Below are 56,070 nucleotides of genomic sequence, written 5' to 3' on the forward strand. Positions count from 1 at the left end.
TTTCGACGGCGCGGAGGGCTACAAGCGCGACCTGCTGGCGCACTTCGAGCGACTCTCGATCGAACAGCTGGACCGCGCGATCGCCGAGGTCGGCCCGACCGGCGACGCGCGTTCGATCCTCGGCCGGCTGACCGAGCTCATCGAGCCACGGGAGGCCGGCCTGTACCGGCCGGAGCTCGAGGTCGCGGTGCGCGCCTGGTCGGCGTCCGATCCGGAGGTGCGGGCCGCCCAGGCGCGGATCGACGAGGCCAGGCTCGCCGCCCTGCAGCGCGTCTGGCGACCGTACCTGGCGACGGACGCCGAGGCCCGCACCGCCGCACTGCTGCCCTACCTGCTCGCTGTGGGCGCCTCGGTGGTGTCCCCTCCGGTCGCGGCGGACGAGCTCAGGGGCCTCTACGAGACGCTCCTGCCGCTCGTGCCGGAGCGTCCCGTCGATTCGACCCGAACCGGGCACTGAGCCGGTAACCGAGGGGAACCGGCGGTGGCCGGCGTCTCACCTTGAACCCGACCATACCGTGCCGTATGGTACGGGCATGGACTTCGTCACCACAGCGGACAGCTCCATCGTGGCCGCGCTGCCCGATCCCGTCTGGCCGGTGATGCTGCTCGCCCTCATCCAGGTCGTCGACGGGGTGCTGTGCATCAGGCCGGTCACGTTCATCGCCGAGTGCTTCGACGCGGTGAACCTCCCGCGCAGGTACTGGTGGGTGACCCCGCCGATCAAGTTCGCGGCCGCAGCGGGCCTGATCGCGGGGATCTGGGTTCCCTACCTGGGTGCGCTCACGAGCGGCGCCCTGATCCTGTACTTCGTGCTCGCCATCTCGGCGCACATCAGGGCCCGGGACTTCGGCAGGAACCTCTTCGTGAACGCCACCGGCATGTTCGTCATCTGCGTCGCGACCGGCCTGTTCTCGTTCGTGATCTGAGCGAGGGACTCTCAGACGACGGCGAAAGCACGGACGGGGAAGGTCCCGAACGCCCGGATCTTGGGGGGCACGGCGGTGAACCGCGCTCCGCTCGACGGGAGCGAGCCGAGCCCGGTGAGGTGCTCGACGACGTGGATGCCCGCGGCGAGCAACAGGGAGTGCGCCGGCCTGGTTCCGTGGGCCTCGGGCTCGGTGTCGTCGATGTTGAGCGAGTCGATCCCGACGAGCACGACGCCCTGGTCGATCAGGTACCGGGTTCCTGCCTCCGTGAGGAACGGCGCCCGATCCGTATATTCGGGCGTGCCGAAGTGGCGATCCCACCCGGTGTGGATCAGCACGGCCCTTCCTGCGAGGTCACGGTCGTGGAACACCTGCGCGGGCACGCCGCGGGTCGTTGCGTCGGCCACGTGGAACACCTCGGTCGGTAGGTCGACGAGCGTGTCCAGGCTCAGCCCGGCGAGGTCGGTGCCGTCGGCGTAGCGATGGTAGGGACTGTCCAGATAGGTCCCGGTGTTGCCGACGAGGGTAAGGGAATCGATCGCGAACCGGGTGCCCGGCGCGTACGTCGCGGCGGACGCCTCGCGGGTCAGGTGCGGCGTGATGACGGGGGCCGGAAGGCCCGGGTAGGTCACGAGTCCCTCGGTGATCGTGTGGCTCAGGTCGATCAGGCGCCGTCGTGCGGCGGAGGGCTGCGCCTCGGCTTGCATTCGGTCGTCGGTCATGGTGTCTCCGGTTCATAGCAGTCGCTGCAGCAATGCCATCGGTGAGTTCGGGACCGGGGCCCTCGAAGGTCCAGCCGTCGCGGGCACTGGCCGCCTGCGTGGTGGTCCAGAAGAGCATGGCACTGCCATCCCGAGTCCGCGCGAGTTCGCCGTGGGCGGCTCGCGGACGTGGCGCGACCAGCGGGCGCTCCATCGCCAGTGCGTCGCCGCCTTGCGCGGGCAGCCGACCACCAGCCGGATCGAGGACGCCGGTCTCCCCCACCCCGACCCGGAGGTCGAGGAATGGGCCGGCGTGCTGCACACCTTCGTCGACGGGCTCGCATCCCAGCTCGTCAACACCCCCGGCGCGGTCGGTCCCGAGACCGCCAAGGATCTCCTCCGCTCCCTGCTGCACGCCGTGCCACCCGCGCGCCCGTCGAACTAGGGTCAGGTCCGAGCCCGGCCCGGCGCTGCGCTCACTCGTGCGCGACTGCGAGCGCACCTTCCACCGACCGTCAGCCGGCGTCCCGAGGTGACGCCGCGGCGAGCTCGACCGAGACGCGGAGCCCGCCATCGACCAGAGGCGTCAAGGTGAGGGTCCCGTCATGCGCCTGCGTGATGCTCCGGACGATCGCGAGGCCGAGACCGACGCCCGCGTGGTCGGTTCGAACACGCTGGGCGCCACGCTGGAACGGTTCGGTGAGCGTGGAGGCCTGCTGCGTGGTCAGCCTCGCACCGGTGTTCTCGACCGTGAGCACCACGGCGTCGGGCTCACGGCTCGTCGTGACCCACACGGCGCCGCCGTCGGGCAGGTTGTGGACGATCGCGTTGTGCACGAGGTTCGTCGTCAGCTGCAATAGGAGCGCGTGTGAGCCGACGGTGGGAGTCAGGTCGCCGGACGTCTCGATGGTGAGCCCGTGGGCCTCCGCGAGTGGGAGCAGCGTCTCCGTGGCCTCCTCCGCGATGAGGGACAGGTCGACGTACCCTCGGCCGAACGCGCGTTGGTCGGCGCGGCTGAGCAGGAGGAGCGCCTCGGTGAGGTCGATGGCCCGGGAGTTGACGAAGTGGAGGCGCTCGACGAGTGCGCCGGTGTCGGAGCTCGGGTCGTTGCGGGCGACCTCCAGGAGGGTCTGCGTGATCGCCAGCGGGGTCCGCAGCTCGTGGGAGGCATTGGCCGCGAACCGCTGCTGTTCGGCGACCTGCGCTTCGAGCCGTCCGAGCATGGTGTCGAAGGCGTCGGCCAGCTCGCGGAACTCGTCCTTGCGGCCGTCCAGCCAGATCCGGTGCGAGAGCGACCCGGTCGCCGCCTTCCGGGTGGCGTTCGTGATGCGGGTCAACGGCGCAAGCATCCGGCCGGCGAGGAGCCACCCGCCGAGGAGGCCGAACAGCAGCAGGAACACCAGCACCAGGGCCGCCCGCGGGGCGAAGGCACGCAGCAGGTCCGACCGGTTGGGGACGAAGGGGCCGAGGGTGTCGATCGGCCCGTCGGGCACGTAGCGCAGCAGGAAGGCCCACACCACCGCGAGCAGGAGCGTGCTCGCCAGCATGAGGAACCCGGCGTAGCTGAGGGTGAGCTTGAGGCGAACGCTCAGCCCGGGCTCCCTAACCACGCACGTCTCCCGTGGCGACCGCTTCCGGTCCGGCGTCGATGCGGTAGCCGACGCCGGGCACCGTCGCGATCAGCCATGGCTCACCGAGTCGCTTGCGCAGGGCGGAGACCGTGATCCGCACGGCATTGGTGAACGGGTCGGCGTTAGAGTCCCAGGCGCGCTCCAGCAACGCCTCCGCGCTGATGACCCCACCCTCGGCGGCGACAAGCACCTCCAGCACGGCGAACTGCTTCCTGGTCAGCGCGACGTAGCGGCCGTCCCGGTAGACCTCCCGGCGGAACGGATCCAGCCGTAGGCCGGCGATCTCCCGCACCGGAGGCCTGCTGTGCACGCGCCTGCGGTCGAGCGCCCTGAGCCTGAGCACGAGTTCGCGGAGCTCGAACGGCTTGGTCAGGTAATCGTCGGCACCGAGCTCGAACCCGGTGGCCTTGTCGTCGAGCCGGTCGGCGGCCGTGAGCATCAGGATCGGCATGCCGCTGCCGGAGGCGATGATGCTGGTGGCGACCTCGTCACCGGACGGCCCAGGAATGTCGCGGTCGAGAACCGCGATGTCGTAGCTGTTCACGGCCAGAAGTTCCAGGGCGGTGTGGCCGTCTCCGGCGATGTCCGCGGCGATCGCCTCGAGCCGGAGCCCGTCGCGAATCGCCTCCGCCATGAGGGGTTCGTCCTCGACGACCAGCACGCGCATGGACTCGATGCTACGAGGAGAGGCATATCGTCGGCGTATCGAGATCCTCTTACAGGCTGACAACACCGCACCGCCTTGACTTGACCGCATGAGTCAAGTGAGAGCAGAACCGAGGGCACGCAGACCGCACCGGACCGCCGTCGGGCTGGTGTTCGGGCTTGTCGTCGTCGTGTTCGCCCTCATCGGTGCCCTCGTCGATCAGCGGGGACCTACACCGGCGCCCTCTCTCAGCGACATCCTCGCCGGCGACGACGGCCGCCCCGACGCCGAGGCCGACGGCGTCGTCACCGGCGCGGACGGCGTCCTGCCCGACGGTGTGACGGTCTTCGACGACCAGCATCCCGGCGTCGTCAACCTCGACCCCGAACTGCTCGAGGCGCTGCGCACGGCGGCCACGGACGCCGGCCGCCGCGACATCACCTTCAACGTCAACAGCGGCTGGCGCTCACCCGACTACCAGGATCAGCTCCTGCGCGACGCGGTCACCGAGTACGGATCCGAGGCCGAGGCCGCCCGATGGGTCGCCACCGCGGACACGTCACCGCACGTGTCCGGGGACGCCGTCGACCTCGGTCCCTACGACACCATGGACTGGCTGTCCCGACACGGCGCCCGGTACGGCCTGTGCCAGATCTACGGCAACGAGCCCTGGCACTTCGAGCTACGCCCCGAAGCCACCGACCACGGCTGCCCGGCGATGTACGCCGACCCGACCGAGGACCCGAGGATGTAGCCCTACTCGCGCGGCAGCAGCCGGGCAGTGGGCAGCGGCGGGGCCGGCAACGGTGCGGGCTGGCCGGGCGGGAACTCGCCGAACAGGGCCGGTTTGCCGGCATCGCTCGGGTCGGCGGCCTCGAAGCCGAGCTCGGCCTGGTACCGCCGCCGGTACTCCACGATCTCGTCGTGATCACGCCCGACGAAGTTCCACCACATCACGATCTGTTCCCCGAGCGGCACGCCCCCGAGCAGGATGACCCGGGCCTGCGTATCACCCGCGGCGATGACAAGGGTCTCGGATCCGGGCGGGACGTAGGCGAGCGATCGATGGTCCACGGCAGCCGAGTTCACCGTGACCTCCCCGCTCTCGGCGAGGACGGCGTGCTCGAAGTCGCCCCGCACGGTGAGCCGCACCGAGACGCCCGGCTCGAGCGTCAGTTCAGCACCGAGCAGGTCAGGCGTGCGGGTGTCGACCGGGGAGACCGAACCGAGGAGTGCTCCGATGAACACGCGTGCCATGACACCGGCACGCACGACCGGCTCGGGCGTGTGGTTCACGAACGCGTTCTCGGCGAAGCGGGTCCGCTCCGGCAGCGCGTACCAGAGCTGCACGCCATGCAGTGTGCTGGTCCCAGAGTCGCTGAGCTCCTGGTGGGTGATGCCCCGGCCCGCAATCATCAGGTTGAGCTCGCCCGGTACGACCGAGGCCGCGTTGCCGCCGGAGTCGAGGTGCTCGATCCGCCCGGTGAACAGCCAGGACACCGTCGCGAGCCCGGTGTGGGGATGCCGCGGTACCTGCATCCCACCGGTCGCCGAGACGTCATCGGGACCGTAGTGGTCCAGGAAGCACCAGGCCCCCACCAGTGACCGGCGCCGCTGCGGGAGGGTTCGATAGACGGTCATCGCCCGGGGGCCACCGAGTGGCACCAGACGTGGCTCGAGGATCTCTGTCGCCGTACACGGCTGCCCAGGTTCCAGGACCTCGAGCTCGGGGCGCGCGTCGAGATTGCTCATCGGACGATCGTTCCGTCGGCGCCCCGGGGACGCACCGGGTGCTCGCTCAGGATGGAGATCCGGTTGAAGGTGTTGATCGTGACCGCCACCCACTCCGCGGCGACGAACGCCTCCTCGCCGAGCACCGCTCGGGCACCCCAGAGGTCGGCCTCCGAGTCCTCGGTGACGGGCAGGGCTGCGGTGGCTTCCGCCACCGCGAGCACGGCCCGCTGCCGATCGTCGAACACGTCGGTCTCCCGCCACACCGGCAGCAGGTCCAGCTGCTGCTGCACGATGCCTGCCTGCCGGGCCTCGCGCGCATGCAGGTCCACGCAGAACGCGCACCCGTTCACCTGAGACGTACGCAGCTTGATGAGCTCGGACTCCTGAATCGACAGACCCCGTTCCAGCACGGCCGCACGGATCGCCGACGAGAACGCTTCCGCAGCCTGCCACGCCTCGGGCATCACCTTGTCCAGGAACGGACGCATCCTTCTCCTCCCCCGGTGGAGCGACGCCCACCGATGGCGGGCGAGAGCTCGCCGTGCTTGTCGAACACTCTACGAGAGCCTCGATGGTCACTGGTCACGACTGCCTACCAGCTCGGACCGCTCGTTCGACCAGTGCGAGATCGGCGGGCCTCGGTCGACGGAACACGCCGCCGTCCGCGACGAACTCGTCGCCGTGCTTGCTGAGATGACGGGCGAACAACGGGCAGACGGGCACCACGGTGAGGTTCTCGCGGATGCTGTCCGCGAGCGCCGCACGCACCAGCAGCCCAGCCAGTCCGCGCCCGCCGAACTCCGCGGCCACCTCGGTATGGAAGTAGATCCGCTCGGTGGCGCCGTCGGGAAGGTCCACGAAGTCGGCCCTGCCGGCGCGTGACCCGTCGGCCAAACTCACCACATAGGAGCCGACCGGATCGCCGGGCTCCAGCCTGACCGTCACCGGCGCTCCGTTGTTGTCTGTCAGTCCTTCAGTCACCTGAGTGTCCCTTCGGTCGGGTGCCGGGCGGTCATCGAGTCGACCCCGCCGTGACGGCGGGCCGTTCGGCCAGGAGCTCGCGGACCCGGGGGATGACCTGGGTCCCGTACAGCTCGACCGAACGGAGCCGGGCGGCAGCGGAAACGGTGCCGGCGGCGGAGTAGATCATGTCGAACCGACCGGCATCGAGGGCCCGGACCGCATGGGCGATCTTGTGCGCGACGGTATCGACCGAACCGACATACAGCGACCCGCCGTCCACCTCCGCCTCGAACTCTTCCCGGCGGAGCGGCGGCCAGCCGCGCAGCGCCCCGATGCGGTCCCGGATCTCCCGGTAGCCGGGGTAGAACAGCTCCTTGGCCTCCTCGTCGGTGGTGGCGACGAATCCGGGAGAGTGCATCCCGACCGGCTGCGCGATGCTACCCAGCTGCTCGCTGGCACGCCGGTACAGATCGACGTAGGGAACGAACCGGTCCGGCGGACCGCCGATGATGGCGAGCATGAGCCGGAACCCGTAGTGGGCGGCGCGGACCACGGACTGTGGCGATCCGCCGATTCCCACCCACGTGCTCAGTCGCCCCGAATCGGTCTTCGGGTACACCTCCGCATCGTGCAGCGCGGCACGGGTGGTGCCCTCCCAGGTGACCGGCTTCTCGTCCAGGAGCCGGTGGAACAGGTCGATCTTCTCCTCGAACAGCACCTCGTAGTCCGTCAGGTCGTACCCGAAGAGCGGGAACGACTCGGTGAACGAACCACGGCCGAGGATCACCTCGGCGCGACCGTTCGAGAGCGCGTCCAGGGTTGCGAACCGCTGGAACACCCGCACCGGGTCGTCCGAGGACAGCACCGTCACGCCGGAGGCGAGCCGGATCCGCTTCGTGGTGGTCGCGATGCCGGCCAGCACCGTCTCCGGGCTGGAGATCGCGTACTCCGGCCGGTGGTGCTCACCCAGTGCGACCACGTCGATGCCGACCTGATCGGCCAGGACGGCCTCCGTCACCGCGGCGCGGATCGCCTGCGCGTGCGAGACGACCTCCCCCCGGTCATCGCGGGGGCGGTCTCCGAAGCTGTCGATCCCGAACTCGATCTGTGGAGCATCCATCGCGTGCCCGCTTCCGTCCAATGTGATTGACATGTGAATCATGCGCTCAATATGATTCACATGTCAACCACCTGGAGGGGCGATGGGCACCACCAAGCGTCGGAGCGTCCCGACGAGCGAGGAACTCGCGATCTGGCGGGCACACGTCGAGACGTTCGAGATCGTGCGCGCCCGCCTCGAGGCCCGGCTGCACCAGGACTCACAGTTGTCGAGTGGGGACTACCGGGTACTCCTCGCACTGAGCGAGGCGGACGGGACGGCGTTGCGGTCGTCGGAACTAGCCGCGCAGATCGAGTGGGAGCGCAGCCGCCTGTCCGGCCAGCTCGGCCGGATGGAGCGTCGCGGGCTGCTTCGCCGCGAACCCTGCTCGGAGGACGCCCGCGGCGCGCGCGTCGTCCTCACCGAGGAGGGCGCCCGCGCCTTCCGCGCCAGCACGCTCCCCCATCTTCGGGCGATCAAGGAGGTCTTCGTCGATGCGTTCACACCTCAGCAGCTCGCACAACTGGGCGAGGCCGCCGCGGCGATGCGCAGCCATCTGAACCTCGACGCGCGCCCCTGATCCGGAGCGCTCACGGAGCGCCTCGGATCCTGCGCCGAGAGTGAGCCGCCCGGCGACTTGACCATGCCGCGGCGGCATAGTTTGTGATGACCTCATGAGCCGAAACATCTGGGTGTATCTGGGGTCGTACAGTCTCTCCCTGCTGGGAAACGGGGTCGCGTCGGTACTGTTCCCGTTGCTTGTACTCGCCAAGACCGGTGACATCCTCGCCGCCGGGATCCTGGCATCGGTGACCGCGGCCGTCGCCGCCGTCGTCGGTGTTCTTGCCGGCGTCGTCGTCGACCGGGTGAACCGACGCACGGTGTCGATCGTCAGCGATGTGCTGTCGGCGGCATCGGTGGCCGCGGTGCCGATCGTGGACGCGGTCTGGGGTTTGAACCTGACGTGGTTCATCGTGTTGGGTGTCATCGGCGCATTCGGTGACATGCCGGGCATGACGGCCCGGGAGACGCTGCTCCCCCGCCTCGTCCAGCTCAGCGGCGGCAGGCCCGGCGCCCTCGACCGGCTGGTCGGCCTACGCGAGTCGCTGGCGGGCGCACTGATGCTGATCGGCCCGGGCCTGGGCGGACTGCTGATCTGGATGTTCGGCGTGAGTTCGACCGCGTTGTTCATCACCGCCGGGATGAGCCTTGGCGCGGCGTTGCTGTCGCTGGCGATGTCGCCCCGTGTGGGAACCATCCCCGCGGCCGAGGCGAGTTCGGCGAAGGCGGGTGTTCGCGGGGTCCTCGTCGATCTCGTGACCGGGTGGCGGTTCCTGCTCGGCCACCGGCTCGTGCTGGGTGCGACCCTCGTGTCGGCGGTGTTCGTCGCGGTGTTCGCGGCGTTGCAAGCCACCATCATGCCGGCCTACTTCACGAGTGAGGAGCTGCCCGAGCTCAGCGGGTTCGCCGCGACCGGGATCGCGGTCGGCGGCCTGCTCAGCGCGGGTGTCTATGCGGCGACGGTCGGGAAGGTGTCGCGTCGTGCCTGGTTCGTGATCGGTATGGTCGGCGTGGGCATCGGGTTCACCGCGATCGGTGCGATGGCGGCGCCCTGGATGGTGCTCGCAGCGGCCGTCTTCATCGGACTGACCAACGGCCCCATGTCGGCGGTGCTGGGTGTGGCCACCATCGAAGCGACCCCGGACGAACTGCGCGGACGAGTGCTCGGGGCACAGAACGCGCTCGTGCTCGCGGCCCCCGCCCTCACCTCTGCCCCCATCGCCGCGGTCGCCGCAGGGTTCGGGCTCCCGGCCGCGGGAATCGGGATAGCGGCTGTCATGATCGTGACCGTCGTGGTCGCACTGAGCGCCCGCGTGTTCCGGTCTCTGGACACCACTGAGATCGCAGCCGAACCACTGGAGGTCTGATCGTGGCATGGAGCACCAGTCAGCTCGCCGACCTCGCCGGCGTCACGTTGCGGTCGATCCGGCACTGGCATGAGATCGGGATCCTGCCGGAACCGGAACGGCTCACGAACGGCTACAAGCAGTACACCGCCCGCCATCTCGTGCTCGTGCTGCGCATCGCCCGGCTCACCGGCTTCGGCTTCACCCTGGAAGACATCGCGCGGATGCTCGATTCCGAAGAACAGGGCCAGGAGTCCATGCGCGGGCTCCGCGCGGAGCTCGACACCAGGATCGCCGAGCTCGAACGCATCCGTTCCGAGGTCGATCACGTCATCGGTCTCGGCGTCTCACCCGACGTGTCACCCGAAGCGCTCCTGGCGATGGAAGCGCTCGGGCACGATCCCGTTTCACGCAACGTCGCGATCGTCATGGCCCACCTGACCCCGAAGGAGGACACGATCACCTTCGTCGAGACCTTCAAGGACGCACCCGAGGAGTTCACGAACCTCAACACGGCGATCTGGGGCCTACCCGCGGACGCAGAGGACATCGAGATCACCACCCTGGCTGATCGCGCAGTCACCACGATCAAGGGATTCGTGGAGGAGCACTACGACGCTCTCCCCGACACGGGCAACAGCCGCGCCGAACGCAGGAGTGCCGACGCCCTCACCGCCGTCGCGACCGAGAGCATGAACAGGGCTCAACGGCGCGTCATGCAACTCGTAGTCGAGCAGCTCGCCAACAGCGTCGAACGACGCCCGACTCCGCCGTAGCGGCGAGGGCGGGCCCGGACACGAAACTGCCCCGCCATCGGACGGGGCAGTTCGGGTTTCTCACCATTCTGTGGAGCTAGGGGGATTCGAACCCCCGACCTTCTCATTGCGAACGAGACGCGCTACCAACTGCGCCATAGCCCCAGAACGACGTTCAGATTACCACCTCGGGCGAGCCCGTTGCGACGCCGCGGACGTGGCCGGGATCACTGTCCGGACGCGCGGCGGCGGGCCAGCACGGCCTGCAGGTTCATCGCCGGGGCGGTCGGCGCCTCGGCCTGGGTGACGTCGTCCGCAGGAGCCTGGGCAGGAGTGCCCGGTGCGGCCGAGTCCGTCCCGGTCGCGGCGTCCCCGGCGGCCGCCTCGAACGCCGCTGGTGCCTGCTCGTCCTGGGTGTCCGACTGAGCCTCGAGCGGAGCAACGTCCCGACGGCGGACGGTCGGCTTGAGCGTGTACGTCGGCACGGGCACCGGCACCGGGGTCCACCCCTCGCCCTCCGGCAGCTCCGGTCCGGCGCGGTGGGTGGCGGCCGGCTCCTCAGGCAGGAGGGAGGCCGGGTCGACGTCGATGCGCAGGCTGGGTCGGGTGCCCGCGGTGGCAGCCGGGCGGGCCCGCTCGGTGCGCTCGCCGGGCGCTGACGCGGACGCGGCACGAGCGTGCTCGGCGCCGCCGTCACGGCGGACGGCCCTGGCGTGCCGGACCGGCGCCTCGGAGCGGTCGATCGTGCCGACGGGGGCGAACGGGTCGCGGGTGTCCCGGGTCACCTCGGCACGCCAGCGGGCGTCCGCGACGGCGGCCTTCGCCGAGGCGCGTCGGCCGGCGACCACGACGGCGACCAGGAAGACGGAAGGCACGACGGCGGCTGCGACCGGCAGCGACGCGACGGCGAACAACGTCCAGGTCACGGCCGTGACGCCGAGCAGCAGCAGAGTGAGGGCGAGGCGACGGCGGGCGGCAGCGGCTCGGCGGCTCGCAGCCGCGGCGCGGGCGGCCCGGGCGGCGGCGGCACGGCGCGCGTCGGCGGCCACGAGCCGATCACGGTGTGCCACTGGCGTGTGCATGGGTGCCTCCGGTTGTTCGATCCGCGGGCGATGGACGTATCCGCGGTTACTGCGCTCAGCCTTCGGTTCGGGTGGATCTCCCGCCCTCGCCACGACCCGGAGGTCCTCGGAGAAGCGGTCCTCGACCCGGGAGTCGAGCACCACCTGCCTCGACCGGATCACCGACGGCAGCAGGAAGGCGAAGAACATGATGAGGATCGCCGTCACTGCATACCCGCCGAAACTCACATCCCGACGGTAGAACGCCGGGGTGTCGGCACCGGCGAGCGGGCTCGGCGTGTCGCGGAAGATCAGCGCAAACGGGCCGCGAGACCGCCCTGCGCCTCGTCGACCGTCAACGCGAACGACCGATGGTCCGCCCAGGTCCCGTTGATGTGCAGGTACTGCCGCCGGACACCTTCGTCCCGGAAGCCGAGCTTGGCCACCACGCGTAGGCTCGCGGCGTTCTCCGGGCGGATGTTGATCTCCACCCGGTGCAGCCCGAGCTCGAAGAAGCAGAAGTCGGTCGCGAGGGCCACGCAGACGGGCACGATCCCACGGCCGGCCATGTCCTCGGCGATCCAGTACCCGATGGTGGCGGACTGCAGCGAGCCGCGGGTCACCGAGGAGATCGTCAGCTGCCCGACCATCTGCCCGCCCACCTCGATCACGTAGGCGTATCCCTCGCCGCGCCGGGCCGCCCGGTTCTGGCTGCGCACGTACTGGGCGAACGTGGGCCGGAACGCTGCCGCCTCGGGTGAGGTGGCCTCCCAGGGGCGCAGCCAGGCGGCGTTGCGCACCCGCAGCGCATCCCAGGCGACTCGGTCACGCAGCCGCAACGTGCGCAACCGGATGTCCCCCGAGGCGAGGTCCATCAACTCTCCAGGACGAGGCAGTGCAGGTCGATGCCCGCGGCGACCGTCGTGGTGTCCTCGGCGACCACCGCCAGCGCGTTCGCCCGTGCCATCGCGGTCAGCAGCAGCCCACCCGGCGGTCCGACCGGCGTGGCCAGGTAGCCCTGGTCCGGCGACCCCACGAGCGCGACCGGCACGAACTGGCGCCGGCCCTGGGGCGACTCCCACGCCGTCGCCATCCGCGCGGACACGGTCGGCCGGTAGATCTCCACGTGCCCGGCCATCGCCAGCAGCGCCGGCCGAACGAACACCTCGTAGGCGACCTGCGCACTGACCGGGTCCCCGGGCAGGCACAGGATCGGGGTGTCCTCGCCGACCACCCCGACACCGAACTGCCGCCCGGGGGTGATCGCCACGTTGTCGAACCGGACGGTGCCGAGGGGGCTGAGCACCTCCTTGACGGTGTCGTTGGCGCCGTAGCTGAGGCCGCCCGTGGTGATGATCAGGTCGGCGCGTACGAGCTGGTCCTCGAGCGTCTCCCGCAGCGCGCCCCGCTCGTCCGGGACCGCGGCCACCCGGAACGTGGTGCCGCCGGCATCCTGGACGGCGGTTGCGAGCGCGTGGCCGTTCGCGTCGAACACCTGCCCGTCGGCGGCCCTACGGCCGGGCTCGACGAGCTCGTCGCCCACGGAGATCAGCACCACCCGTGGGCGTGGGTGCACCGGCACGCGCGAGCGCCCCAGCGCGGCGAGCAGCGCGATCTGCCTCGCGCCGATCCGCACCCCCGAGGCCAGGGCGATCTCGCCGTCGTGCAGGTCCTCGCCGGTACGGCGGATGTTCTCGCCGACGGCGGAGGTCGCCGTGATCGTCACGGAGGCACTCCCGGAGTCGGTCGCCTCGAGCGGCACCACGCAGTCGGCCTCGGCCGGGACCGGGGCGCCCGACGCGATCCGGACGCACGTGTGCGCGACGAGCCGGGTCGGGTCGGTCTGGCCGGCGCGAACCTCCTCCAGCACCCGCAGCACGACGGGCCGGTCCGGGGCCGCGCCGTCGATGTCGGCGAACCGGACGGCATACCCGTCCAGCGCCGCCAGGTCGCGGCGGGGTAGGTCCGCGGACGCGGTCACGTCGGTCGCGAGGACACACCCGACGGCGTCGTGCAGCACCACGTCGAGCGGCGGCAGCGGGCGAAGCAGCTCGAGCACGGCGGCCAGATGCTCCGAGACCGCTTTCATCGCCACCGCCCGGGCCGCGCGGTGATCGTTGCGTCGGACATGAGGGAAGGCTAGTAGATGGCGAGATCTCTCTTCGCCATCAGCGAATCCGTGGCGCAAATGTCTCCGGGGCCTGACAAGGTGGAGGCATGTGGTCAGTGGCGAACACCCTCCCCCGTGATGCTCATCTGGAAATGGAGGACGCCAAGCAGATCATGCGTGATTCCGTGCGGGCGCACCGCACGGAACGGTCCGACCGGGAACGCCGTGAGGCCGCCGAGTCGATCGCCGTGCACGCCACCGAACTGCTCCAGGACGTGCAGTGCGTCGCCACCTACGCGGCCCGGCGGAGCGAGCCGGACACGGCCCCGCTGATGGACGTGCTCGACCGGGCCGGGATCTCGATCCTGCTGCCGATGCTCGGGCCGGGCCTGAGCCGCGACTGGGCCCGGTACCGTCCCGGGGACCCGCTCGAGGTCCGGGCGCCCGGACGCCCGCCGGACCCCGAGGGACCGGGCCTGGGTGCCGAGGCACTGGCGGAGGCGGACCTGATCCTCACCCCGGCGCTCAGTGTGGACGCGGCCGGGAACCGGCTCGGGCAGGGTGGCGGCTGGTACGACCGCGCGCTCGCGCATGCCCGCCCCGGCGCCCGGGTCATCGCGATCCTGTTCGATGACGAGGTCTCCACCGAACCGCTGCCGGTCGCCGCGCACGATCGCCGGGTGGACGGCGTGCTGACCCCGAAGGGGCTGATCCTCGCCGTCGAGTGAGCGGTCTCGGGCCGGGTCCGAATCTCTCCCGGCCAGCTTCCGCTCGGCTCAGCCGGGTGGCGTGAGCGTGAGGGTCCGGTCCTGCGTGTCCTCGACGGCGGCCCGGGTGACCGCCCACGGGTACGGCTCGCCGGAGACCCACCGCTCGAACTGATCGTCGTAGTTGCCCGAGGTCGGGTGCCCGGAGTTGCCCAGGAAGTTCTGCCACGTCGAGGCATCCCGGTCCGCGAGGTCGATGACCATCCGCATCGACGGCCCGGCGGTCACGGACAGGTCCGCGTAGCCGCCGACCCAGGCGCTCGCGTCCCAGCTGGTCGCGTTCACCGATGAGCTGCCCCCGCCGACCTCGCGCGGATCCGGGTTGAAGTAGTCCGAGACGATGCCTGGCACCCCACCACCGCCGCCGAGCAGCGCGTGCGTTGGCGCGATCTGGTGGGAGCGACCCCAGCGCCAGTCGTCGGGATCCTTGCCCTGCGAGACGGTCAGCTGCGCGCGGGCGTCGACCAGGGCGAGCCCCAGGATCTCGTCCCGCTGCTCCACCACGGTCAGGGTGGCCCGGTCGTCCCACCACGGACTGGCCTCGTCCTCGAGCAGGTTGCGCACCACGTCGAGCGAGCCGCTGTCCCCACTGGGTCGCTGGGCCTCGGGCACCTGGTCCCAGAACGTCAGCCGGAGCAGGTTCGTCCAGACCGCGGCGAAGTAGGCGGCCGCTGGCGAGTCCTGGTCGTTGACGTAGTCCCAGTCGTCGAAGAGGTCGACCGCCTCGGCCACGAACTCGTCCTGGACCCGCATCTGTTGCAGCACGGGGACCAGCATCTGCGCGTACGGGTTGGCCTCGTCGAGCTGGATCCGGGTCATGTCCGACGTCGTGAACGGCTCACCGGCATCGATCTGTGCGGTGATCAGGTCCCGGATCCGCTGGGCCCGGTAGCCCCGGTCCACGTCGGTGGCGAGGTCCGGGGCGTTCCCGGGCGAGGTCACGGCCTGGTTCGCCGTGACGATGAAGCCCTCCGCCGGGTCGGTGACGGACGGCATCTGCTCGGGCGGCACCAGGCCCTGCCAGTCGTGGGCCGGATCCCAGCCCAGCCGCGGCCACCGCCCGTCCGAGGGCACCACCGCGCCGGCGACGTCCGCTCGGATCGGCACCGCACCGGCCGCCTGGTAGCCGATCACACCGTCCGTGGTCGCGAACACGAAGCTCTGCGACGGCGAGTCGTAGATCGCGGCCGCTTCGGCAACGTCGTCCGCGTCGGCGGCGAGGTTCATTGCGAACAGTGCGTCCGCCGTGCGACCCGGGGTCAGCGCCGTCCAGCTCAGGGCGATCGCGTACCCGGACAGACCGGTCGGCGGGGAGCCGTCGGGCAGCGGCAGGTCCCCGGCCGCCCGGGTGCTGTCGATCGCGTCCGAGACGATCGGTCCGTGCGGGGTGGATCGGACCGCGATGGTCACGTCGTCACCCCCGTTGACCTCGATCACCTCGGTGCGCTCGAGCAGCGGGAGCCGGTCGCCGGCCCGCAGGTAGGTGCCGTCGGCGTAGACCCGCTCCAGGAAGAAGTCGCTCGCGTCAGAGGTCAGGTTCGTCAGACCCCAGGCGAGGTCCGGGTTCTGACCGATGACGATCCCGGGCAGCCCGGAGAAGCTGTATCCGGCGACGTCGAACGGGCAGTCCTCGGAGCGCTCGTTGCAGTGCAGGCCGACCTGGTACCAGATCCCGGGGGCACCGAGACCGAGGTGGGGGTCGTTCGCGAGCAGCGGCTGCCCGGACTCCGTGTGCTCGCCCGAGATGACCCACGAGTTCGAGCCGAGGCCATCGCCCGCGCCCAGCAGGGCCGGGATCGCGTCCAGGGCGTTCTGCGCGGCGGCGGCCACGTCGCCGGCGGCGATGCTTGCGTTCGCGTACGGATCCTGCGTGAAGCCGGCACCGGCGTCCGCCTCCCCCTCGCCACCACCGGTCAGGTCCATGCCCTGGGCCTGCGCCTCCTCCGCGGCGGCGGCCTCCTGCTGCGTGACGACCTCCGCGGCCGTGGGCAGGATCGGCAGGTTCCTCGAGCTGTCGTAGCCGGGGTACAGGGCCCCGACCAAATCGAGGTCACCGACCTGGCCGTAGATGGCCGATCTGGCGAGCTCGTCGCCGTAGTTCGAACGCAGGTCCCAGGCCATGGCCTTGAGCCACGCGAGCGAGTCGATCGGGTCCCACGGCTCGATGGTGTCGACCTCGACGGACATCCCGAGCACCGTGTACTCGAGCCCGAGCTGACTGGGCTGGCGACCGTCCAGGTAGGCGTTCACCCCGTCTGCGTAGGCACTGAGGTAGGAGCGGGTCGCCGGGTCCAGCAGATCCCACTCCTGCTCGGCGACCTGGCGCCAGCCGAGGGTACGGGTCGCGATGTCCGCTTCGAGGGCCGCGTCGTTGGCGCCCACCAGTTCGGACAGTCGCCCCGCGGTCACGTGGCGGCGGTAGTCCATCTCGAAGAACCGGTCCTGCGCGTGCACGTATCCCTGGGCCATGAACAGGTCCTCGGCGCTGTCGGCGTAGATCTGCGGGATGCCCAGTTCGTCGCGAATCACCTCGACCTCGCCGGTCAGTCCGTCGAGTTGCTGGGTGCCACCGTGATCGGGCAGCGGACGGCGCACGAAGATCACCGTGGTGATCACCCCGGCGACGAGAACGACGACGAGGAAGACGGCCACGGCCAGAGCGATACGTCGAGCAACGGAGATCCCAGCCACGCTCCGAGAGTAACGGCCGCCCGACGGCGCGCGAGGCAACGCATCGCGGGCGCGTAGAATGAGCGATCGGGTCGGCGACGCGCCGGCCCGATCGCCTGTTGGTTATCCCGGAGGACCCTGTGCCGACCTACGCCTACGCCTGCCAGAACTGCGGCCACGCGTTCGACATCTACCAGTCCTTCAGCGACGACGCGCTCACCGAGTGCCCGAACTGCCACGAACCCCGGCTGCGCAAGGTGTTCTCGCCGGTCGGTGTGGTCTTCAAGGGATCCGGCTTCTACCGTACGGACTCGCGCGGCACCTCGACGTCCTCGGAGGGCGCGGGCAAGAGCGACGCCGGTTCGTCGTCGAAGACCAAGCCGTCGGAGTCCTCAAGCGGCTCCTCGTCCGGTGGTTCGTCCTCGGGCGACTCCTCGAGCGCCAGTTCCTCGAAGAAGTCGTCCTCCGGCGACTCCTCCTCCGGCGGCTCCTCCAGCAGCGGCAGCAAGGCCGCGGCTCCCGCCGCCAACTGACGCTCGCACCGGTCTGGAGCCTCGCACGCTCCTGGCTCGTCAAACCGGGGCGCGGCCGAACGTCGTTCCCCGCATGCACAGGAAGCGGCGGTACGCCTGCGTGTCCACAGGCTCGAACCCGGGCCGACCACCGACAGGCATGACCTGACTACCGTCGGCCCCGATGAGAGCCGACCGGGGACCCCGTACCAGGACGCAGCGAAGGAACGCGCCAGCCGTCCGATGGCGCGCCGTCCTGTGGCGCTACCGCTTCGTCCTCGCCGCGGCGTGCCTGGGGTGGGCAGCAGTGCTGGCTCTCACGGACCTGCGGCCCCCGGCGCCACCGACCACGGACGTCCTGGTGGTGACCGGCACCCTGCCGGCGGGGTCCGTCCTGACCGCTGCGGACCTGGAGGTGCGACAGGTCCGAGACCCACCGCCGGAGACGGTGCCGCTGGCGGAGGCGGTGGGTGCGCCGCTCACGATCGGGGTGAGCCCTGGGATGCCGGTGGTTCCTACCCTGCTCGTCGGGCCGGGTCTGGCGGCTGCGGCGCCGGCCGACACGGTCGTGGTCCCGATCCGACTCGCGGATCCCGCGCTCGCCCAACTGGTCCGGGTGGGTGACCTGCTCGACCTGTACCTGGCCCCGGTGGACTCCGGCGGCCAGGTCCTGGAGTCCGAGCTGATCACGTCCGGGGCATTGGTCCTGAGCCGCGTGGACGCCCAGGAAGCGGATGCGTCGCTCTTCGCCGGGACTGCCCCGGCGGCCACGGGTGTCGTGATCGCCGCCGTCGCTGCCCAGGACGCCGCCCGTGTGAGCGGTGCGAGCGCGGTGGCCCCGTTCCGCGCCGTCCTCGTCGACCGTGACTGATCCGCCGTGACCTGACGGGACCGGACGCACGTGAGGGGTGGGAGCCGGTCGGCTCCCCACCCCTCACGACCGGGCTCCCGGCCAATTCCGATCAGGCCTGGTTGCCCGAGCGCAGGGAGTCGCGGATCTCGCGCAGCAGCGCGATCTCCTCCGCGGTCTCCGCAGCCGCTTCGTCAGCCGGGGTGACCATCCGGGCCTTGACGGCCTCGTACGGCTTGACGATCCCGAAGTAGACCACGAAGGCCAGAATGAGGAAGGCGACGACGGCCGTCAGGAACGGACCGACGGTCGTGAACCCGCCCGGTGCCCACTCGTCGAAGTTCGGCGCTCCGCCGGCCTTCGCGATGATCTCGAGGATGATGTTCGTGAAGGCGGTGACCACCGCGGCGAACGACGTGGCCATGATGAATGCCACGGCAAGCTCGACCAGGTTGCCCCGCATGATGAAGTCCTTGAAACCGCCCAAGGCTGGTCCCCTCTCTCTGATGGCTGCACAGCCGGATGCGGAGTGATTGCGGCGCAATCGTGATGAATCTGTGTGCGGGGACCAAGGTAGTCACTCCTGGCACCCCCGCACCTTGACGCTCCATGAACCACGGATCCGGGCGTGTCGGAGCGCGAGTCATGACGCGTCCCAGTGCCGCTGGGATCAGTGCGTCAGGACCAGTGCGGCGGCACGTCGCGTCGGAGCCGGTCGTCGTCGGAGTCGGACGCGCCGTCGCCCCAGGCGCGGTCGTCGTCCTCCCAGGCCCGGTTCGGGATCGTCGGCTCGGACCGGCCGGACGGGCGAGTCGCGTCGTCGGCGTCGCCAACGGCGTCGTCGGTCGACCCCGGTTCCGCAGTTGCGCCGCCGGCCTCCCCGGTGTCCGGGTCCGCATCGGCCTCCGGAGCGCCCGCGTCGGTGTCAGCCTCGGTGGATGCCGTCTCCGCGTCAGTCGCCGCGGCGGCCGGGCTGGTCGTGGTCGCAAGCCCAGAGCGCCGCACGGCCGCCCCGAGGACCGCGTCCACGTGCGTGCCGCGCCTGGCGATGCCGAGCTCGGCGCGCAGTTCCTCGCGCAGCTCGTCGGTCGACCGGGGCACGGAGTCGGAGCCGATCCAGGCCACCAGGGCATCGAGCTCGTCGTCGCCGTAACGGCTCAACGGTTGGCCGGACGTGACGTCGGGACGGTCCCCGCGCAGGCCGGCGATCGGCGCCCTGGCAGCCGGCCGGGACGGCTGCGCACCGACCATGGCCAGGCCGCGGGCGGAAGTCGTGGGCCGGGCCGGGTCACCCTCGGCGGCAGCGTCCTCGTCATCGCTGAGTTCGGCGGGCGGGGCGCCCGAACCTGGGCGGGTGACAGTCACGTTCCGCTCCGCCAGCACCGCGTGGACGTCGGCTGCGATCCGCTCGGCCTCACCCTGCGGGTCCATGAACACGGCCGTGGAGAACACCATCCGGACCCGCCACCCGCGGTTCGCGAGGCGGTGCACCCAGTGCCGGTCCCGCCGTCGCAGGCTCGGCTCGGCGACGTACTCCGGGTCGTCGGTGAGTACGGCGACCAACAGCTCCCCCGGCAGGTCCGGGTGACCGATGGCCAGCGGGACGCGGACGCCCCCTGGAACCCCGTAGCGCGGCACCACGGTGAGCCCGAGCCGCCAGAGCCGCTCGGCGAGATCCACGAGCAGCCGGTCGGGTACGTGATCGTCGGTGTCCTCGTCGAGTTCGGCGTGACCGCTCGCGGCGAGGCCGAGGACGTCCTTGAGCATCCGGGCACCCTCGGAGCGGAGCCGCTCGGGGTCGAGGTCCTCAGGGGCGAGGCAGCTGACGACGGTGAGCCGGTGCCGCACGGCGTCCAGCGCATCGACGAGGTACTCGGCACCGTCCGGTCCGGAGATCGCCCCGAACCGGTGCAGGACCCGGCCGTGCGGCGTCTTGCCGTAGCCGAGGCTGAGGATGATCGCGTCCCGGCGCAGCCCGGCGACCGACTCGACGTCGACGACGGTGAAGGCGTCCGTGCCGGACTGGTCGAAGAACGAGGACATCGCGGCGCTGCCGGCGGCCGTGGAGAGCACGGCCTCACGGACCCGGTCCGCGTGCCGGCTGTTCAGCGCGATCACGGCCAGCGACTGCTCCGGCCGGGTGAGCGCGTGGTCGATGACGAGGTCGACGACCCGGTCCACCTCGGCCTGCACGCTCTCGACCACGTCCGAACCGGGCGCCGGCATCCCGGTCCCGTCCACCAGGTCGAGGGTGATCCGAGGACTGTGCGGGGGCGCCGGCACCGGACTGATGATGTCCGCGTAACCGTGCCGGGCGAGGAACGCGGCGATATCCGTGTCCTGGTCCACCCGGTCCCCGGGCAGGGTTGCCCGCGGGAGGAGGTCCAGTGCCCGCACCGTCCCGGTGCCGCCCCGGCGGGTGTCACCGAAGACGACGACCTGCCGGGCCCGGGCGATGGCCGAGATAGCCTGCTCGACCGGCAGGTGCTGCACGGCGTCGAGCACGAGCAGGTCGACCTCCCGGCCGGGCGGGAGCACCTGCGGCACCACCATCGGCGGGACGATCCACACCGGCCGCGGGGCCCAGGCGACGTCGCCGAACTTGGCCAGCAGCGCCTTGAGGTCCGTGGTGCCCCGCATCACCTCGCGGTAGAACTCCTGAGCACGTGGACGGTCGGCCGCGATCGCCGCCCGCACCCGCGCGGCCGATCCGGCCAGCACCGGTGCCACCAGGCTCGCGGTCTGGCCTTCGTCCAGCTCCCGGAGCCGGTCCGCGGCCTCGTCCAGGGACTCGGCCTCGAGGCCGGCCATGGCCGGGTCCTCGGCGAGCATCTCCTCAAGCACGCTCGACCACCAGGCAAGGTCGAACTCGGCGCCGACCAGGCTCGTCGGCACCCGGCGCTGGCTCAGGTCCGCCACCAGCGGCGCCAGTCCGAGGCCGTTGAGCTTGGCGAGCACGGCGGCCCGCTCGGGCATCTGGCGGGCCGCCGCGTCGTCGGCACCGAGCCGCTCGAGACGGGTGGCGAGCTCGGCGAGGGGGACCTGGTCGAGGCGGCGGCCGCCGAGCGTGGAGGCGAGCACCGGGGAGAGCCGGTCGACGAGGTCGGTGACCTCCTGCGCGGTCCGTCCGATCGCCGTCATCTGCTCGGGCACACGCGGCCAGCCGCCGCCCGCGCAGTGCCGGCGCCACACGTCCCGGCGCGCGGCCACCTCGACCAATTCCGCGTGCAGATCACCGACGGTGACACCGGGTCGGAGCAGGTCCTTGGCCTGCTTGCGCAGCCGGCGCCGGGCACCCCAGGACAGGTCCACCTGGTGCTGGACCCGCCAGGCCCGGGTGCCGGTCGCGGCCACCATGTCCGTGGCGGACCGTTCGAACACCTGCGGGGTGAACACGTCCAGCGAGGACTGGATGCCGTCGAGCAGGATCAGCTGCTCGGTCCACTGGCCGAGGCTCTGCGCCTCGTCGAGTCCGGTCTGCGCCGAGGCCGCCGCGACCTGCTCGCGCATCGTCGGGAGCACCTCGTTGAGCGCTCGAACATCCTCGAGGGTGGCCTTGGCGTGGTCGGCGCTGGTCAGCTCGGCACCGAACCACGGCGTGTCCGAGGCCCGGAGCTGGAACGCGCCGAGGGCACCGGCGCGGGCGAGTTCCTCGCGGGCACGGGTGCGCTCGTCGGAGTCCATGGTCCGGACCGCGGTACCGGCCAGACGCACCTGGGTGCGCGGTCCGGGCCGCGCCGCGGTCAGTTCGGCCAGTGCCTGCAGCGCCTGGTAGGCGCTCGCCGACCACGGCGGACGCGGGGTGTGCAGGGCATTGATGTACCCCGAGAGCCGCTTCCGGGCGGCCACCAGGTCCTGGCGCTGCGCGGCGACGGCGGCGGGGTCCACCTCCGGGTCGGTCGGGTTCAACCCGTCGACGAGGCGGCGGGCCGCGGTCGTGTTCCAGCTCGGATCGTTGCTCAGGTCGAGGGCGAGGTCGGCGACGCCGACGGCGCGCATCGCGTCGAGCAGGGCACGTGCGGCCCGGCGGGTGCCGGGCACGTACAGCACGCGTTGGCCCTCGGCGGCCGCCTGCGCCACCACCGCGGTGACGGTGGCCGGCACATCGACCCCTGGCGGGGCGTCGACGAGGACGTGGCCGCCGGCGCGCACCGCGTCCAGCACCCGGTGCTGGCCCGCGTCCAGGTCCCCGGCACCGCGCTCGGTCGTGGGGTCCCGGTCCTCCGGCTCGGCGGCGGGAACGGTCGACCGCAGGGCGGCGCGGGCGGCGCCGTCGCCCGCGAGCGCGGCCACCACCTCGTGCTCGGCGAGGCCGGCCTGCTGGGCGTCGAGGTCGTCAGCGAGGGCCTGGCCCGGGTGCACGAACGCGCCGACGATGATCCGGGCGTCGATCCGGAACTCGGGCAGGGCCCGGCCGAGCTCCTCGATCGTGGCCAGGGCCGGGCTCGGTGAGAAGCCGTGGGTGCCCATCGTGGACCGCGCCACCTCGGCCGGGTCCACGTCGACCCCGTGGGCGCGCAGTTCGCGCACCAGCACCGAGTTGACCTCGACGGCGGGGTCGAGTTCGAGGTCGATCTCGGCCTCCGTCCCGTGACCGGTCAGGCGCACCGGGCGCAGCAGCACGGGTGCGTGCACGAGGCGGGTGGTCGGCGCGCTCACCCCGGACGCCGGTGTGGCATCGTCCGCGCCCAGCGCGGGCACGGTGCCCGCGTCAGCGGCCAGCTCGACCTCCGCCGTCACGCCCGACGCGGGCTCCGCCGTCGGGCCCTCGTCCGTAGCAGGCGCAGCGGACCGGGCACCGGAGACCTCGGTGCCGGTCACCGGCGTCGCCGGGTACGGCTCGCGCGCGGCCTCGCCGGGCGATTCCGTTCGCCAGGTGGCGACGCCCACGGCGACGTAGGTGGGTGCCACCCCGTAGCGCTGGGCGAGTTCCTCGGTCCGGGCTCCCATGACGCGGGCCCGGCGCCGGGCCTGGGTGAGCGCGGAACCCTCCCGGACCAGGTTGGACAGCCGGGTCGAGCGGCCCGCGAAGAGCTGCGCGATGCCGCTGGGGTGGGCTGCGGTCAGATCGACGAGCGCGTCACCGAGCGCGTCCACGTCCCAGAGGGCGCTGCCCCCGGCGAGGTCGGCGAGCCGGTTGCGCCACTGCGCCGTCGCCTCCGCGACCGTGCGCTCCCGGGCGGTCGGTTCCGGAGCGGTCTCCTCGTCGGGAGGCTGCGGTGCCGGGGCGGCCTTGCGGCCGCCTGGCAGCGGGAATCGAACGGGCGGGGTCACCCGACCACGCTAACGAACTCCTGGCCCGGATAGCACTCTGACCCGCCGAGGTGGGGCGTGCAACGGTGCGATCACGGCCACAATCCGCGCCGATCGACGGCGGCCGGGCCCACACCGGGTCCGGACATGGAAGGACGGTGTGCGCCACGCAGGGGGCAGGCGACGCACACCGCCGAGGAAGAGTGTGGCCCGCAGATGCTCCGAATGCAAACTCCGGCCCGGATCAGTCCTCGAGGTAGGTCCTGAGGACCACCGCCTGGTTGTGTTCGGTGTCCTTCGCGCCGTAGAGCAGGGTGATGTCGCCGTGGGTGCCGATGAGATTCCGGAGCGTCGCCACGGCGGCGTTGGCGTCGAGCTCGTCGCGGTAGCGGCGGGCGAACTCCTCGAACTTCGGCGGCTCGTGCCCGAACCAGGAGCGCAGCTCATTGCTCGGTCCGACGTCCTTCAACCACACGTCGACGCGGGCCTTGTGCACCCCGCGCGGCCAGATCCGGTCCACGAGGATCCCGTAGCCCTCGTCGGCGGTGCGGTCCTCGTAGACCCGTTTGATCGCGATCATCGGTCCTCCTCCGGTCCTGCACTCACTCCCGGGGGGTCAGGTAGCCACGGGAGAACGCTGTGGCGACGGCGGCCGCCCGGTCATTGACGCCGAGCTTGGCGTAGGCATGCAGGAGGTGCGTCTTGACCGTCGCCTCACTGATGAACAGCGCCCGCGCCGCGTCCCGGTTGGAGGAGCCGCCGGCGACGAGCTCGAGCACCTCCAGCTCGCGCTGCGAGAGAGGATCCCACGCGGGCCGGCGGCGCTGTCCGATCAGCCTGGTCGCCACCGCGGGCGAGAGGACCGCCCGGCCCGCGGCGGCGGCCTCGACGGCCCGGAACAGTTCCTCCCTCGGCGCGTCCTTGAGCAGGTAGCCGGTCGCGCCGGCGTCGATCGCGGGCAGCATGTCGGCGTCCGTGTCGTAGGTGGTGAGCACCAGCACCCGGGCCGGAACCCCCCGCTCGGCGAGTTCCCTGATGGCGGCCACCCCGTCCGTGCCTGGCATCCGCAGGTCCATCAGGATGACGTCCGGCCCGAGCCGCTCGGCCGCGGCGACCGCCTCGGCGCCGTCGCCGGCCTCGCCGAGCACGTCGAAACGCGGGTCGGCGCCGAACATGCTGCGCAGTCCGTCCCGCACCACGGGATGGTCGTCGACGATCAGCAGCGAGATCATCGCGCGCTGCCCGCCGGGATCGCGGGGACGGTGGCCGAGACCGCGGTGCCGCCACCGGGCTCGGACTCGATGTCGAGGCGACCGGCGAGTCGCTGCACCCGCTGCCGCATGCCGGCGAGCCCGAACCCGCCGGTCCCGGCGCCGTCGGGGCGCGCGGCGCCAGGATCGAACCCGACGCCGTCGTCCCGGATGTCGAGCGTGACCAGGTCCTCCATGTAGGACAGGGTCAGGCCCACCCGGGTGGCCGCGGCGTGCTTGGCGACGTTCGCGAGCCCTTCCTGCGCGGCGCGCAGCAGGGTCAGCTCGACGTCGACATGCATCGGGCGGGGATCGCCCGTGATGGTCAGCGCCGCCTCGACGTGGTGCACCTGCGACCACCGGGCCGCCACGTCGTCGATGGCGTCCGGAAGCCGGGCGCCCACGAGCACGTGCGGCTCGACCGCATGGACCGTGCGACGCGCCTCGGTGAGACTCTCCCGGGCGAGCGTCACGGCGTTCGTCACGTGCCGGCGCACCGCGTCCGGTCGATCCATCGTCTGCTCCGCAGCCTGGAGCTGCGTGAGGATCCCGGCCAGGCTCTGCGCCAGGGTGTCGTGGATCTCTCGCGCCATCCGCTGCCGTTCGTCCAGCACGCCCGCCTCCCGCGCCTGGGTCAGGAGCTGCGCATGCAGGCCGGCGTTCTCCGCCAATGCCGCCTCGAGGCGCTCGTTGGCCTCGTGCAGCTCGGCGAGCGCCCGCTGCTGCCGCCGGCCATGCTGGTCGGTGCTGGCAGCGACGTGGAAGAAGGTCAAGGACAGCCCGACGCTGACCATGCTGACCGCGGCCCACAGCCACCAATCGCCTGCGACGATGTTCGACACGCCGCCCACGTAGGTCACGGCCATGATCAGCGACGTGGCGACCACCCCGACGTACCGCCAGCGGCCACGCAGGTACTCGAAGGCGTGAACGAAGCCGACGAAGGCGAAGATCCCGTACGGGGGCGCGAGCACCACCAGGGCGGCGCACCACACCATCAGCCCGACGTAGTACAGGCCCAGCAGGCGGGCGTCGGGGTCGGGTCCGCGATCCAGGTGACCGAGCCAACCCAGCCAGCCGGCGACCACCGCGGTGAGGCCGAGCACTGCCGGCACGATGACCGGCCCCATCAGGGCGATGACCGTGCTGACCGTCAGCAGGGCGTACGGGAGCACCCTCATCACGGCCCGCTCGCGCCGCTCCACGCGTGCGGACTCCCGGCGCAGTTCGGCCTCAATGCTCATCGTCTACTCCCCGCGCCCCTACTCCCAGCGAAAGTACCGCGCGGCCAGTGCGCCGGCCACGGTCGCCCACCCCAGCATGACGGCGACGAGCAGCAACTGCGGCCAGTCCCCTCCGGTCGCGTCCTGCAGCGACTGTACGCCGGCGCCCAACGGGGTCGCGTCGGAGATGGTGCGGAGCACACCGGTCATCGACTCGCGCGGGATCCACAGGCCTGCGAAGAACAGGAGCGGGAAGAACAGCACCAGGCCGATGGCGCTGGCGCCCGCGCCGCCCGGCGCGAGCGCTGCCACGAGCAGCCCGATCGCCAGCATCGAGACCGTGGCCAGCGCGAATGCGACCAGATACGCGACCGGGTTGCCGGGCAGTTCCACGGCGAACACGAGTCGAGCGATGACCAGGACCACCACGGTGGTGGCCAGGGACATCAGCGCGGACATCAGCAGCTGCGCGCCGAGCAGCAGGGCCGGCCGGGCCGGGGTGGTGCGCATCCGCCGCAGGACGCCCTTCTCACGGTAGGTCGCGAGCTGGAGCGGGAGGCTGGTGAGCGCCACCGTGGCGATGGCCATCGCGACCACCAGCGGCGTGTACAGGTCGATCACCCGGAGGCCGCCGAGGTCGGGATCTGGTTCGCGGAACGCCGGGACTGCGCCGAGGATGATGAGCAGGACCGGGGGCAGTGCGAGCGCGAAGATCACGCTGATCGGCTCGCGCAGGAAGAGTTTCGTCTCGGTCGCGGTGAGTCTGAGCAGGGCGGACACGGTGGTCTCCTCAGTCGTGGATGGGGCGGCCGGTGAGCGCGACGAACGCGTCATCCAGCGTTGTCTGATCGACCCGCAGGTCGGCGGCGACTATCTGGTGACGGGCCAGCACGGTCGTGACGGCGAGCAGGAGGTCGCCGGTGCCGGTCACGAGGACCCTGGGGCCGGCCCGTTCGACCGAGACGACCTCGGGCAGGGCGGTCAGCAGGGCGTCGTCCAGCGGCGCCGACGGTCGGAACCGGATCCGTTGCCGGCCGTCGGCCCGCTCGATGAGGCCGGCCGGGGTGTCGAGGGCGATGAGCCGCCCGGAGTCGATCAGGGCGATCCGGTCGCAGAGCCGCTCGGCCTCCTCCATGAAGTGTGTGACCAGCAGGATCGTGACGCCTCGGTCGCGGATGGTCTCGATGAGGTCCCAGGTGTCGCGGCGGGCCTGCGGGTCAAGGCCGGTGGTGAGTTCGTCCAGGACCGCCACCTTCGGGTCGCCGACCACCGCGAGCGCGATGGACAGGCGCTGCTTCTGGCCGCCGGACAGGTGCCGGAACTGGGTCGCCACCTTGTCGGTGAGGTGCAGGGCGCCGATCAGTTCCCGCCAGTCGACCGGGTCGCGATAGAACGAGCTGTACAGCGCCATCGCCTCACCGACGGTCAGCTTGTCCGGTAGTTCGCTCTCCTGCAGCTGGACGCCGAGGACGTGCTGCAGCTCGCCGTCGCCGCCCTGGGGGTCGATCCCGCAGACCCGGATGGTGCCGGCGTCCGGCGTGCGCAGGCCCTCGATGCACTCCACGGTGGTGGTCTTCCCGGCCCCGTTCGGGCCGAGGATCCCGAAGATCTCACCGCGCTCGACGGCGAAGCTGACGCCGTTCACCGCGGTGTGCGGGCCGTAGCGTTTGAGCAGGTGGTCCACCTCGATGATTGCCATGCCTCAACGGTGCTGGACGTCGCGGCGCGCCGGATCGACCTCCCGGCCAGAGACCGACGGCGGTCCGGTGGGTGCGGGCATCAACCAGTCGGTGGATGCGGTGTGCGCTACTCGGTCAGCCTCGCGACCTCGGTGAGCCAGCGTCGCTGCCTGCGGGTCTCCACGGCGCGTGGGTGGTAGTGCTCGCGCACCCAGCCCACGGCATCCTCGGTGCTCATCCCGGCCTCGATCGCCAACACGGCCAGAGCCGTCCCGGTCCGGCCGACGCCGGCACCGCAGGCGATCTCGACCCGCTCCGAGGCCGCTCGTCGGTGGGCCTCGCGCAGGGCATCCAGGGCGTCCTCGGTGGACGCGGGCAGGCCGAAGTCACGCCAGCGGACCCACCGGTACGGCCAGCCCTCGAGCCGGGGATCGCGCCCCAGCAGGTAGACGGCGAAGTCCGGGACGGGCACGTCCCCGCGGGGTCGGCGCCAGCCGGTCCCGCGGACCCGGCGACCATCGGGGAACTCCACCACCCCGGCGCCCGGATCCCAGCTGCTCACAGGCTCCACGGTAGTGCCCCGGAATAGGCCTCGGGCGGGCGCGGTTCGCCTCTGACATGGAGCTCGAAGTGGTGCTGCCCGACGAGTCGCCGACGATGTCGGTGAGCACGCTCGTCGACCTGGCTCGCGCGGCCGAGGATCTCGGATACACCTGCGCGTGGCTGCCCGACCATGTGCTGCCGCCCGGTGAGTACGGCGCGACGTTCGGCGGCGTGTACGAGCCGCTCGTCACGATAGGGCATCTGGCCGCCGTCACCGAGCGCCTGCGGCTGGGCACCTCGGTGCTGGTCGCCCCGCTGCGCAACCCGTTCGTCCTCGCCAAGCAGGTCGCCACACTGCACCGCCTCTCGGCGGGGCGGGTCGTGCTGGGCGTCGGGGTCGGCTGGAGCGAGCAGGAGTTCGACGCCGTCGGCGCCGTGTTCCGCGACCGCGGCGCGATCACCGATGACGTGCTGGCCCTGTTGCGCCACCTGTTCGACGCCGGCAGCGCGCCCTATCAGGCCCGACGGTTCTCCTATCAGCACGGGGTGTTCGCCCCGGTTCCGGAGGGCGGGGTGGCGATCATGGTCGGCGGCAACAGCGACGCGGCGCTGCGACGTGCCGCGAAGTACGCCGACATCTGGCAGGGCATCCCCGCGAGCCCTGCCGCCTTCGCCGAACGGGCGCACCGGCTCGCCGACCTCGCGGGCGACCGTGACGTGGTGGCCGCGCTGCGGCTCGGCTGGGACGGTGCCGCACCGGTCGAGCAGATCGCCGCGGAGGTTGCCGCGTACGCGGATGCGGGGGCGGAGCGGGTCGCGGTCCACTTCGGAGATTGGGTCGGTACCCGAGAACGGCTGGAGGATCTGGCCGGGGCACTGGCCCGCCGCTGACCGCGCCCACATGCTGCACGGCGCTGCCCCGCTCACCTCATGAAGGGGCGCGGCAGTGCGACGGGTGGTCAGGCGTCCAGCAGTTGCGAGACTCGTTGGTGTGAAAGGCCGACAAGTTGTGCGGTGTCGCGCATGGAGACGCCCTGATCATGAAGGGCCCGAATGGCCGTGGCGCGATCGTCCTCGAACTGCTTGCGCTTCGCGTACAACTCGTCACGCTCACGCTCGAAGACCTGCCAGGCAGCCGCGGCCTCGTCACCGAGCGCCTTGCGAAAGTCGTACTGCACAGCCACGTCATCTGGATCAACGTCCAGCAACCCGGAGACCAAGTCACGCACTTCATCGTCGAGCTCGGAGAGCCGACGAACCTCGGTAGCCCCTCCCGGGACGCCCTCAACCTCGGCGACCCAGTAGCGCCCCTCGCGGGAGACGTCGACCTTGTAGGTCACGGTCACTTGTCCAACCACCCTTCTCCGAAGATGCCCTCTAGGGCCTTCTCGTTTGATCGAGTCACGATCTTGGTCATCTGTCCCGAGTGTCCGGTGAGCGCGACGCGCCCCACCTCGTTCCCGTCCTGGTCGAGTACAGCCCAGATGGTATGGGAGCCCTTGCCGCGCTTCGGGAGTTTCGACACGGTGTACCCGAGCGACTTGGCAGCCTTCCGAGCCGCCTTCAGAACCTGATCCGCAGATCGTGTGCCACTGACCATGACTATAGTCTAATCGCCTAGACAATCAAGTGTCCACTTGACTAGACACAAACGAGTGGCCGGCGTGGATCTGCCGGAAGCAGGACAGATATAGGTCGTCCGGGCCGAGGTGAACGCCCTGACTCGTGGCAGGGCCGCGCGACCGCCTGGATCAACATCGTCGCCCCGGTGACGATCAGCGACCCGTGGTGAGCCACTGCATGGATGACTCCATCCACTTCGGATCTGGAGGTCGGAACTCGCTCGCGAACCCAGTCAAAAGGTTCCTGGTTGGATGTGGCTGCGCCCGCACCCGGACCCTGGTGCCCCCGGCGCGATTCGAACGCGCGACCTACCGCTTAGGAGGCGGTTGCTCTATCCCCTGAGCTACGGGGGCCCAAGGTGGAAGACTACCGGCCCGGCGGGCTTCGAAGCGAAGCGGGCACCGGTGTGGTGTGACACCGTGGGGCCGTGCCCGCCACCGTCACCTCCCGCGTGATCGGCCTGGACGCCACGGCCCTGTTCGACCGGGTCACGGCGCTGGCCAACCACGAGCGCCTGATCCCGCTGACGCGCATCTGCGCGCCGGCCCGCCGGCCCCGAGTGGGCGACCGGGTGGTCGCCACGTCCGCGTGGGTGCTGCGGGACGTCATGCTGCTGACCCACTACGAGAGGCCCGACGGCGTCGCGGACCTGGGCTCCGCCGTCGCCCCCGTCGGGCGGGCCGTCTACCGCAAGACCGGTCCGCTGCTACTCGGCACCGCCGAGATCGTCGTCACGGCCCTCGGGCCGACGACGGCCCGCGTCGACTGGAGCGAGGACGTGCGGCTCGTTGCACCGTGGCGGCCGGCCGAGGCACTCGTGCGCCCACTGCTGGGACTGATGACGGCCCGGGCCCTGCGGCTGCTCGCGGAGGCCACCGAGCGCAACTGAGGCCTGCCGCCCCCAACGACCCCCGGCCCCGGCCCCCGCCCCCGGCCCCCGGCCCCGGCCCCCGGCCCCGGCCTCGGCCCCGCCCATACGTGACGGCGCGTCGAGCGCGCGCTTCCCACGTTGGACCGCGACCGGAACCGGGGGCAACAGCACGGTCGGCGCAGGCGGGCGAGCTCGCGGCGCATCGTGACGCCGATCGCTAGCCGCGGGATGTCTCAACATGTGAGAATGGCGAGACTTCCGCTCACCCATCTGGAGGTTCGATGAAGAGCACCGCCACGACCGGACGTGCACACCCGCGCACGCCGGCGTCCGCCGTCCGATCCGCTACCGCGTCACCGACCACGCGCCGGCGCCGACGCACCGAGACACCGAGGTGATCGCGGCATGAGCGCCCTCGCGGTCAACTACGCCCCGCTCGACATCGACATCGCCGACGGCGACGGCGTGTGGATCACCGACACCGCCGGCAACCGCTACATCGACTGCCTCGCGGGGTACTCGGCCCTGAACTTCGGGCATCGCAACCCCGAGCTGACGGCGGCCGCGCACGCCCAGCTGGACCGGGTCACGCTCACCGCACGCGCGATCGGCAACGACCGCCTGCTCCCGTTCGCCGAGGCCGTCACCGCGCTCACCGGCACGGAGATGCTGCTGCCGATGAACACTGGCGCGGAGGCGGTGGAGACCGCCATCAAGACGGCCCGCAAGTGGGGCTACGACGTCAAGGGCGTGCCGCGCTACGACGCCACGATCATCGTGGCCGCGAACGCGTTCCACGGCCGCACCACGACGATCATCTCGATGTCCACCGACCCGGAGGCCAGGGAGGGGTTCGGCCCCTACACGCCCGGGTTCCGGGTGGTGCCCTACGGGGACGCCGCCGCCGTGGCCGAGGCGATCGACGAGACCACCGTGGCCGTGCTCGTCGAACCCGTGCAGGGCGAGGCCGGGGTGATCATCCCGCCGGAGGACTACCTCGAGGCGATCCGGGCCACCTGCACGGCCGCGAACGTGCTCCTGGTGCTGGACGAGATCCAGTCCGGGCTCGGCCGCACCGGGGCCACCCTCACCCAGGACCTGTCCGGCGTGCGGGCGGACCTGACCACGCTCGGCAAGGCGCTCGGCGGCGGCATCATCCCGACGTCGGCGCTGGTCGGCCGCAGGGACGTGATCGAGGTCGTCACCGCGGGGACGCACGGGTCGACCTTCGGCGGCAACCCGCTCGCCTGCGCCGTCGGCCTCGCGGTCACCAAGATCCTCGGCACCGGCTACTACCAGGAGCGGGCCCGCTCGCTGAGCCCGATCCTCGCCGACCGGGCCAAGGACCTGGTGGCCGAGGGGCTGCTCACCGATGTCCGCTGCCTCGGGCTGTGGATCGGCGTGGACGTTGCGAACCTGACCGGGCGCCAGGTCAGCATCAGGCTCGCCGAGCGGGGCGTGATCGCCAAGGAGACCCACGGCAACACGATCCGGTTCGCGCCGCCCCTGTGCGTCACCGAGGACGAGTTGCACCAGGTCATGGACGCACTCACGGCCGCCCTTCGCGCGTGAGGGGGCCAGACGGCCGGCCCGAGTGCTGACGGGGCCTCGGGCCGGTCCGGCCCCGGGGCTGCTCAGAACCCGGTGCCGGTCAGGGCCGGCGCTTCCAGCCCATCGCGATCGGCGGCAGGCCCTCGTCCGCCACCCGTGTCGGCACGACCATCACCGGGCACGCCGAGTGGTGCAGCACCTGCTGGGAGGTGCTGCCGAGCAGCATCCCGGCGAAGCCGCCACGCCCGCGCGAGCCGACGACGACCAGGTCGACGGCAGTGGAGAACTCCGAGAGCAGGGCGGCGCCGTTGCCGTCCAGGGCGTGGCGGCGCACGGTCAGGTCACGGCCCTCGAGGGCGTGGTCGACGGCGACGTTGAGTCCTTCCTTGACGTCGGCGAGCACCCCCTCCCGGTCCACGGACGCGGGCAACCAGCCGAGCAGCCCGGCGCCGGCCCCGATCGGTACGGCCACCACCGCCGTCAGCTCGGCGCCCCAGACCTCGGCCTCCTCGATGGCCCGGGTCAGGGCGACCTTGGCCGAATCCGAACCGTCGACGCCCACCACGATCCGCTTGACCGGGATCGGGGTCTCCTCCCCCTCGCGCAGGGGCACCACCACAGTGGGGCAGTGCGCGTGCGCCGGCAGCGCCGAGGAGACGGTGCCGAGGATGCGCTCGGCGAACCCGCTCGTGCCCCGGGTGCCGACCACCGCCAGGCACACCTGCTTGGTCAGGTCCACCAGCACGCCCGCCGCGTCACCGGTCTCGAGGTCGCTGGTCACGTCCACTCCACGACCGCTGACGCGCTCGATCGCCTCATCGAGGACGGCCTGCGCACCCTCGCGGATCGCGGTGTCGTCCAGGGTGGCGTAACCGCCGTCGAGCGAGGCAGCCGCGAACGTCGGCAGAGCGTACGCACACACCAGGTGCAACCGCCAACCGACCCGCTTCGCTTGGGCGACCGCCCAGTCCAGAGCGTTCAGACTCGCCGCTGAGCCATCCACGCCGACAAGGACCACCTGTTCGTGTTCCATGACCGCTTCACCGCCGTCCCTTGGGAATCTCTTTGACCATTGTGCCCCGTCCGCGCGCACCACGCAGCCTTGCCCACGCGTGATCGGCGAACTGAAACGAGAAGTTAACCGGCCCGGAAAATACGACTGGCCCGCCCCCTGATCGGGGGCGGGCCAGTCGTGGCGGGGATCGGGCTCAGAGAACCCGGATGAAGGTGGGGTTCGCGCGGTAGATCGGGCCCGCGGTCAGCGGGGTGCCGGGGTTCCGCGCGGCGATGTGCTGGTCGCCACCGAGGTAGATGCCGACGTGGCCGGGCCACCAGATCAGGTCACCGGGCTGCGCCTCGGCGGCCGAGACGATGGTGCCGGCGCTGCGCTGGGCGGAGGAGCTGCGCGGCAGGCTGATGCCCACCTGGGCGAACACGTAGGACGTGAACCCGGAGCAGTCGAACCCGGACGGCGTGCCCCCGCCGTACACGTACGGGGTGCCGATGTAGCGGTAGGCGATGTCGACCACGGCGGCGGCGGACGCCGACGTCACCTGCGGGGCGGCGGCGGCGGGCGCCTCCTCGACGGCCTCACGCTCGGTGCTCCGCGACGCCTGGCTCTCCGACGCCGTGGTGCGGGCGGTCGGGGTGACCACGACGGGCGGCGGGGGCGGCGGCGGAGCGGCCTCTGAGGTCGCCTCGACAGCAGTGAACGACCACGCGGCGTCAGCAGCGACGGTGACGACCTCGGACGTGGTGCCCGGGGAGTCGAGGTTCGCTGCGGCGGCGGCGGTCAGGTTCGCGGCCTGGACGGGAGCGACGTTGTTCGGGGCGGCGATGCCGGCCGAGGCGCTCAGCGTGAGAATGATCCCCGAGGAGGCCACGGCGGCGACGGCGCGGCGACCGACGGTCCCCGCTACGGCCTGACCGAACGTGGTCAAGGGGGTGACGGGGCGGCGTGCGGCTCGGTGCCGGGCGCCTGCGATGCATTCAGTCAATGTGGTACCTCTCCTGACGCCTACGAGGTGAGCTGTCGGGTTCGGGTGGGAGATCACCCGGTCTGCCGGACCTCACAGTCCGGCGGGACTTCACCCCAAGGAGTTCATCTGCTGCGAACTCCACAAGGATTGGGTCCCCCGTCCCTGTCTCTACTGATACGGGAACCTCGTTCGGTGACAGGGCTAGGCGTTCCGTCCGAGGTACTCGCCGAAGGAGGGTTTCGTCGAGCGAGGTTGAGGCTACATGACGCTCCCGGCGATTGTCACGTTCTGATCACGAAGTGTGTCCCAACGTGCATCCGCGACGCCCCGTCGGCCCTACTTGCCGACCTTCACGAAGAGGTGCCGCGCGGTCTCCTCGGGCAGGTCGAGGGCGTACTCGGCGCCGTCGACGCTGACCGTGATGACGTCCTGCCGCCGCTGCGAGGTCAGGGTCGCACCGGGACGCATGCCGGCCTCGCCGAACCGCGCGAGCAGCTCCACGTCCACCTGGAGGGGCTCCCCGATGCGGGAGAGCACGAATTCGGTGGGCTCGTCACGGGCGGCGTCCGCGAGCGCCACGCCGAGATCGATCGGGACCTTCGCGTCGCCGAACTCCTCCAGCCCGGGGATCGGGTTGCCGTACGGGTCGTGGTCCGGGTGGTCCATGAGGGTGAGCAGACGCTCCTCCACCTGGCGGCTCATCACGTGCTCCCAGCGGCACGCCTCTTCGTGCACGTGCGGCCAGTCCAGCCCGATCACGTCGGTGAGCAGGCGCTCCGCGAGGCGGTGCTTGCGCATCACCCGGGTGGCGCGCGCCATGCCCTCCTCGGTCAGCTCCAGGTGTCGGTCCCCGGTGACGACCATCAGACCGTCCCGTTCCAGCCGTGCGACCGTCTGGGAGACGGTCGGGCCGGAGTGGCCCAGTCGCTCGGCGATCCGGGCTCGCAACGGCACGATCCCATCCTCGATGAGCTCGAAAACCGTCTTCAGGTACATCTCGGTGGTGTCGATCAGATCGGCCATGGCGTCCTATCCATCCCCTTGCTCCAGAATCTCGACTCACCCTAGTCGCTGCCGCACGAGATCGGCCCTCGGACCCGACCGGTCACGACGCCGGCGGCGGTCGGCACTGGTCCGTGGGACGCCCGCGATCACCTACCCTTCACCGTGATGAGTGTCATACCCCCGATCTCCACCGTGGACCCCACCGCCGGGCTCCGATACCGCGGTCTCGACGTCGGCGACCTGGTCCGCAGGCATCCGTACGGGCAGGTCTGGGCACTGCTCGTGGACGGCACCCTTGACGGCGCGGCGCTGGCGCCGGCCGAGTCGTTCCCGCTGCCAGTGCGCACCGGGGACCACCGGGTCGACCTGCAGGCGGCGCTGGCCGCGCTGGCTCCGGTCTGGGGCTTCTTGCCGCTCACGGACGTCGACGGCGTCCGGTTGCGCACCGATCTCGCCCGCGCCTCCGCGATGGCGTTCTCGTTCCTCGCGCAGTCCGCCCGCAGCGAGGACCTGCCCTCGATCGGCCGGCGGGAGATCGTCGGCGCCGGCGGCCTGGCCGAACGGTTCCTGATGACCTGGCACGGCGAGGTGCCCGAGCAGGAGGCGACGGCGATCAACGCCTGCTGGGTGGCCCTGGCCGAGCACGGGCTGGCCACCTCCACCCGCGCAGCCCGCCTGATCGCGGGGACCGGGGCGGATGCCGCCGCGTGCCTGTCCGGAGCGGTGGCCGCCTCCAGCGGCCCGATCGGAGGCGGCGCCACGGCTCGCTCGCTCGGCGTCGTCGACGCCGCCGAGGAGCTCGGCGACGCACGCGCCGCCGTCCGGGCCGCCTTCGAGGCGGGCACCCTGTTCGGCTTCGGCAACTCCGGCTACACCGGGGCCGACCCCCGGGTGACGGCGTTGCGCCAGGTTGCCGCGGACCTCAACATCGAGCGGCTCGAGGTGGCCACGGCGGTCGCTGAGGCGGCCCGGGCCGAGTACGCCGACCGGGGCCTGCCGCTGCCCACCGACCGCGGCGACCACGTGATGTTCTGGGCGGGGCTACTGCTCGACTCGGCACGGGTCCCGGCCCGGATGTTCACCGCGATGTTCGCGTGTGCCCGGCTGGCCGGCTGGAGTGCCCACATCACCCAGGTGCACCAGGAACGACGAGCCGCGAACGCGTGACTGGCGCCCGCCCGGACCTGGAATGATCGGGGCGTGAGCACCCTCGCCATCCCCGCCGACCTCCTGCCCGCCGACGGCCGCTTCGGCTGCGGTCCGAGCCTGATCCGGCCCGCTCAGGTGGACGCCCTTGCCGCCCTCGGCACGACGGTGCTCGGCACCTCGCACCGGCAGCCGCCGGTGAAGTCCCTGGTCGGCCGGGTGCGGGAGTCCCTGGCCACCCTGTTCGACCTGCCCGACGGCTACGAGGTGGTCCTCGGCAACGGCGGCGCCACGTTCTTCTGGGACGCCGCCACGTTCGGGCTGATCCGGGAGCGTTCGCAGCATGTGGCCACCGGCGAGTTCGGTGCCAAGTTCGCGGCGGCCGCGAGCCGCGCACCGTTCCTGGCCGAGCCCGAGATCGTCGAGGCCGGCCCGGGCGAGGTCGCCCTGCCCAGGCCGAGCGACGCCGTCGACTCCTATGCCTGGGCCCAGAACGAGACCTCCACCGGCGTGCTCGCGCCCGTGCACCGGCTGCCGGGCACCGACGCCCTGATGCTCGTGGACGCGACCTCCGCCGCGGGTGGGGTGGGCGTGGACGTCGGCCAGAGTGACGCCTACTACTTCGCGCCGCAGAAGGCGATGGGCTCCGACGGCGGACTCTGGTTCGCGCTGCTGTCCCCCGCCGCGCTGGAGCGGGTCGCCGAGCTGGCCGGCCGGTGGGTGCCGGAGTCGCTGTCCCTGCCGGTGGCCGTGGAGAACTCCCGCAAGAACCAGACCCTGAACACCCCCGCGATCGCTACGCTCGTGCTGATGGCCGAGCAACTGGACTGGCTCCTGGACTCCGGTGGTCTCGCCGCCGCGGCCCACCGCAGCGCCACGTCGGCTGCGACCCTGTACGGCTGGGCGGAGTCCTCGGAGTACGCCGCACCGTTCGTGACGGCGGTCGAGGCCCGCTCCCCCGTGGTCGGCACCATCGAGTTCGACCCGAGCGTGGATGCCGCCGCACTGGCGGCGACGCTCCGGGAGAACGGCGTGGTCGACACCGAGCCGTACCGCAAACTCGGCCGCAACCAGCTCCGGGTGGGCATGTACCCCTCGGTGGACCCGGCCGACGTCGCGGCCCTGACGGCGTGCATCGACTACGTGATCGAGCACCGCTGATGCGCGGCCTCACGGGGCGGGTCGCCCTCGTCACCGGCGCCGGGCACGGCATCGGCGCGGCGATCGCCGGCCGGCTCGCGGCCGAAGGGGCGGGCGTGGTCGGCGTGGACGTGGACCTGCCCGCCGTGCAGGCCGTCGTCTCCGGGCTCGGCGACGGCGGCCTCGCCCTGAGGATGGACGTCACCGACCGGGACAGCATCGACGCGGCGGTGGCCGCGGCGGTCGAGGAGTTCGGCGGCATCGACATCCTCGTGAACAACGTCGGGGTGGCCGGCGGGATCCCGCTCGAGGACGTCGACGACGCCGAGTGGGACCGGCAGGTCGCTCCCACCCTGCGCGGTGCGGTGCGGTGCATCCAGGCGTGTCTGCCCGAGCTGCTGCGGGCCGCCGGCGGCGGCCGGATCATCTCGATCGCCTCGGTGAACGGGATGACGGCGGTCGGTGACGTGCCGTACTCGGCGGCCAAGGCCGCCCTGATCAACGCGTCCCTGAACATTGCGGTGGAGTACGGGCCGAAGGTGCAGGGCACCGTCGGCGGCGGCTCGGGCTGGGTTCGCTCGAACGTGGTCTCCCCCGGCACCATCGTGACCAGGAACTGGACCGAGGGCGGCCCCGAGCAGCTCGAGACACTGGACAAGATGGCCCAGCTCTACCCGATGGGCCGGGTGGGCCAGCCGGACGAGGTAGCGGCCGCCGTCGCGTTCCTGGCCTCGGACGACGCGTCCTGGATCACCGGCGTCAACCTGCCGGTCGACGGTGGCTTCATGACCGGTCCGCTGGTCCGGATCCGGGACTTCTAGGCTCGTCAGCCGAACACCCCGAGGGCGCCCCACCCGGCCAGCAGGCCGAGGCGCCAGGTCACCAGCAGCACCGCCGTCACCGTCGCGAGCGCGACCACCGTGAGGACCGCGTCACCCGGGGTGAGCCGGGCCGGGTCGTGGATCGTGCGGCGTCCGGCGCCGAGCCCGCGGGTCTCGAGCGCGATCGACATCCGCTCCCCGCGGCGCAGGGTCGTCACCAGCAGGGTGAACGACGCGCGGGCGAGGGCGCGCGGCGAGCGGGGCAGCGCGATCGGCCGCTCGGCGGGTCGCGACCGGGCCTCTGGTGACCGCTGGCGCCGCATCGCCTGTGCCTGCCGGATCGTCTGCCACTGCTGCGGCAACTGTTCGAGGAGCCGGTACCCGGCCAGCACCGCGTAGGCGAAGGCGCCGCTGAGCCGCACGTGCTGATGCAGGCTGGTCATGAGCCGGGCACCGTCGGTGGTGAGCACGAAGCCGAGCGACAGCGTGCCGATGAGCAGCGTCCGGACCGCCAGCGAGATCCCGATCTCGAGCCCCGGCGCCGTCACGTCGAGCGGCCCGAACGACCAGACGACCTGCCCCTGCCGGGTCAGCGCATTGACCGTGAACAGGCTGAGCCCGAAGAGGGCGAACGGCAGGTGCGCCCGCGCCATGGTGCCGAGCGGGATCCTCCCCGCCAGGATGACCGCCGGCACCGCGAGCAGGTAGAGGACCGTGGGGGTCCACGGGTCGAAGACACCGGTCACGACGGCCGAGATCACCAGGACGAGGGCGAGCTTGACGGCCGGGTCGCGCCGGTGCAGAGCAGAGTCGACGTCGAGCGGTCGCCCGAACGCGGCCGCGCTCACGCGACGGCCCCGGGTCCGAGGTTCAGAGCCTCGTCGAGGGTCTCGAGCAGATGCCGCAGCGCCACGCCGCTGCCGCGCCAGCCCTCCAGCAGCGGCGGCAGTGCGAGGCCGGCCCGCTCCAGCGCCGGGCCTGTGAAGACGTCGTCGACGCCGCCCCGGGCGAGGACCCCACCATCGGCGAGGACCACCACCTCGTCGGCCAGGGTGGCGACCAGGCGCAGGTCGTGGCTGACCAGGACCACGCCGCGCCCGTCGTCGGCGAGCCCACGCAACGCACGGGCGACGGCGGCGGTGGTGACCCGGTCCTGGCCGAACGTCGGCTCGTCGGCGAGGAACACCTCGTCCTCGCAGACGGCCATGGCCGCCAGGGAGAGCCGCCGCTGCTGCCCGCCGGACAGCCGGAACGGGTCCCGGTCGGCCACCGCGCCCAGGTGGTAGCGCGCCAGAACGGCGTCGACGACATCGGCGGGGTCGACGGTGCCGGCGGCGTTCGCGAGCGCCGGTGCCGGACCCGCCGAACCGGGCGGACCCGGCGAACCTGGCGGGCGCACCGGAACCGACGAACCTGGCGGACGCACCCCGTGCGCGACCTCGGCCCGGACCGAGCGCGCGAGGAACTGATGCTCGGGGTTCTGGAACACCAGGCCGGCCGGTGGCCCGTCGATCGTGCCGGTGAACGGCAGCAGTCCGGCCAGGGCGAGCAGCAGGCTCGACTTGCCGCACCCGTTCACCCCGACGACGGCGGTGATCCGGCCGCGGGTCACGTCCAGGTCCACGTCGGTCAGGACCTGCGCCGCGCCGCGGCGCACGCCGAGCCCGCGGGCGCGCAGGACGACCCCTCCAGCGCGAGCCGACGACGACGGTGCCGACGGTGCCGACGCGGACAACGCCGACGGTGCCGACGACCGTGGTGCCGATGACGACCGGCGCACGCTCCGCCGTCGGGCCATCAGCTCCACCAGACCCGCGCGCAGCGCGGCACGCCCGGGTGCGACCTCGCGGCCAAGCGCCAGGCCGACCTCGATCCCGGCCGGGAGCCACGCCCCGGCGCCCGCCAGGGCCACGCCGTGCTCGCGCAGGACCTGCGGCGTCGGCCCGGCGGCCCGGACCCGGCCGGCGTCATCGAGGACGACCACGAGCTCGGGCAGCCGCCCCAGCTCGTCGAGGCGGTGCTCGATGAGGATCTGTGCGGGTCCGGGTGCCGCGAGGAGCGCGCCGATCCGCCGGGCGGCCGCGGTGTCGAGCAGCGCCGTCGGCTCATCGAGGAGCAACACCTCCGGACGCGCCACGAGGGCCGCCGCGAGCGCGACCCGCTGACCCTGCCCGCCGGAGAGCTCGCCGGTGCGTCGCCCGATCAGGTCCGAGGCACCGACCGCCGCGAGCGCCGCACGCACCCGGGAGCCGATCTGCGCCGGCGGCACCGCTCGGTTCTCACAGGCGAACGCGACCTCGTCCACGACCGTGGGCAGGCACAGCTGGTCCGCGGGGTCCTGCGTGAGGGTGCCGACCCGCCCGGCCAGGACCGGCACGGGGGTGGTGGTCGGGTCGGTGCCGGCGATGCGGACCCGGCCGGTCACGTCGGCATCGATGGTGCCCGGGACCACCCCGGCGAGGACCCGTAGCACGGTGCTCTTGCCGGACCCGGACGAGCCCATCAGCAACAGCCGCTGCCCGGCGGGCACGTCCAGGTCCACGCCCGCGAGGGACGGTGCGGACGCCGTCGGGTAGTGCACCCGCAGGTCCCGCACGGTGACCGCGGCCGAGGGCTCGGGCGGCGTGCGGCGATCCGCGGCGGACGCGGGCGCGGCCGTCATCAGCGGGTGCGGGCGGCGCTGCGCTGGGCCCGCCCGATGGCGTAGTTGTCCAGCACGCCGGTGCGCAGCAGGGCGTCCCCGATGAGCTTCGCGAGGAGCCCGCAGAGCAGGATGCCGCTGGCGAACTGCAGGCCCACGCGCAGCGCGAAGAAGTCCTGCCCGGCCCATCCGAACCGGACCATCCCGAGCACCAGGTTGAACAGGGCTGCGCTGATCCCGGAGGCCAGGAACACGCCCCAGCCGTACCGGCGGTACCTGGTGAGCGCGAACGGGAGCTCGGCGCCGACGCCCTGGATCAGGCCGACCAGGAGCAGCATCGGTCCGACCGGTGAGGCCAGGAACACCACCTCGACGATCGCGGCGATGATCTCGACGACGATGCCGACGCCGGGCTTGCGGACGATGTAGACCGCGAGCGGGGCGACGACCATCCAGCCGCCGGCGAGGGCGTTCTGGGCGAGATCGCCGAACGGGCCCATCGCCACCTGGAGCCAGCCCCACAGCTGCACGAGGGCCCAGTAGAGGAAGCCGAAGACGACGGCGAGGGCGGCGAGGAGGACCAGGTCGTGCAGGGTGATCGGGGCCCGGCGGGGCGCGGTGGGGTCGGGGCGTGGGGTGCCCTGCTTCGGGGCGTTCTGGCCCTGGGCGTCCCGGCGTGGGCCTTCGGTTCGCGCGCTCATCGGTCGCCCGCAGTGCTCGGCGAGCTGGGCGAGTTCAGCGAGATGGTCGCGTGCGTGGCCACATGCCGGACGGACCGGCCGACGGTGAGCCAGGCGTCCCCGATGGTGGTGAGCACGTCGGCGAGGTCGCCGTCGAGGCGGGTTGCGAAGTGTTCGCTGCGGGTGAGCGTGCCCCGCTCGCGGGCGTCGTCGATGGCGGCGTAGATGGCGCTCATGTGATCGCCGTCGGGACCGTCGTGCAGGGGGTACAGCGACCAGTGCGCGGCGGCGCGCAGACCGGTGGGCGGGATCGGCGCGAGCCGCTCCGGAGCGAACGCGACGCCGTCGGCCACCTCGCAGGCGACCTCGCCCGGGCAGCCGCGGGAGAGCAGCACCTGGGCCACGGTGTGCACGCCGGTGCGCCCGGCCCGCGCGATCACCGCGGTGAGGTAGCCGACCACATCGGACTCGGTGCCACGTACGAACGTGGAGACGTCGTCGGTGACGACCTCGAGCCCGGCCGGACGGTCCACGGCGAGGGCATCGATGATGACCTCGACGAACCGATCCGTGAGCGGAAGCAGCGTGAACCGGGCACCGACGCCGTACGCGCCCGGGGTGGGCGACGCCTCGGCGGACGTGCCGGCGGCGGGGATGGAGCCGTTGGTCGGTGCCGTGGCGGCGGCGGTGGCGGGTGCGGGCGGAGTGAAGGGGCTGGTGACTTCGGGCATCGTCGGGTCCTCTCGTCGAAGGACCCCCGGCGAGTGCACGACGCCGGGCCCAACCCACGTCGGAGACCTCCGGCACGGGTCGTGCCCGACAACTGCCCTACTCCCTACGCTGGTGCTAACCAGTTCAGGTTCCTCGGGTCTGCGGCCGGTGTACCGACCGCACTCTCAGCGCCAACGCGCTCCCCGGGGGCTATGTCACGGCCACCCTAGCCCCGAACCTGTACCGCGGAGCAGGCGCCGTCCAATCCGTGGACGGCTACCGGCCGGAGATGGACCGCGCGAACTCGCTGCGCCGCCGACCCAGTCACCTGGCCCTCGAGTTAGTCATGAACAACCGCCTACCTCGACGGCTGGGTGACTACATCGACCACGCCGTCAGCCGCATCATCAAACCCGTGCGCTGGGTCACGCGGCCTGGCCGCCGTCGGTGGCCTGCTGGGAGGCGACCTCCACGCGGGCGCGTTCGCGGGCGGCGCGCTCCTCGGCGTTCGTGAGGATCAGGTGCGGGCGGCGGCGCAGCCGGTAGGACACCTCGATCTGCCAGTTCCGGTGCGCCCACAACGCGGCCGCCGCGGCCACCAGCACCGAGGCGATCGCGCCGATCCCGATGGACCAGCGCGGCCCCCAGGCCTCGGCGACCCAGCCCACGAACGGGGAGCCGATCGGGTTCCCGGCGAACAGCACCACCACGTACAGGCTCATCACGCGGCCCCGGATCGCGGGGTCGGTGCCGATCTGGATGGCGGCGTTCGCGGTCGTGAGCATGGTGATGGAGAAGAAGCCCACCGGGATGCACGCGAGCGCGAAGAGCTCATAGGTGGGCGCGAGCGACATCAGGCCGGAGAACACTCCGAACAGCGCGGCGGCGGCGATCACGCTGCGCACCCGGGGCTGCTTGCGCCGAGCGGCGAGCAGCGCGCCGGCGAGCGACCCGATCGCGAGGATCGAGCCGAGGATGCCGTACTCGCTCGCGTCCTTGCCGAACTCGATCCGGGCCATCACCGCGGAGGTGAGCTGGAAGTTCAGGCCGAGTCCGCCCACCACGAACACGACGATCATGATCATCATGATGTCGCTGCGGTGCCGGACATAGGCCATCCCGGCCCGCAGTTGCCCCTTGGCGCGCGCGATCCGTGGCGACACGTGCAGCTCGGCGGTACGCATGATCGCCATCACGAAGATGGTCGCGGCGAACGAGACCGCGTTGATGATGAACACCCAGCCCGGTCCGACGAGTGCGATCAGGAGCCCGGCCGCGCCGGGTCCGATCAGCCGGGCAGCGTTGAACGACGCACTGTTCAGGGCGACCGCGTTCGCGAGCCCGCTGGCCGGCACGAGCTCGGAGACGAACGTCTGCCTGGCCGGGGCGTCGAACGCGCTCGCCACCCCGAGCAGGGTCGCCAGCACGTACACGTGCCACAGCTCGGCGTGCCCGAACAGCACGAGCGCACCGAGAGCCACCGCGAGCAGACCGAGGATGCCCTGCGTTGCCATGAGCAACTTGCGCCGGTCGATCCGGTCCGCGAGCAGGCCGGCGTACGGGCTGAGCAGCACCGACGGCGCGAACTGCAGCCCGGTGACGATCCCGACGGCGAGGCCCGAGTCGTCGGACAGTTCGGTCAGGACCAACCAGTCCTGGGCGATCCGCTGCATCCAGGTGCCCACGTTGGCCACGAGGGCACCGGCGAACCAGAGCCGGTAGTTGTAGTGCCTCATCGAGGCGAACATCGCGCTCACTGGGTGTAGATCCTCCGCATGATCTCCTCGGCGTCGGAGAGCGTCTGCCGTTCGGCGGGCGTCAGGGATGCGAGCCGTCGGGAGAGCCACTGGTCCCGACGGCGCCGCGTGGCGATGATGTGCTGCTCGCCCGCCTCCGTGAGCGAGACGACGACCTGTCGCTTGTCCCCCGGGTGGGCCGCCTTGGTGACCATGCCGAGGTCCATCAGGGTCTGGATCGTGCGGGTCATCGTGGGCGCGCTCACGTGCTCGCGCTCGGCGAGGGCGCTCGGGCTCTGCGGGCCCAGGTTGAACAGGCCGCCGAGCACCGCTCCCTGTGCCTCGCTGACGGCGTTGGAACGCTCCGCACGCAGCCGCCTCGAGGTGCGCAGCAGGGTCACCCGCAGCCGGGCGGCGAGGCCGCCGTCACCGCGTGACGGTTGCTTGCGCGCAGATGCCGCCGAAGCTCCCCCGAGGGACGCGCCGCCGACGGCGGAACCCGCAGGAGGAGTGGGAGTCGCGTCGGTCACGATACTCGAGTATAGATCATTAGTTCGGCTAAGTAAACTTCGACCTCCGCCGGAGGTGGCGTCCGCAGCCGATTTGCGGCACGTCAGGGTGCGTAATTCTGCCGTTCCGCAACGGTCAACCACTGGTCACGGCCCGTTCACCCGGGCCGCGCCTGGGCGTCCTAGCGTCCGTAGCGTCCCCGTCTGCGCGAAGGAGCAGTCCCCGATGTTGACATCACCCCGCAAGCTCTTGCCGCTGATCGCGAACCACAGCAGCAACCGCTCCCCCATGACCTGCAAGTACCGCTGCGGCGACGCCTGCTTCCACGAGGTGCCGAACACCTCCGAAGGCGCCTACCTCGGCGACATCATCGCCTCCGGCATCTCCCGCCGGAGCCTGCTCAAGGTCGGCGCCGTGGTGGCCGTGGCCGGCGCCGGCGCCGCGACCCTCGGCGCCCAGCCCGCCGCCGCCGCCCCGGCGCAGGCGGCCCGTGGCCTCGCGTTCACGCCCGTCCCGCCGAACTCCGAGCACGCCGTCAGCGTGCCGGAGGGCTACACCTCGAAGGTACTGATCCGGTGGGGCGACGCGCTCTTCTCGGACGCGCCGGCGTTCGACCCCGAGAACCAGAGCGCCGCCGCCCAGGAGCGCCAGTTCGGCTACAACAACGACCACCTCGACCTCTTCGAGATCCGCCGCGACGAGCACGTCATGGTGATCAACCACGAGTACACGAACGAAGAGATCATGTTCCCCGGCTACGACCCGGCGGCTCCCACGCAGGACCAGGTGGAGATCGCCTGGGCCGCGCACGGCCTCACCGTCGTCGGCGTCACCGGTGCGGCGCAGGGTCGCCCCTCCGGCGAGCTGACCACCGTCGTCGACCACCGGCTGAACCGCCGGCTGACGGCGACCACACCGTTCGAGCTGACCGGCCCGGTGGCCGGCAGCGAGCACGTGCGCACGACGGCCGACCCGGACGGCCGCACCGTGCTCGGCACCCTGAACAACTGCGCCGGCGGCGTGACGCCGTGGCGGACCTGGCTGACCGCCGAGGAGAACTTCAACCAGTACTTCGCAGGAGCGGACGAGGTGACCGACCCGGTGGTCCGCGAGCGGCTGCGTCGCTACGGCCTGCCCGGTGGCGCCTCGGAGCGGAAGTGGGAGGCGTACGACCCGCGATTCGACCTCGGCGCGGAGCCGAACGAGGTGAACCGGTTCGGCTGGATCGTCGAGGTCGACCCGTTCGACCCCGAGTCCACCCCCCGCAAGCGCACCGCCCTCGGCCGGTTCAAGCACGAGGCGGCCAACATCCACCTGAGCCGGCAGAACCAGGTGGTCGCCTACATGGGTGACGACGAGCGGTTCGACTACCTGTACAAGTTCGTCTCCCGGGATGCCTTCCGCCGCAACAACCCCGAGCACAACGCCACCCTGCTGGACAACGGCACCCTGTACGTCGCGCTGTTCAACGGGAACTCGCCGGTCGAGGAGATCGACGGGTCCGGCACCCTCCCCAGCGACGGTGGGTTCGACGGCGCCGGCGAGTGGATCCCGATCGTCACCAGCGACGAGGCCGGCGCGCACTCCCACGTGGAGGGCATGACCGGCGTCGAGGTGCTGCTGTTCACCCGCCAGGCCGGCGACGCCGTGGGCGCCACGAAGATGGACCGGCCGGAGGACGTCGAGACGAACCCGCTGACCGGTGTGCTCTACGTCGCGCTGACCAACAACACCAACCGCGGCACCGGCACGAACCCCGGCCCGGACGAGACGAACCCGCGCTCGTCCAACCGGCACGGGCACGTCATCGAGCTGATGGAGACCGGGAACGACCCGCGCGCCTACACCTTCGACTGGCGGATCTTCCTGCTCTGCGGGGACCCGAACGACCCGAGCACCTACTTCGCCGGGTACGACAAGTCGCAGGTGTCCCCGATCTCCTGCCCGGACAACGTCACCTTCGACCCCTACGGGAACCTCTGGATCAGCACCGACGGCAACGCCCTCGGCACGAACGACGGGCTGTTCGGCGTCGCCGTCGACGGGGAGTACCGCGGCCAGGTCAAGCAGTTCCTGACCGTGCCGATCTCCGCGGAGACCTGTGGCCCCAAGGTCACCGAGACCCGCGTGCTGGTCTGCGTGCAGCACCCGGGTGAGCGCTCCGGCGCCACGTTCGAGAACCAGTTCTCGCACTGGCCCGACGGCGGCACGTCCGTCCCGCGGCCGGCCGTCGTCGTCGCATGGCGTCCGGACGGTATCCGGATCGGCCGCTGAGCGAGCCGGCCCTCATCCGGTGCGCGTCAGCCGAACCAGACCTGCAGCGGTCCGCGGATGTAGTAGAGGACGAACAGGATCGCCGCGCCCCACATCAGCGGGTGCACCTTCGAGGCCTTGCCGACGGCGATCTTGATCACGACGAAGGCGATGAAGCCGGCGCCCATGCCCGCGGTGATCGAATAGGTGAACGGCATCAGGATGATCGCCAGGAACGCTGGGAGGGAGACCTCGATGTTCTTCCAGTCGATCCCGGTCACCTGGGACATCATCAGGAAGCCGACCAGCACCAGCGCCGGGGTGGCGGCCTCCGACGGGACGATGTCCACGATCGGGGACAGGAACGTGGCGAGCAGGAACGCGATGCCGGTGACCACCGAGGCGAGCCCGGTCCGGGCCCCCTCACCCACACCGGCCGCGGACTCGATGTAGCTGGTGTTGGACGAGACCGACCCGGCGCCACCGGCGACCGCGGCGATGGAGTCCACCACGAGGATCGCGCGAGTGCGCGGCGGGTTGCCCTGTTCGTCCAGGAGCCCGGCCTCGCTGCCGACCGCGACCATCGTGCCCATCGTGTCGAAGAAGTCGGCGAGCAGCAGGGAGAACACGAGCAGGACGACGGTGATGATGCCGACCTTCTCGATCGACCCGAACAGCGAGAAGTTCCCGAGCAGGTCGAAGTCCGGGACCGCGACGGGCGAATCCGGGAGCGCCGGTGTGTTGAGCTTCCACCCGCTCGCGTTCGACCCGTCCGGGGTCTGCGGGCCGATGTTCGCGATCGCCTCGATGATGATCGCCAGGACGGTGGCGGCGATGATCGAGATGAGCAGGGCGCCCTTCACCTTCTTGACCCAGAGCACGATCGTGAGGATCAGCCCGATCACGAACACCAGCATCGGCCACCCGACCAGGGAACCGCCGATCCCGAGCTCCACCGGCGTGGCCAGGGATGCCGGGATCCGGACGATGCCCGCGTCGACGAGGCCGATGAACGCGATGAACAGGCCGATGCCGACACTGATCGCGGTCTTGAGCTCCACCGGCACCGCCTTGAAGACCGCCTCCCGGAACCCGGTGAGCACCAGGACGAGGATGATGATGCCCTCGAGCACCACGATGCCCATCGCGTCCGCCCAGGTCATGTCCGGCAGGATCGCGATCGAGAACGCGACCACGGCGTTCAGGCCGAGCCCGGCGGCGAGCGCGATCGGGAAGTTCGCGGCCACCCCCATCACGATCGACATCACGCCGGCGATCAGGGCGGTCGCGGCGGCGACCTTGGCGACCGACGTCGCCCCGTCGCCGCCGAGGAAGTTGCCGGTGCCGTCGGCCACGGTGCCGATGATCAGCGGGTTCAGAACGATGATGTAGCTCATCGCGAAGAACGTGACGAGGCCTCCACGGACCTCCCGTCCGACGGTCGAACCACGCTCGGAGATCTTGAAGAACTTGTCCAGGGGACCGGACGCCACGGCCGCGTCATCGGTGCGAGGGGTGCTCATGGGTCGCCATCCTGGCAGAGGAACGATGCGCGGAACACCCTTGGACACCCGGCCCGGTCGCACCCGGTCCTGTCCTACGATCGGGGGGTGTCCCCCTCCCCTGACCGCCCGGCGCCGAAGGAGCTCGCTCCCGCGCGGGTGAACGCGAAGGCGCTCGTCCTGGTCGGCATCGGAGCATGGCTGGCTGCCCTCGTGGTGCTCGGGGTGCTGCACCTGACCGGGTCGGTCATCGACGGACGCTGGCCGCTGATCTGCGTCGCCGGCCTGCTCCTGGGCTGGGTCGGGTTCTGGTGGCTGCACCGCGTCCATCTCATCAACGACGAAGGAATCTCCGAGTGAAACTGCTGCTCCCGAACTCGATCCCCATCACCGTCACGGCGCCCGACGGCGTCACGACCGCGGTCTACGACGTCGCCGCCCCGATCCCCGCCGAGCACAGTGACGCGGAGGCGATCGTGGTGTGGGGCAGCTCGGGCGAGCGGATCGCGGCCATGGTGACCGAGCTGCCGAAGCTCCGGTGGATTCAGGCCCTGATGGCCGGCACCGACTCCGTGGCCGCGGCCGGGTTCGACGATTCCGTGGTGCTGACGTCCGGTGGCGGGCTGCACGACGCGCCCGTCGCCGAGCACACCCTCGCGCTCATCCTCGCGGCCGCGCGCCGGCTCGATACGGCCGTCCGCGCCGGTGACGCCCACGAGTGGTACAAGTCCCTGGACGTGAACCAGGCGTTCGGGACCGCCGGGACGTTCACCACGCTGTTCGGAGCGAAGGTCGTGATCTGGGGCTTCGGCGGGATCGGCACCCGGCTGGCCGGCTTCCTCACCGCGCTCGGAGCCCAGGTGACCGGAGTGGCCACCACCGCCGGGGAACGGGCCGGCTACCGGGTGATCACCCCCGCGGACCTGCCCGGCGAGCTCGCCGACACCGACGTGCTCGTCGACATCCTCCCGGCGCTGCCGACCACGCAGAAGGTGGTCGACGCCGCGATCCTTGGCGCGCTGCCGGCGCACGCCTGGTTCGTCAACGTCGGCCGGGGCGCCACCGTGGACGAGGCCGCGCTGCGGCAGGCACTGGTCGAGCAGAGCATCGGCGGCGCCGCGCTGGACGTGTTCGCCACCGAGCCGCTGCCCGCTGACGACCCGCTCTGGGGCTCCCCCAACCTGATCGTCACCCCGCACAGCGCGGGTGGCCGCCCGCAGGACCCGGAGCAGCGGATCGAGGAGAACCTGCGCCGGTTCCTGGCCGGCGAGGAACTCCTGTACACGGTCTGAGCGAGCGAGGGTGCGATCGGGCGGCGGATCCCGCCGATCGGCCGCAGGACCGCACCCTCGCGGGTCGGCTCGCGGGTCGGCGGCGGGTCAGCGGGTGACCCGGCTGATGAAGTCGCGCAGCAGGAGGTTCACGAGGACCGGGTCGCGGGCCATCGGGAGGTGCCCGGCGCCGTCGATCTCGACGTGCTCGCCCCCGGTCAGGTCGGCGACGATCCGGCCCCGCTCGGGCACCTGACACCGGTCCTCGGACCCGGTGATGACGAGCACCGGGCACCGGATGGCCGCGCAGGCGGCCCGGGCCGCGGCCTCGCCGGAGTACCTCGACGGCGGTGCCTCCTCATCCGCGAGCTTCACCTCCGCCGTCGTATCCTGCGCCCAGGCGACCAGGTCCTCGACCTGCTTCGTCGAGTGCGGCTCGGGGAACAGCTGCTCGAAGAAGAACCGCGCGAAGCCGGGCCAGTCCCGCAGCCAGTAGTGCCGGTTGAGTTTGGCCCAGCCCTCATCGGTGTCGAGCACGGCGTCGAAGTCGTAGGCGACCTTCCACGGGTGCGGCGCCGTCAGCGGCAGGCCGGGGTTGATCGCGACCACGCCACGCACCCGCTCGGGGCGTTCGGCGGCCATGACCAGCGCGAGCCCGGCCCCGCTGCAGACCCCGCACAGCACGGCCGCGGCGGCGTCGACCTCGTCGAGCACCGCCCACGCGTCCTCGACCATGCGCTCGAACGCGAAGTCGGCAGGGTCCGTGGTCCGGTCCGAGCCGCCGTTGCCGCGTGGGTCCGCCGTCACCACCCGGAAGAACCGGGCCAGGAACGGTACCTGCGCCTTCCACGCGCGGCCCTGCGTGATCACGTCCGGCATCAACAGAAAGACCGTCGGTGCACCGGTGCCGAAGACCTCGAAGTGGGTGCGGACCCCGCGCACGCTCACGTGGCCCGCGCGGGTCGGCGCGAGCGCGCGCATCAGAGCAGCTCCGCCAGCATGGCCGCGGCCCGTGCCGCACCGTCGGTCTCCACCGGGAGCGCCGTCGGGACGCGATCGATCTCGGCGGCCATGGCCGCTGCGAGCGCGTCCGGGTCGGACGCCTCGGCGTAGTCGACGCAGCGGCCCGCCCGGTACCGCTCGAGCCGGTGCCGCACGTGCACGTTCTGCTCGAAGTGGTGCTGCAGCGGGACGTACAGGAACGGCCGGCCGGCCGCAGCGAGCTCCATGGACGTGGTCAGCCCGCCCTGGACCACGGCCAGGTCGCACGCGCCCAGGTGCCGGTACAGGTCCGGGACGTACCCGCGATAGGTGACGCCCCGCCGTCGGGGCAAGTCGTCGGGATCGATCCGCGGACCGGTGACGACGAGGACGTGCAGGCCGTCGACGGCCCGGCGGGCGGCCGGCACGGCGTCCAGGACGCGGCGCAGCAGCGAGGTGCCGACTCCCGAGCCGCCGACCGTGACCACGCAGAGCCGGTCGTCGGTGCGCAGGCCCAGCCGGCGGCGCAGCGCCTCGCGCTCTGCGTCGGTCGGCGGCACGAAGCCGGTCACGTACCCGGCGAAGTCGAAGTTCGCCTCGGTCCACTCGCGGATGCCGGGCAGTCCCGGCCCGAACGCGAGGTCCACCACGTCGTCGGGGTTGCCCACGAAGATCGAGCGGTCCCGGATCCGCCGGTAGCGGGCCCGCTGCTCGATCATCTCCGCGTTGTAGTCGGTCGTGAGCGCCACCTCGGCCTCACCGCCGTCGGGCATCGGCACCCAGCCGACGAAGTCGGTCATCCACGCGAACGAGAACCGCTTGAGCTCGGGGTTCTCGTGCAGGAAGTAGTCGACGTCCCAGGCTTCGTCACCGATGACGAGATCGTAGGTGCCGTCCGCGACGACGTCGGCGAAGACCATGAAGTTGTTCACCAGGATCTCGTCCATCTGGCGGATCGCCTGGAACGCGTGCAGGTCGTGGTCGGCGGAGGCGTCCTCGAAGTGGGCCGACTCGTTCGCCAGCCATGCCGATGCGGGATGGACGCGTTCGCCGGCGTCGGTGAGCACGCGGGTCACCGGGTGCTGGGTGAGCCAGTCGATCTGGAGGTCCGGGTGGTGGGTGCGCAACGCCTGGGCGACGGCGAGGTCCCGCCGGGCGTGACCGAGGCCGATCGGGGAGGACAGGTAGAGGGCGCGCCGGGGCCGGCGCTGCGCGCGCGTCCAGGTCCGACGGCGAGGCTGAGGCTGCCAGCGCGTGTCCGGCCGGTCCGGGGTGCTCGAGGCGGCCGGCGCGGCGGGCCCGGGTCGGGTGACGCTGACGGTGTCCATCGCGAACTCCTTGATCAGGAGGTTGGTGCGGACCCGGTCCCGGGCGGGCAGGCCGTGCCCACCGCCGTCGACCAGGACGAGTTCACCGCGGGTCAGGTCGGCGAGCCGGATCCCGATGGCCGCGGGCCGTACCGCGTCCTCGAGCCCGTGCACGACGAGCACGGGGCAGCGCACCTGCTCGCACAGCGGGTCGAGCGGGGTCCGGGTGGCGCCCTCCAGGCCGAGGCGTCCGGCCGTCGTGTCCGCGAGGGTCTGCGGGCTGATCTGGTGGGCCCACCGGACCACGTCCTCGATCGGCTTCGTGGAGTGGGGCTCGGTGAACATCTTCCGGGCGAAGAAGTCGACGTAGTCGTCGTACCCGCCGCCGAGCCAGTAGTCCTTGTTGTACTTGGCCCAGCCCTGCGTGGTGTCGAGGTGGCCGTCCCACGCGTACTTCTCCCGTTCTGGCGCCGCCACGGCCAGCCCACAGGACGGCGCGATGGCCACGAGCGCCATCACCCGCTCCGGGTGGCGCGCCGCGAGGTGGACCGCCCAGGCCGCGCCGCAGGAGTAGCCGACCACGACGGCCCGGTCGGTGCCGGTCGCGTCCAGCACGGCGGCCGCGTCGGCCGCGTACTGCTCGTCGGTGTAGGCGGGTGCCCCCGCGGGCCGCCCGGCCGCGCCGCTGCCCCGACCGTCGAAGGTGATGACCCGGAAGTACCTCGCCAGGTAGGGCACCTGCGCCTTCCAGAACCGGGACGGCACCAGGGACCAGGTCGGCAGCAGCAGGATCGTCGTCGCCCCGGAGCCGGATACGGCGTACGGGATGCGCACCCCGTCGCGGATGGTGACGCCGGTGGTGTTCGGGGCACGGGCCGGCCGGGGCTCGTCGCGGACCGGCGGCGCGTTCCCCCGGCTCGGGGCCGCCACGACCCCCGCCGGAGGGATGGACCCTCCGGCGGTGTGGCCGACCCGGCCCTCGGCGGCGTGAGTGAACCGGAGGACCCTGGCTCGCGTCGGGCTGCCTCGCCCGACCACGGGACGTCCCGTCATGTCCGCAGTGTCCTCCGGTTCGGTACTCATTGCCCACCCTTTCCGCAGCGCCGCCGTTCGCATGGCCGCCGGTGCCCGTCAGGGCCGGATCTCGAGCACCCGGTTGAACGGGGTCTGCGCGATCGACGCGAACCGGGTGAACCCGGCCGCGGTGGCGACGTCCCGGATCCGCGCCGGACCGGCCTGGGTGCCCAGGGCCAGACCCACGTCCTGCGACAGCGACGCCGGCGTGCACAGCAGCGTGGAGAAGCCGTAGTACGCCCGGCCCACCGGGTTCAGGTTGTCCTCGACGTGATCGCCGGCCATCGGCTCGACGACCATCCAGGTCCCGTCCGGGGCCAGCGCCCGCCGGACCTGCTCGGCCGCGCCGACCGGGTCGCCCATGTCATGCAGGCAGTCGAACATCGTGATCAGGTCGAAGCCAGAGCCGGGCAGCGCCTGAGCGGGCGCCACCTGGAAGTCGACCCGGTCCGCCACGCCTGCGTCCGCCGCGCGACGCCGGGCGGTGGTGATCGACGCCTCGTGGTAGTCGGAGCCGACGAACCGCGAGTTCGGGAAGGCCTGCGCCATCAGCACCGTGGAGGCGCCGTGGCCACAGCCGACGTCCGCGACCAGGGCGCCCTCCTGCAGCTTCTCGACCACGCCGTCCAGGGCGGGCAGCCAGGAGTCGATCAGGTTGGCGTTGTAGCTCGGGCGGAAGAACCGCTCACAGCCGACGTGCACGTCGGTGACGTGCTCGTGCCAGCCGTAGCCGGCGCCGTTGCGGGCCGCGTCGAGGATGTGGTCGACGTCGTGGACGGTGCCGAGGGCGATCTGGAAGAACCCGGGCAGGAACGCCGGGCTGTCCTCGACCGTGAGCGCGATGGCCTGCTCCGGCGGAAGGGTGTACCGGCCCGACGGCGGGTCGTACGTCAGGTAGGCACCGGCGGCCTGGGCGTTCAGCCACTCGCGCGCGTACGGCTCCGCCGTACCGGTGCGTGCGGCCAGTTCGGCGGGCGTGGTCGGCCCGTTGGCGGCCAGGTCCTTGTAGTAGCCGAGCTTGTCGCCGAGGACGACGAGCGCGGCGTTCAGGGTGGCGCCGACCTCGTCGACCGCGCGGAACACGAACGCCATCAGGGCATCCATGTCGATGGCGGGGGCCGCCTCCGGCGGCGTGGTGGCAGCCGGCTCGGGGGCGGTCGGCTGGGTGCTCGGGGCGGATGTCTCGGTGCTCATCGGATCCTCCGTTGGTTCCTCTTGTGTGACGTGGGGGTTGTGGTTCGCGGCTGATGCCGTGGCTGCGAACGTAGATTCGCCGGGCGGCGGCCCGCGTCAGGTGCCCCACCTAGTCCGTGGGGCGACGACCTCCCCCCACCGCCGGTACCGATCACGAGCGCGCCCTGTTGATCGCCACACGTAGCACCGGGCGGAGCGTCAGTGGTGTGATTCCGACGTGCTGGGCGCCTCGGAACCACACCGTTAGCGCGGAGCGGGGCCTTGTGTGCAGCGCGGGCATGGTTTGAGCTCGCCGGCCCAGCCGCGGTGGTGCAGGATCTCGGCGATCCACCGGGCGGTCCGGCACGGCGTGGTGAAGGCCAGTCCGTAGGTGACCCGTGCCGTCGGCGCCCCGGAGGCCGCCAGTTCGGCCAGATCGCGGGCAGCGTCATCGTCACGTGCGGCGGCGTCGCCGTGGAAGGCGAGACCGTCGAGCTCGACCACGAGCCCGAACTGCCGGTACCTGACGTCCTGGTGCGTGCGGATCCCGAGCGATGAGCTCTCGTGCTGGCGGTTGGCGGTCGGAAGTCCGTGGACACGCTCGACGTTGTCGCGGTAGCCACGCTCGAGAACCGAGCACACGCCGTCGCGCAGGTCGCTGAGCATCGAGACGATCATCGCTCGCCCGGCGACACGTCGCCGGCTGGCGAGCACGATGAGGATCCGGTCCACCGTGGTCCGGCGCGACTGTGCGACCCTGGCGAGCGTGGCGAAACCCGCAGCGACGGCCCCCGCGCGGATGTGCTTGGACATCTCGTCGATCGTCGCGTGCTCGATGCGCACCCGCGGCGGCGCGCGATGCCACAGCACCCGGTCGTCGAGGTCGCTCACGTGGCGCACCTCCACGCCCTCCGGGAGCCGGACAGCGCGGCCCCGTGCGATCGCGATCTGCACGTTCCCCGGAGCCGGACCGGGCAACGCGGAGGCGCCCGCCAACGCAGCCGGCCACGCCGTCAGCACCGCGGCCCACTCGCGCTGCCGCTGCGTCAACGGACCGGTGTGGTTCACGAAGACGCCCGGGTGGACGCGCCGGAGCTCGCGCCGCCGGACCATCCGTTCGATGTCATGCAGCAGTGCACCCGCCTCGAGCAACTGCCACCGCGCGACCACGCCGTCCTGCACCGAGAGCAGTTCCCGTGGAGGCACGCGATCGAGCTCGAACCGTTCCGTCATCGCGGCACGGTGTCACGCCCGAGGTCGCAGATACCCGATCACGAACGAACCCTGTGGACGGCCAAGCGTCGGGGCCGCGCCTGTGCGGGCACGGGTCAACCGTCAGCGGGGCGCCCACGATCACGCACGCCCGGCCGCGAGCACCCTGGATCGCCCCACCGCCGAACAGGTCGGAGCGTCAGTGGTGCGATTCCGACGCACTGGGTACCTCGGAATCGCACCACTGCGGCCCAGGCATGGGACGGTCCGAGGGGACCACGCGAGGCGACCGCGCCCGCACGCTCCTTCCCGCTCCGCGCTCCCCGCCCACCGGCCCACTGTTGAGGTGCGATCCGACGTACCGGGTGCGTCGGAACCACACCGATCACGCGGAATTGAATGCGACGGTTCCCTAGACTTGAGCGGTGACGCTCCTCGGCAGGGCGGCCGAGCAGGAGACGGTGTCCCGCCTCCTGGCCTCGGCGCGCCTGGGCAGCGGCGGGGTGCTGACGATCATCGGCGAACCGGGGGTCGGCAAGACGTCGCTGCTCACCGAGGCACTCGCCGGCGTCCCGCCCGGCGACGTCCGCGTGCTCCGGGTCA

General features: G+C 71.6%; 55 protein-coding genes, 2 tRNA genes and 2 riboswitches (2 of these 59 only partly in view). Of the genes, 20 read left to right on the forward strand and 37 right to left on the reverse strand.

The annotated features are described in order from the left end of the window. On the forward strand, positions 1-457 hold the 3' portion of the coding sequence (locus GKS42_RS20440; protein WP_154795496.1) for a TetR/AcrR family transcriptional regulator. The gene continues 128 nt to the left of window position 1, outside the view; 457 of the gene's 585 nt are visible here — the last part of the coding sequence; its start codon lies beyond the left edge, outside the window; the stop codon is at positions 455-457. A 76-nt stretch (positions 458-533) separates the two neighbouring features. Next, positions 534-926 (forward strand): DoxX family protein, encoded by a 393-nt coding sequence (locus GKS42_RS20445; RefSeq protein WP_154795497.1) that lies wholly within the window; start codon positions 534-536, stop codon positions 924-926. 11 nt (positions 927-937) lie between these two features. On the opposite strand, the gene GKS42_RS20450 is transcribed toward GKS42_RS20445, so the two are convergent. Next, entirely contained in the window at positions 938-1,648 is a 711-nt protein-coding gene (locus tag GKS42_RS20450; protein WP_154795498.1) for a cyclase family protein, read from the reverse strand. Between the two features lie 211 nt (positions 1,649-1,859). On the opposite strand from GKS42_RS20450, the gene GKS42_RS26965 reads away from it, so the two are divergent. Then, positions 1,860-2,072 carry a TetR family transcriptional regulator C-terminal domain-containing protein gene (locus GKS42_RS26965; protein WP_210769230.1) on the forward strand — a complete coding sequence of 71 codons (213 nt, stop codon included), beginning with the start codon at positions 1,860-1,862 and terminating at the stop codon, positions 2,070-2,072. A 70-nt stretch (positions 2,073-2,142) separates the two neighbouring features. On the opposite strand, the gene GKS42_RS20460 is transcribed toward GKS42_RS26965, so the two are convergent. After that, positions 2,143-3,237 (reverse strand): sensor histidine kinase, encoded by a 1,095-nt coding sequence (locus GKS42_RS20460; RefSeq protein ID WP_154795500.1) that lies wholly within the window; start codon positions 3,235-3,237, stop codon positions 2,143-2,145. Further along, on the reverse strand, positions 3,230-3,925 hold the full coding sequence (locus GKS42_RS20465) for a response regulator transcription factor (RefSeq protein ID WP_154795501.1): 696 nt from the start codon (positions 3,923-3,925) through the stop codon (positions 3,230-3,232). The genes GKS42_RS20460 and GKS42_RS20465 overlap by 8 nt, the downstream gene beginning before the upstream one ends. Positions 3,926-4,013: 88 nt before the next feature. Here GKS42_RS20465 and GKS42_RS20470 point away from each other — a divergent pair, with 88 nt between their 5' ends. After that, positions 4,014-4,658, forward strand: coding sequence for a M15 family metallopeptidase (locus GKS42_RS20470; RefSeq protein ID WP_154795502.1), 645 nt, complete (start codon positions 4,014-4,016; stop codon positions 4,656-4,658). 2 nt (positions 4,659-4,660) lie between these two features. On the opposite strand, the gene GKS42_RS20475 is transcribed toward GKS42_RS20470, so the two are convergent. From GKS42_RS20475 to GKS42_RS20490, 4 genes are all read right to left on the reverse strand, one after another. Beyond that, positions 4,661-5,656, reverse strand: a complete 996-nt coding sequence (locus GKS42_RS20475; RefSeq protein ID WP_154795503.1) for a pirin family protein — start codon at positions 5,654-5,656, stop codon at positions 4,661-4,663. Then, positions 5,653-6,126, reverse strand: a complete 474-nt coding sequence (locus GKS42_RS20480; RefSeq protein WP_154795504.1) for a carboxymuconolactone decarboxylase family protein — start codon at positions 6,124-6,126, stop codon at positions 5,653-5,655. The genes GKS42_RS20475 and GKS42_RS20480 overlap by 4 nt, the downstream gene beginning before the upstream one ends. A gap of 94 nt (positions 6,127-6,220) precedes the next feature. After that, on the reverse strand, positions 6,221-6,619 hold the full coding sequence (locus GKS42_RS20485) for a GNAT family N-acetyltransferase (RefSeq protein WP_154795505.1): 399 nt from the start codon (positions 6,617-6,619) through the stop codon (positions 6,221-6,223). A gap of 31 nt (positions 6,620-6,650) precedes the next feature. Further along, the gene (locus GKS42_RS20490) at positions 6,651-7,721 is read right to left on the reverse strand and encodes an LLM class flavin-dependent oxidoreductase (RefSeq protein WP_154795506.1); all 1,071 of its coding nucleotides are present in this window, start codon (positions 7,719-7,721) and stop codon (positions 6,651-6,653) included. 82 nt (positions 7,722-7,803) lie between these two features. On the opposite strand from GKS42_RS20490, the gene GKS42_RS20495 reads away from it, so the two are divergent. The 3 genes from GKS42_RS20495 to GKS42_RS20505 all read left to right on the forward strand — a co-directional run bounded on the left by GKS42_RS20495 (position 7,804) and on the right by GKS42_RS20505 (position 10,383). Next, positions 7,804-8,280, forward strand: a complete 477-nt coding sequence (locus GKS42_RS20495) for a MarR family winged helix-turn-helix transcriptional regulator (protein ID WP_154795507.1) — start codon at positions 7,804-7,806, stop codon at positions 8,278-8,280. 94 nt (positions 8,281-8,374) lie between these two features. Next, complete coding sequence (locus GKS42_RS20500; RefSeq protein WP_154795508.1) at positions 8,375-9,628, forward strand: MFS transporter; 1,254 nt, start codon at positions 8,375-8,377, stop codon at positions 9,626-9,628. Positions 9,629-9,630: 2 nt separating this feature from the next. After that, positions 9,631-10,383: a helix-turn-helix domain-containing protein gene (locus tag GKS42_RS20505; RefSeq protein WP_168217924.1), complete on the forward strand. Its 753-nt coding sequence runs from the start codon at positions 9,631-9,633 to the stop codon at positions 10,381-10,383. 71 nt (positions 10,384-10,454) lie between these two features. Here the strand turns inward: GKS42_RS20505 and GKS42_RS20510 are convergent. From GKS42_RS20510 to GKS42_RS20525, 4 genes are all read right to left on the reverse strand, one after another. Next, positions 10,455-10,527 (reverse strand) — tRNA-Ala (locus GKS42_RS20510). 62 nt (positions 10,528-10,589) lie between these two features. Beyond that, a complete protein-coding gene (locus GKS42_RS20515) occupies positions 10,590-11,672 on the reverse strand; it encodes a hypothetical protein (RefSeq protein WP_154795510.1) in 1,083 nt (360 codons plus the stop codon). Between the two features lie 62 nt (positions 11,673-11,734). Beyond that, positions 11,735-12,298, reverse strand: coding sequence for a GNAT family N-acetyltransferase (locus GKS42_RS20520; RefSeq protein ID WP_154795511.1), 564 nt, complete (start codon positions 12,296-12,298; stop codon positions 11,735-11,737). Beyond that, positions 12,298-13,512 (reverse strand): molybdopterin molybdotransferase MoeA, encoded by a 1,215-nt coding sequence (locus GKS42_RS20525; RefSeq protein ID WP_154795512.1) that lies wholly within the window; start codon positions 13,510-13,512, stop codon positions 12,298-12,300. Before GKS42_RS20525 ends, GKS42_RS20520 begins: the two co-directional genes overlap by 1 nt. 173 nt (positions 13,513-13,685) lie before the next feature. Here GKS42_RS20525 and GKS42_RS20530 point away from each other — a divergent pair, with 173 nt between their 5' ends. Next, complete coding sequence (locus tag GKS42_RS20530) at positions 13,686-14,261, forward strand: 5-formyltetrahydrofolate cyclo-ligase (protein WP_232847773.1); 576 nt, start codon at positions 13,686-13,688, stop codon at positions 14,259-14,261. 48 nt (positions 14,262-14,309) lie between these two features. Here the strand turns inward: GKS42_RS20530 and GKS42_RS20535 are convergent, their stop codons facing one another. Beyond that, positions 14,310-16,991 carry a penicillin acylase family protein gene (locus tag GKS42_RS20535; protein ID WP_232847774.1) on the reverse strand — a complete coding sequence of 894 codons (2,682 nt, stop codon included), beginning with the start codon at positions 16,989-16,991 and terminating at the stop codon, positions 14,310-14,312. A gap of 119 nt (positions 16,992-17,110) precedes the next feature. On the opposite strand from GKS42_RS20535, the gene GKS42_RS20540 reads away from it, so the two are divergent. Both GKS42_RS20540 and GKS42_RS20545 read left to right on the forward strand, forming a co-directional pair. Next, a complete protein-coding gene (locus GKS42_RS20540; RefSeq protein ID WP_154795514.1) occupies positions 17,111-17,503 on the forward strand; it encodes an FmdB family zinc ribbon protein in 393 nt (130 codons plus the stop codon). A gap of 286 nt (positions 17,504-17,789) precedes the next feature. After that, positions 17,790-18,353: a CpaB family protein gene (locus tag GKS42_RS20545; protein WP_154795515.1), complete on the forward strand. Its 564-nt coding sequence runs from the start codon at positions 17,790-17,792 to the stop codon at positions 18,351-18,353. Between the two features lie 91 nt (positions 18,354-18,444). Here GKS42_RS20545 and GKS42_RS20550 read toward each other — a convergent pair whose 3' ends face one another. The 8 genes from GKS42_RS20550 to GKS42_RS20585 all read right to left on the reverse strand — a co-directional run bounded on the left by GKS42_RS20550 (position 18,445) and on the right by GKS42_RS20585 (position 28,299). Next, positions 18,445-18,876 (reverse strand): MscL family protein, encoded by a 432-nt coding sequence (locus tag GKS42_RS20550; protein WP_354002674.1) that lies wholly within the window; start codon positions 18,874-18,876, stop codon positions 18,445-18,447. Positions 18,877-19,010: 134 nt separating this feature from the next. Then, a complete protein-coding gene (locus GKS42_RS20555; RefSeq protein ID WP_154795517.1) occupies positions 19,011-23,606 on the reverse strand; it encodes a hypothetical protein in 4,596 nt (1,531 codons plus the stop codon). 223 nt (positions 23,607-23,829) lie between these two features. Next, positions 23,830-24,165, reverse strand: coding sequence for a DUF488 domain-containing protein (locus GKS42_RS20560; RefSeq protein WP_154795518.1), 336 nt, complete (start codon positions 24,163-24,165; stop codon positions 23,830-23,832). 22 nt (positions 24,166-24,187) lie between these two features. Further along, positions 24,188-24,817 carry a response regulator gene (locus GKS42_RS20565; protein ID WP_154795519.1) on the reverse strand — a complete coding sequence of 210 codons (630 nt, stop codon included), beginning with the start codon at positions 24,815-24,817 and terminating at the stop codon, positions 24,188-24,190. Continuing rightward, on the reverse strand, positions 24,814-26,079 hold the full coding sequence (locus GKS42_RS20570; RefSeq protein WP_154795520.1) for a sensor histidine kinase: 1,266 nt from the start codon (positions 26,077-26,079) through the stop codon (positions 24,814-24,816). The genes GKS42_RS20565 and GKS42_RS20570 overlap by 4 nt, the downstream gene beginning before the upstream one ends. A gap of 18 nt (positions 26,080-26,097) precedes the next feature. Further along, positions 26,098-26,838 carry an ABC transporter permease gene (locus GKS42_RS20575; RefSeq protein ID WP_154795521.1) on the reverse strand — a complete coding sequence of 247 codons (741 nt, stop codon included), beginning with the start codon at positions 26,836-26,838 and terminating at the stop codon, positions 26,098-26,100. Positions 26,839-26,848: 10 nt separating this feature from the next. Further along, positions 26,849-27,757 carry an ABC transporter ATP-binding protein gene (locus tag GKS42_RS20580; RefSeq protein WP_154795522.1) on the reverse strand — a complete coding sequence of 303 codons (909 nt, stop codon included), beginning with the start codon at positions 27,755-27,757 and terminating at the stop codon, positions 26,849-26,851. 107 nt (positions 27,758-27,864) lie between these two features. Beyond that, entirely contained in the window at positions 27,865-28,299 is a 435-nt protein-coding gene (locus GKS42_RS20585) for a protein-tyrosine phosphatase family protein (protein WP_154795523.1), read from the reverse strand. 56 nt (positions 28,300-28,355) lie between these two features. On the opposite strand from GKS42_RS20585, the gene GKS42_RS20590 reads away from it, so the two are divergent. Further along, a complete protein-coding gene (locus tag GKS42_RS20590) occupies positions 28,356-29,171 on the forward strand; it encodes a TIGR03619 family F420-dependent LLM class oxidoreductase (RefSeq protein WP_154795524.1) in 816 nt (271 codons plus the stop codon). A gap of 68 nt (positions 29,172-29,239) precedes the next feature. Here GKS42_RS20590 and GKS42_RS20595 read toward each other — a convergent pair whose 3' ends face one another. The 3 genes from GKS42_RS20595 to GKS42_RS20605 form a co-directional block, all read right to left on the reverse strand. After that, positions 29,240-29,626, reverse strand: a complete 387-nt coding sequence (locus GKS42_RS20595; RefSeq protein ID WP_154795525.1) for a MerR — start codon at positions 29,624-29,626, stop codon at positions 29,240-29,242. Beyond that, entirely contained in the window at positions 29,623-29,880 is a 258-nt protein-coding gene (locus GKS42_RS20600) for a hypothetical protein (RefSeq protein WP_154795526.1), read from the reverse strand. The genes GKS42_RS20595 and GKS42_RS20600 overlap by 4 nt, the downstream gene beginning before the upstream one ends. A gap of 300 nt (positions 29,881-30,180) precedes the next feature. Next, a tRNA-Arg gene (locus GKS42_RS20605) sits at positions 30,181-30,256 on the reverse strand. 74 nt (positions 30,257-30,330) lie between these two features. On the opposite strand from GKS42_RS20605, the gene GKS42_RS20610 reads away from it, so the two are divergent. Then, entirely contained in the window at positions 30,331-30,792 is a 462-nt protein-coding gene (locus GKS42_RS20610; protein WP_154795527.1) for a hypothetical protein, read from the forward strand. 387 nt (positions 30,793-31,179) lie between these two features. Beyond that, positions 31,180-32,346 carry an ornithine--oxo-acid transaminase gene (rocD, locus tag GKS42_RS20615; protein WP_154795528.1) on the forward strand — a complete coding sequence of 389 codons (1,167 nt, stop codon included), beginning with the start codon at positions 31,180-31,182 and terminating at the stop codon, positions 32,344-32,346. A gap of 79 nt (positions 32,347-32,425) precedes the next feature. Here the strand turns inward: rocD and GKS42_RS20620 are convergent, their stop codons facing one another. The 3 genes from GKS42_RS20620 to GKS42_RS20630 form a co-directional block, all read right to left on the reverse strand. After that, positions 32,426-33,358: a universal stress protein gene (locus GKS42_RS20620; protein WP_154795529.1), complete on the reverse strand. Its 933-nt coding sequence runs from the start codon at positions 33,356-33,358 to the stop codon at positions 32,426-32,428. A 175-nt stretch (positions 33,359-33,533) separates the two neighbouring features. Continuing rightward, complete coding sequence (locus tag GKS42_RS20625; RefSeq protein WP_232847776.1) at positions 33,534-34,265, reverse strand: C40 family peptidase; 732 nt, start codon at positions 34,263-34,265, stop codon at positions 33,534-33,536. Positions 34,266-34,325: 60 nt separating this feature from the next. Then, positions 34,326-34,509, reverse strand: a riboswitch (cyclic di-AMP (ydaO/yuaA leader). Between the two features lie 131 nt (positions 34,510-34,640). Next, positions 34,641-35,327, reverse strand: a complete 687-nt coding sequence (locus tag GKS42_RS20630; RefSeq protein WP_154795530.1) for an iron-dependent transcriptional repressor DtxR — start codon at positions 35,325-35,327, stop codon at positions 34,641-34,643. Positions 35,328-35,474: 147 nt separating this feature from the next. On the opposite strand from GKS42_RS20630, the gene GKS42_RS20635 reads away from it, so the two are divergent. Genes GKS42_RS20635 through GKS42_RS20645 form a run of 3 tightly spaced genes read left to right on the forward strand, consistent with a single transcriptional unit; the run spans position 35,475 to position 38,416 of the window. Continuing rightward, complete coding sequence (locus GKS42_RS20635) at positions 35,475-36,476, forward strand: citrate/2-methylcitrate synthase (RefSeq protein ID WP_154795531.1); 1,002 nt, start codon at positions 35,475-35,477, stop codon at positions 36,474-36,476. 33 nt (positions 36,477-36,509) lie between these two features. Continuing rightward, a complete protein-coding gene (gene serC, locus GKS42_RS20640) occupies positions 36,510-37,616 on the forward strand; it encodes a phosphoserine transaminase (RefSeq protein ID WP_154795532.1) in 1,107 nt (368 codons plus the stop codon). After that, positions 37,616-38,416 (forward strand): SDR family NAD(P)-dependent oxidoreductase, encoded by an 801-nt coding sequence (locus GKS42_RS20645; protein WP_154795533.1) that lies wholly within the window; start codon positions 37,616-37,618, stop codon positions 38,414-38,416. Before serC ends, GKS42_RS20645 begins: the two co-directional genes overlap by 1 nt. A 5-nt stretch (positions 38,417-38,421) precedes the next feature. Here the strand turns inward: GKS42_RS20645 and GKS42_RS20650 are convergent, their stop codons facing one another. From GKS42_RS20650 to GKS42_RS20675, 6 genes are all read right to left on the reverse strand, one after another. Then, complete coding sequence (locus tag GKS42_RS20650; RefSeq protein ID WP_168217925.1) at positions 38,422-39,264, reverse strand: energy-coupling factor transporter transmembrane component T family protein; 843 nt, start codon at positions 39,262-39,264, stop codon at positions 38,422-38,424. Next, positions 39,261-41,078 (reverse strand): ABC transporter ATP-binding protein, encoded by a 1,818-nt coding sequence (locus GKS42_RS20655; protein ID WP_154795534.1) that lies wholly within the window; start codon positions 41,076-41,078, stop codon positions 39,261-39,263. Before GKS42_RS20655 ends, GKS42_RS20650 begins: the two co-directional genes overlap by 4 nt. Continuing rightward, complete coding sequence (locus GKS42_RS20660; protein ID WP_154795535.1) at positions 41,078-41,758, reverse strand: ECF transporter S component; 681 nt, start codon at positions 41,756-41,758, stop codon at positions 41,078-41,080. The genes GKS42_RS20655 and GKS42_RS20660 overlap by 1 nt, the downstream gene beginning before the upstream one ends. After that, positions 41,755-42,468 carry a YkoF family thiamine/hydroxymethylpyrimidine-binding protein gene (locus GKS42_RS20665; protein WP_154795536.1) on the reverse strand — a complete coding sequence of 238 codons (714 nt, stop codon included), beginning with the start codon at positions 42,466-42,468 and terminating at the stop codon, positions 41,755-41,757. The genes GKS42_RS20660 and GKS42_RS20665 overlap by 4 nt, the downstream gene beginning before the upstream one ends. A gap of 82 nt (positions 42,469-42,550) precedes the next feature. Next, a riboswitch (TPP riboswitch) is annotated at positions 42,551-42,664 on the reverse strand. Positions 42,665-42,873: 209 nt separating this feature from the next. Continuing rightward, the gene (locus GKS42_RS20670) at positions 42,874-44,205 is read right to left on the reverse strand and encodes an MFS transporter (protein WP_154795537.1); all 1,332 of its coding nucleotides are present in this window, start codon (positions 44,203-44,205) and stop codon (positions 42,874-42,876) included. Next, the gene (locus GKS42_RS20675; RefSeq protein WP_154795538.1) at positions 44,202-44,714 is read right to left on the reverse strand and encodes a MarR family transcriptional regulator; all 513 of its coding nucleotides are present in this window, start codon (positions 44,712-44,714) and stop codon (positions 44,202-44,204) included. Before GKS42_RS20675 ends, GKS42_RS20670 begins: the two co-directional genes overlap by 4 nt. 205 nt (positions 44,715-44,919) lie before the next feature. Between GKS42_RS20675 and GKS42_RS20680 the strand changes: the two genes are divergently transcribed. Then, positions 44,920-46,968: a PhoX family protein gene (locus GKS42_RS20680; RefSeq protein WP_154795539.1), complete on the forward strand. Its 2,049-nt coding sequence runs from the start codon at positions 44,920-44,922 to the stop codon at positions 46,966-46,968. Between the two features lie 26 nt (positions 46,969-46,994). Here GKS42_RS20680 and GKS42_RS20685 read toward each other — a convergent pair whose 3' ends face one another. Then, complete coding sequence (locus GKS42_RS20685) at positions 46,995-48,470, reverse strand: NCS2 family permease (RefSeq protein WP_154795540.1); 1,476 nt, start codon at positions 48,468-48,470, stop codon at positions 46,995-46,997. A gap of 87 nt (positions 48,471-48,557) precedes the next feature. On the opposite strand from GKS42_RS20685, the gene GKS42_RS20690 reads away from it, so the two are divergent. Further along, positions 48,558-48,809 (forward strand): DUF2530 domain-containing protein, encoded by a 252-nt coding sequence (locus tag GKS42_RS20690; RefSeq protein WP_154795541.1) that lies wholly within the window; start codon positions 48,558-48,560, stop codon positions 48,807-48,809. Beyond that, positions 48,806-49,741, forward strand: a complete 936-nt coding sequence (locus tag GKS42_RS20695) for an NAD(P)-dependent oxidoreductase (protein ID WP_154795542.1) — start codon at positions 48,806-48,808, stop codon at positions 49,739-49,741. Before GKS42_RS20690 ends, GKS42_RS20695 begins: the two co-directional genes overlap by 4 nt. A gap of 87 nt (positions 49,742-49,828) precedes the next feature. On the opposite strand, the gene GKS42_RS20700 is transcribed toward GKS42_RS20695, so the two are convergent. The 4 genes from GKS42_RS20700 to GKS42_RS20715 all read right to left on the reverse strand — a co-directional run bounded on the left by GKS42_RS20700 (position 49,829) and on the right by GKS42_RS20715 (position 55,488). Next, positions 49,829-50,701 (reverse strand): alpha/beta fold hydrolase, encoded by an 873-nt coding sequence (locus GKS42_RS20700; protein ID WP_154795543.1) that lies wholly within the window; start codon positions 50,699-50,701, stop codon positions 49,829-49,831. Then, the gene (locus GKS42_RS20705) at positions 50,701-53,061 is read right to left on the reverse strand and encodes an alpha/beta fold hydrolase (RefSeq protein ID WP_154795544.1); all 2,361 of its coding nucleotides are present in this window, start codon (positions 53,059-53,061) and stop codon (positions 50,701-50,703) included. Before GKS42_RS20705 ends, GKS42_RS20700 begins: the two co-directional genes overlap by 1 nt. Before the next feature lie 78 nt (positions 53,062-53,139). Continuing rightward, positions 53,140-54,276 carry a class I SAM-dependent methyltransferase gene (locus tag GKS42_RS20710; protein WP_154795545.1) on the reverse strand — a complete coding sequence of 379 codons (1,137 nt, stop codon included), beginning with the start codon at positions 54,274-54,276 and terminating at the stop codon, positions 53,140-53,142. 243 nt (positions 54,277-54,519) lie between these two features. Beyond that, positions 54,520-55,488, reverse strand: a complete 969-nt coding sequence (locus GKS42_RS20715) for a hypothetical protein (protein ID WP_154795546.1) — start codon at positions 55,486-55,488, stop codon at positions 54,520-54,522. Positions 55,489-55,892: 404 nt separating this feature from the next. Here GKS42_RS20715 and GKS42_RS20720 point away from each other — a divergent pair, with 404 nt between their 5' ends. Further along, positions 55,893-56,070, forward strand: the start of a protein-coding gene (locus GKS42_RS20720; RefSeq protein ID WP_154795547.1) for a helix-turn-helix transcriptional regulator. It continues 2,543 nt past the right edge of the window; the window shows 178 of its 2,721 coding nt (coding positions 1-178); the start codon lies at positions 55,893-55,895; the stop codon falls past the right edge of the window.

Origin of the sequence: Occultella kanbiaonis, from assembly GCF_009708215.1 — a bacterium.
GTDB classification, from domain to species: domain Bacteria; phylum Actinomycetota; class Actinomycetes; order Actinomycetales; family Beutenbergiaceae; genus Occultella; species Occultella kanbiaonis.

Bases quoted from the DNA above. Each gene is read 5' to 3' on its own strand.
- GKS42_RS20700 (WP_154795543.1), bottom strand. From the start codon at position 50,701: ATGCGCGCGCTCGCGCCGACCCGCGCGGGCCACGTGAGCGTGCGCGGG.
- GKS42_RS20715 (WP_154795546.1), bottom strand. From the start codon at position 55,488: ATGACGGAACGGTTCGAGCTCGATCGCGTGCCTCCACGGGAACTGCTC.
- GKS42_RS20480 (WP_154795504.1), bottom strand. From the start codon at position 6,126: ATGCGTCCGTTCCTGGACAAGGTGATGCCCGAGGCGTGGCAGGCTGCG.
- GKS42_RS20475 (WP_154795503.1), bottom strand. From the start codon at position 5,656: ATGAGCAATCTCGACGCGCGCCCCGAGCTCGAGGTCCTGGAACCTGGG.
- GKS42_RS20600 (WP_154795526.1), bottom strand. From the start codon at position 29,880: ATGGTCAGTGGCACACGATCTGCGGATCAGGTTCTGAAGGCGGCTCGG.
- GKS42_RS20530 (WP_232847773.1), top strand. From the start codon at position 13,686: ATGGAGGACGCCAAGCAGATCATGCGTGATTCCGTGCGGGCGCACCGC.
- GKS42_RS20570 (WP_154795520.1), bottom strand. From the start codon at position 26,079: ATGAGCATTGAGGCCGAACTGCGCCGGGAGTCCGCACGCGTGGAGCGG.
- GKS42_RS20490 (WP_154795506.1), bottom strand. From the start codon at position 7,721: ATGGATGCTCCACAGATCGAGTTCGGGATCGACAGCTTCGGAGACCGC.
- GKS42_RS20470 (WP_154795502.1), top strand. From the start codon at position 4,014: ATGAGTCAAGTGAGAGCAGAACCGAGGGCACGCAGACCGCACCGGACC.
- GKS42_RS20710 (WP_154795545.1), bottom strand. From the start codon at position 54,276: ATGAGCACCGAGACATCCGCCCCGAGCACCCAGCCGACCGCCCCCGAG.
- GKS42_RS20520 (WP_154795511.1), bottom strand. From the start codon at position 12,298: ATGGACCTCGCCTCGGGGGACATCCGGTTGCGCACGTTGCGGCTGCGT.
- GKS42_RS20560 (WP_154795518.1), bottom strand. From the start codon at position 24,165: ATGATCGCGATCAAACGGGTCTACGAGGACCGCACCGCCGACGAGGGC.
- GKS42_RS20580 (WP_154795522.1), bottom strand. From the start codon at position 27,757: ATGGCAATCATCGAGGTGGACCACCTGCTCAAACGCTACGGCCCGCAC.
- GKS42_RS20620 (WP_154795529.1), bottom strand. From the start codon at position 33,358: ATGGAACACGAACAGGTGGTCCTTGTCGGCGTGGATGGCTCAGCGGCG.
- GKS42_RS20500 (WP_154795508.1), top strand. From the start codon at position 8,375: ATGAGCCGAAACATCTGGGTGTATCTGGGGTCGTACAGTCTCTCCCTG.
- GKS42_RS20665 (WP_154795536.1), bottom strand. From the start codon at position 42,468: ATGCCCGAAGTCACCAGCCCCTTCACTCCGCCCGCACCCGCCACCGCC.
- GKS42_RS20705 (WP_154795544.1), bottom strand. From the start codon at position 53,061: ATGACGGGACGTCCCGTGGTCGGGCGAGGCAGCCCGACGCGAGCCAGG.
- GKS42_RS20630 (WP_154795530.1), bottom strand. From the start codon at position 35,327: ATGGCCGATCTGATCGACACCACCGAGATGTACCTGAAGACGGTTTTC.
- GKS42_RS20635 (WP_154795531.1), top strand. From the start codon at position 35,475: ATGAGTGTCATACCCCCGATCTCCACCGTGGACCCCACCGCCGGGCTC.
- GKS42_RS20465 (WP_154795501.1), bottom strand. From the start codon at position 3,925: ATGCGCGTGCTGGTCGTCGAGGACGAACCCCTCATGGCGGAGGCGATT.
- GKS42_RS20450 (WP_154795498.1), bottom strand. From the start codon at position 1,648: ATGACCGACGACCGAATGCAAGCCGAGGCGCAGCCCTCCGCCGCACGA.
- GKS42_RS20655 (WP_154795534.1), bottom strand. From the start codon at position 41,078: ATGACGGCCGCGCCCGCGTCCGCCGCGGATCGCCGCACGCCGCCCGAG.
- GKS42_RS20495 (WP_154795507.1), top strand. From the start codon at position 7,804: ATGGGCACCACCAAGCGTCGGAGCGTCCCGACGAGCGAGGAACTCGCG.
- GKS42_RS20525 (WP_154795512.1), bottom strand. From the start codon at position 13,512: ATGAAAGCGGTCTCGGAGCATCTGGCCGCCGTGCTCGAGCTGCTTCGC.
- rocD (WP_154795528.1), top strand. From the start codon at position 31,180: ATGAGCGCCCTCGCGGTCAACTACGCCCCGCTCGACATCGACATCGCC.
- GKS42_RS20685 (WP_154795540.1), bottom strand. From the start codon at position 48,470: ATGAGCACCCCTCGCACCGATGACGCGGCCGTGGCGTCCGGTCCCCTG.
- GKS42_RS20565 (WP_154795519.1), bottom strand. From the start codon at position 24,817: ATGATCTCGCTGCTGATCGTCGACGACCATCCCGTGGTGCGGGACGGA.
- GKS42_RS20660 (WP_154795535.1), bottom strand. From the start codon at position 41,758: ATGAGCGCGCGAACCGAAGGCCCACGCCGGGACGCCCAGGGCCAGAAC.
- GKS42_RS20680 (WP_154795539.1), top strand. From the start codon at position 44,920: ATGTTGACATCACCCCGCAAGCTCTTGCCGCTGATCGCGAACCACAGC.
- GKS42_RS20445 (WP_154795497.1), top strand. From the start codon at position 534: ATGGACTTCGTCACCACAGCGGACAGCTCCATCGTGGCCGCGCTGCCC.
- GKS42_RS20590 (WP_154795524.1), top strand. From the start codon at position 28,356: ATGGAGCTCGAAGTGGTGCTGCCCGACGAGTCGCCGACGATGTCGGTG.
- GKS42_RS20645 (WP_154795533.1), top strand. From the start codon at position 37,616: ATGCGCGGCCTCACGGGGCGGGTCGCCCTCGTCACCGGCGCCGGGCAC.